The sequence below is a fragment of the Rhodoferax saidenbachensis genome, from assembly GCF_031457975.1.
Lineage (GTDB): Bacteria > Pseudomonadota > Gammaproteobacteria > Burkholderiales > Burkholderiaceae_C > Allorhodoferax > Allorhodoferax saidenbachensis_A.
This window is the reverse complement of the sequence record NZ_JAVDXO010000013.1, coordinates 1-57,671: the sequence shown is the minus strand read 5'-3', so window position 1 is coordinate 57,671 and position 57,671 is coordinate 1. Positions and strand designations below refer to the sequence as shown.

Below are 57,671 nucleotides of genomic sequence, written 5' to 3'. Positions count from 1 at the left end.
ACCTGAAACAGGAAGTGCTAATGCCCCAAGACCGCGCAGCCATTGGCTACGCTGCGTTTGCGGGTGCCATGGCGGTCATGCGCTTCCTGGCTGACATTCTGCGTGCCCGCTACAGCGAACAGTTGCTGTTGCGCGGTAGCGGTGTGGTGACTGCCGTGGCCATGGCCATCGTGCTGCTCAGCGGCAGCCCGGTTATCTCCATCGTGGGCTTTGCGGTCATTGGTGCAGGTCTTGCCATGGTGGTGCCCATCCTGTTTGGCGCAGCCAGTCGCGTGCCCGGCACTACGCCGGCCGCGGCCATCGCCGCAGTCTCGTCCATCGGCTACAGCGGCTTCATGATCGGCCCCCCGCTGATTGGCGGCATTGCCCAGCACGCCTCGCTCACCGCGGCCATGGGCGTGGTGGTGGTTACTGCCACCATCCTGGCGCTGAGCGCGCACTACGTGCCCGAAAAGCGGCCCGAAGGCGCAGCCGGCGAACCCTCACTTGCGTGAGGACAGCACGATGCCGGAGACGATGAGCACGAACGCTAGCGCGTGATACAGCCGCGGCGTCTCTCCCAGAAAGGCCGATGACAGCACGGCGGTGAACAGCGGTGTGAGGTTGATAAAGAACCCCGCCACCGCTGGCCCTGCGCGTGCCACGCCCGCCCCCCAGGCGCCATAGGCAATCACGGCCGGACCTACGGCAATGAACGTCAGGGCCGCGCCCAGGGGCCAACTCCAGTCGATGTGGGCGGCGGTAAAAGCCCACTCCCCGGCCGTGGACAGGGCGGACCAGCCCAAGCCCAGCACCACCTGGCCCAGCAGAAACTGGGCCCAGTCGGTGCGGATGCTGGCGGACTCCGCCGTGGGGTGGGCCAGCAGCCAGCTGTACAGCGCCCAGGCAATCGAGGCCAGCAGCACATACACATCGCCTGGCACCAGGCGCAGGTGGGTGATCACCTGCCAGTCGCCCCGTCCCAGCACCAACACCACACCGCTGAGGGACAGCAGCGCGCCCAGCACCTGACGGCGCGTGACCGCCATCTTGAAGAACAGTCGGCCAATGATCAGCATCCACACCGGGGTGCTGGCCCCCACCAGGGTTACGTTGATGGCGGTGGATGTGTTCAGCGCCAGGTAGAGCAGGGCGTTGTAGCCGCCAATGCTGAACAGGCTCAGCAGCGCAAACCGACGCCACTGCGGCCACAGGCCACTGTCGCGGCGCAGCACGCTGCCGGCCAGCGGCAGCAGCAGGAGGAAGGCCAGGCTCCAGCGCAGCAGGTTCAGCGTCATCGGCGAAATCAGGGGCGCCACCAGGCGGCCCACGACGGCGTTGCCAGACCACATGAGAGGGGGGATGACCAGCAGCAGTGCGGCGGTCGGGGTCAGGCGTTGGGTCATGCGCGCACTGTAGCAAGGCGTGAATGCCCTCGCTTGCGAGCGGCTGACGCGCATTTCTGGCACCATTTCGGCCACGCATCCCCATTCATTTTCCTGGAGTTCCCATGACCGCTATTGCCTCCCGCGCCATCCATATCGCCCAGCACGGCGGCCCCGAACAGCTGCAATTGGTCCGCGTGACCGTGGGCGAGCCCGGCGCGGGTGAGGTGCGCATTCGCCACCACGCCGTGGGTCTGAACTTTATCGACGTGTACCAGCGCAGCGGCCTGTACCCACAGCAGCTGCCCGTGCAGCTGGGCATGGAGGCCGCCGGTGTGGTTGAGGCAGTGGGCGAGGGCGTGACGCACCTGAAGGTGGGTGACCGCGCGGCCTACGCCAGCAACCCGCCCGGTGCCTACTGCGAGGTGCGCGTGCTGCCCGCCAAGTGCGTGTGCAAGCTGCCCGATGCCATCAGTTTTGAGACTGGTGCCGCCATGATGCTCAAGGGGCTGACCGCGCAGTACCTGCTCAAGCGCACGCTGCCACAGGGGGGCTTGAATCCGGGTGACTTTGTGCTGTTCCATGCTGCAGCCGGTGGCGTGGGCCTGATTGCCAGCCAGTGGGCCAAGGCGCTGGGCCTGCGGTTGATTGGCACGGCAGGTTCAGATGCAAAGTGTGCGCTAGCCCTCGTCAATGGTGCGGAGTTCGCTATTAATTACGCAGCAGAAAACTTTGCCAAACGCGTGAAGGAGATCACCGGCGGCAAGGGCGTGAAGGTGGTGTACGACAGCGTGGGCAAGGACACCTGGGAGCAGTCGCTGGACTGCCTGGCGCCGTTTGGCCTGATGGCCAGCTTTGGCAATGCGTCGGGCCCGGTGGCGCCGTTTGCGCCCGGTATCCTGGGAGCAAAGGGCTCCATCTATGTGACGCGCCAGACTCTGTTCACCCACATCGCCACGCGCGAGGCCACGCAGGCCATGGCGGATGATTTGTTTGCCGTGGTGCAGAGTGGTGCGGTGAAGATCCACATTGCTCAGCGCTACACGCTGGAAAACGTGCAACAGGCGCACCGTGATCTGGAGGCCCGCCAGACCACGGGCTGCACCATCCTGACGCTTTAGAACAGGACGCCGGCGGACAGCACCTGTTCGCTCATCCAGAGCTTCTGGTCGGCCGTTCCCTGGTACACGGGTACGCCCTTGAGCACGCCGTAGGCGAACTTCTGGGTGAGTTCCAGAAACATGGCCTTGTAAACGCGGTAACGCAAGCCCACTTCCACGCCAGCCGTCCAGCCGTTGATCTGCCACCAGTCGTTGCTGTTGGTGCAGCAGACGTTGGTATTCTTGGGGCCGACCTGGTTTTGCTTGCCCAGAATGGTGTTGTCGGCGTGGGGCAGCAAGATGCCAGCACCCACGCGGCTGATGAGCTGCAGGTCGCCCGGCTTGTGCTGGGGCCCGGCCAGGTGGCGCAGCCAGACTGCGTTGATCATCACGTGGTTCAGGCCGTTGTGCAGCGCGTAGTCGAAGTTCTGGGAATTAAGAACCATGCTGCCAGGGGCGGGGCTGCCGCCGATGGTGCCGTCCACATCGGCGGTCTGGTTCGCGTCCACGTTGTACTTGCTGTGGTCCAGCGAGAACTCGATGGCAAAGGTCTTCTCCTCATTCATGAACTTGCCGATGCGCAGGTTTTCTTGCGGGTTGGTGAAGTCCAGGTTGAAGAGGGAGTTGATGGTGTCCGGCACGCTGGACGGGAAGTCGCTGCCCTTGGCTTGGCGGACGGTGAAGTCATTGCCCTGGCTGGGCTGGGACACATGGATGTCCGACGGCGCGTACTGCTGACGGCTGTAGCCCCACGAGAAATACCAATTACCGTCCTGGTTCAGTGCGCGGTCCATCTTGGCGGAGGTGGCGTTTTGCACGGGGGTGGTATCCACTGGAGCGGCCTGCGCCAGCACCACGCTTTGGGCCATCACGGCGGAGCATGACCACGCCAGGGCGGCAGCGACCAGAGTTTTTTTGGATAGGGTTTGCATAGGGGAGTATCTCAATGGGGAGCGTGCGGGTTCGCGCCTATTTTCCCATCAGCGGGTCTTGGGCAGAACGCAGGCGGTTGGGGGCCAGTTCGCCTGCCGAATCCAGGATGGGGTAGGCGATGGAGCAGATATGAGAATTGATGCGCTTGAGATCGCTGATCAGGTCCAGGTGCAGCGAGCTGGTTTCGATGCTGGGCAGGGTGTTGTCGCTCAGGCGTTCGATGTGCGTGGCGGCGTATTCGCGCTCCAGATCGCGGAAGCGGGTTTTTTCTTCCAGCAGGCGGCGTGCGTCGCGCACATTGCCATTCAAAAACACGCTCATGCCCAGGCGCAGGTTGTCCAGCAGGCGACTGTGCAGCTCGCAGATCTCGCGCATGCCGGCTTCGGAAAACTCGCGGCCCTTGTTGATTTTCTTGTCTTCCACATCCTGGATCACGCGCTCGATGATGTCGCCGATCTGCTCCATATTGATGGTGAAGCTGATGATGTCGGTCCAGCGCTTGGCTTCGTTTTCGCCCAGGGCCTCGCGGGAAATCTTGGTCAGGTAGTACTTGATGTCGCTGTACAACTCGTCGACTGTGTCGTCCATGTGGCGCAGTTGCCGGGCCAATTCCTGGTCGTTGTCGCGGATCACGTTCAGCGCGCCCAGCAGCATGGACTCAACCACATCGGCCTGGTGCATGGCCTCGCGCACGGCGCATGAGATGGCCAGTGAGGGCGTGGCCAGGGCGGATGCATCCAGGTGGCGCTGGCGCCCGGCTACCGTGGTCTTTTGCGGCTTGGGTAGCAAGTGCTCCACCCAGCGCGCGACCACCTGCGTGAAGCTGATCAGGGCCAGTCCCACCCCCAGGTTGAAAGCGAGGTGGAATCCCACGACCAGTGTGGCTTCATCGGGGAGGTAGGGGCTTGCATAGCGCATCCAAACACCCGAAAAAGGCAGTACGGCCAGCACGCCCAGAACCTTGAACACCAGGTTGCCCAGTGGCACCTGGCGGGTTTCGATGTTGGCGTTCAGCGTGGTCAGCACGGCCAGTGCGCCGCTGCCCAGGTTGGCGCCCAGCACCAGGCCCAAAGCGACGTCAATAGGTACCACACCAGAAGATGCCAGCGTGGCCGTCAGCAGCACGATGGCCAGGCTGGAGTACGAAACCAGAGCCAGCGCGGCACCCACAGTGATTTCCAGCAGCAGGTCGCTGGTCAGCGTGCCCAGCAGTGCCTTGACCGGCGCGGCCTGGATCAGCACATTGGCCGACTGCGTCACCAGGCGCAGCGCCAGCAGCATCAGGCCCAGGCCAATGAGCACGCGGCCCACGCGGCCCCAGGTGGTGGACTGGCGCGCAATGAACAGCACCACACCCACAAAGATGAACAGGGGAGAGAGCCAGGACAGGTCGCGCGAGAACACCACCGCCATCAGGCTGGTGCCAATGTCGGCGCCCAGCATCACGGCCAGGGCCGAGGGCAGGCTCATAAGGCCCTGGCCGACAAAGGCCGAGACGATGAGCGCGGTGGCGGTGCTGGACTGCACCACGGCGGTGACGCCAATGCCGGAGACCGCCGCCGTGAAACGGTTGCCGGTGCTGTGGGCCAGGATGCTGCGCAGGTTGGCACCAAACACCCGCAAGATGCCGGTGCGCACCAGCTGGGTACCCCATACCAACAACGCAATGGCGGCGAACAGATTCAGCAGATGGGTCAAGTTGCAAATCCTTGAGAAGTTAGCGGGTGCGGCGCACGCGCAGCAATTCGTCCAGTATCAGGCAGGCCGCGCCAATGGAGATCGCGGCATCGGCCACGTTGAAGGCCGGGAAGTGCATGCCGTTCCAGTGGAAATCCAGAAAATCCACCACATAGCCATGCATCAGGCGGTCAACGACGTTGCCAATTGCACCGCCCAGAATACAGGCCATTGCGAAGCTGAACAACTTTTGCCCTGCGTGCGAGCGCAGCATCCAGAGGATGACGGCCGCCGCCACCAGGCCCAGCGCGGTGAAGAACCAGCGCTGCCAGCCTGATGCGCCCGCCAGGAACGAGAAGGCCGCCCCTGTGTTGTGCGCCCGCACCACGTTGAAAAAGCTGGTGACATAGGTGCTGTCGCCCAGGTGGTAGTAGCCCACGATCAGCACCTTGGTGAACTGGTCCACCAGCAGCACGATGAAGGCCAGGCCCAGCCACTGCCACAGGCTGTTGTTGCCGCCGCCAGCGGATTTGAAGCCACCGCGGGCCATCAGGCAAACGTCCGGGTTTCGCCGGCGCCATACAGGTTGCTGGTGCAGCGGCCGCACAAGGTGGGATGCGCAGCATCCACACCGATGTCACTGCGGTAATGCCAGCAACGCTCGCATTTCGTGCCATTGGAGGCTGCAACGCTTATGGATTGTGCGCTACCAGCTACCAAAGTGATAGCAGAGGTGATGAATACAAACTTCAGGTCGTCACCCAGGCTGCTCAAGAGCGTGAACTCTTCGGGCGGCACGGTCAGCGTCACCTCGGCTTGCAGCGATGCGCCCACCTGACCGGCAGTACGCAGGGTTTCGATGTCTTTGTTGACCGCTTCACGCACGGCGCGGATGCGGTCCCACTTGGCGAGCAAAGCTTCGTCGGCGGCGGTTAGCTTCACATAGCCGTCCATGAAGATGGACAGCTTGGTGGCCGCAGGCGTCTTGCCTTCCGCACCCAGCACGGCCCAGGCCTCCTCGGCGGTAAAGCTCAGGAACGGTGCCATCCAGCGCAGCATGGCCTGGGTGATCTGCCACAGCGCGGTTTGCGCGGAGCGGCGTGCCAGGCTGTTGGCGCCGGTGGTGTACAGGCGGTCCTTGAGGATGTCGAGGTAGAACGCACCCAGGTCTTCGCTGCAGTAGACCTGCAGCTTGGACACCACGGGGTGGAACTCGTACACGTTGAAGTGCGCCAGGATGTCGGTCTGCAGTTGCGCCGCACGGCTCAACGCGTAGCGGTCGATCTCCAGCAATTGCTCAAACGGCACGGCGTCTTTGGCCGGATCAAAGTCGCTGACGTTGGCCAGCAAAAACTTCAGTGTGTTGCGCACACGGCGGTAGGTGTCCACCACGCGGGCCAGGATCTTGTCGTCGATGTTCAGGTCACCGGAATAGTCGGTCGACGCCACCCATAGACGAACGATTTCGGCGCCCAGCTTGGTGGTCACGGTCTGCGGGTCCACCGTGTTGCCCAGGCTCTTGCTCATCTTGCGGCCCTGGCCGTCGGTGGCAAAGCCGTGGGTCAACAGTCCCTTGTAGGGCGCGCGGTCATACAGCGCGCAACCCAAGAGCAACGAGCTGTGGAACCAGCCGCGGTGCTGATCGTGGCCTTCCAGGTACAGGTCGGCCTCGGGGCCTTCGGTGTGGAAGGGCACGCGGTCATACGCATCCTTGTGGCTGCCGCGCAGCACGTGCTGGAAAGTACTGCCGGAGTCGAACCACACTTCCAGAATGTCTGTGCTCTTGGTGTAGCTGGGGGCGTCGGCCGCGCCGAGGATTTCTTCGACGGTCACGCGGCTCCAGGCTTCGATGCCGCCCTTTTCCACAATGTCCGCCGCCTGGTCCAGGATCTCCATCGTTCGCGGGTGCAGCTCGCCGCTGTCCTTGTGCAGGAAGAAGGGCACGGGCACGCCCCAGCTGCGCTGGCGCGAGATGCACCAGTCAGGCCGGTTGGCGATCATGTCGCGCAGTCGGGTCTTGCCGTTCTCGGGGTAGAAGCTGGTTTGTTCGATGGCGTCCAGCGCCAGCTGGCGCAGGGTCTTGGGCGCCTTGTCCTTGGTGAACACTCCCGGGCCTTCGTCCATGCGGATGAACCACTGCGCCGCAGCGCGGTAGATCACGGGTGTCTTGTGGCGCCAGCAGTGCGGGTAGCTGTGCGTGATGCCCACGGTGGCCATCAGGCGGCCAGCGACCTTGAGCGCGTCCAGGATGACGGGCACAGCCTTCCAGATGTGCAAACCACCGAACAGCGGGAAATCAGGTGCGTAGGCGCCGTTGCCCTGCACCGGATTCAGGATGTCGTCGTACTTCAGGCCGTTGGCCACGCAGGAGTTGAAGTCATCCACGCCATAGGCAGGCGCCGAGTGCACGATGCCGGTACCGTCGCCATCGCTGACGTAATCGGCCAGGTAGATGGGGGATAGACGTTTGTAACCCGCGTCCACGTCGTACAGCGGGTGGCGGAAGTTTAGGCCGCCCAGCTTTTCGCCCTTGGCGGTTGCCAGCACGGTGCCGGTCAGGCCAAACCGTTCCAGGCATTTGTCCACCAGCGTCTCGGCCAGCACCAGGCAGCCCTTCTCGGTCTGCACCAGCGCATAGCTGAGTTCGGGGTGGGCGTTGAGGGCTTGGTTGGCGGGGATGGTCCAGGCGGTGGTGGTCCAGATCACGGCAAACGCGGTCTGGCCTGCGGGCAGGGCAGACAGGCCAAAGGCCGCGGCGAGCTTGCCCGCGTCGTCTGTCTCAAAGGCCACGTCCAGCGTGTCGCTCTTCTTGTCCGCGTACTCGATTTCAAACTCGGCCAACGACGAGCCGCAGTCAAAACACCAGTACACAGGCTTCAGACCGCGGTAGACAAAGCCTCGTTCGATCACGCGCTTGAAGGCGCGGATTTCACCGGCTTCGTTGGCCGGGTTCATGGTTTTGTAGGGGCGTTCCCAGTCACCCAGCACGCCCAGTCGCTTGAAGTCTTCGCGCTGTTGGTCAATCTGTTCGGTGGCAAACGCGCGGCTCTTGGCCTGCATGTCGTCACGGCTCAGGTTGCGGCCGTGCAGTTTTTCGATGGCGTTTTCAATCGGCAGGCCGTGGCAGTCCCAGCCGGGGATGTACTGCGCGTCAAAGCCGGCGAGCTGCTTGCTCTTGACGATCATGTCCTTCAGCACCTTGTTCAGCGCGTGGCCGATGTGCAGCTTGCCGTTGGCATAGGGCGGGCCGTCGTGCAACACGAACAGCGGCGCGCCGTGGCGCGCATCGCGCAGCTTTTTGTACAGGCCTTCTTCGTTCCAGGTTTTGACCCAGGCGGGTTCACGCTTGGGCAGATCGCCGCGCATGGGGAAGGGGCTGTCCGGCAGGTTCAGGGTGCTGCGGTAATCAACTTTGTCAGTCATGGCAAATCTCAAAGGGAGTTGAACGGCCTGCGGTGGTCGTCACGGCAAGCGATGGGGCAAGACGCGGGGCAAAGTGCGTCGGGTGGCCCCGTCAAATTCGGGCGCTGACGTTGGACTGAAGCCAGGCACGTGCATCGTCGCGGTCTTTTTGTATGCCCTGGGTGAGGGCGTCCAGACCGTCATATTTGAGTTCGTCGTGCAGTTTGTGTAGCAGTTCCACGCGGATGATTTTACCGTAGGCCCCCTCGGGGCCTAGTTCGGCCGGCCAGTCCAGGCAATGGGTTTCCAGCAGCACACGCCCGCCGTTCACATCGGTGGGGTCCAGGGAAGGGCGCACGCCCAGGTTGGCCACACCCTGCAGCGGCTTGGCAGACAGGCCATGCACCAGCACCACAAAGATGCCGCTGGCGGCCGGTTTCCAGTGCGCAAAGCGCAAATTCAGGGTCTTGAAGCCCAGTGTGCGGCCCAGCTTGCGCCCGTGCACCACATGGCCACTGATGCAGTAGGGACGGCCCAACAGGCGGGCGGCGGCGGCCATGTCGCCCCGGCCGAGCGCCTCGCGCACGGCTGAGCTGGAGACGCGCAGGCCGTGCACCTCGTAGCTATTCATGCGGGCTACGTCAAAGCCTTGGGCGTCGCCCGCGGCGTCCAGGAGCGCGTAATCACCCGCACGGGCCTTACCAAAGCGGAAATCGTCGCCCACCAGCACATAGCGGGCGCCCAGGCCGCCCAGCAGCACCTGGTCAATGAACTCCTGCGGGCTCTGGTTGGCCAGCCGCGCGTCAAAGGGCAGCACCACGGTCTGGTCTACACCGGCTGTGGCCAGGTCTTCCAGTTTGTCGCGCAGGGTGCCCACGCGGGCCGGGGCCAGGTCGGGTTTTTGGTGCAACTCAGCGAAATAGTCGCGTGGGTGGGGCTCAAAGGTCAGCACCACGCTGGCCACACCGCGCTGCTGGGCTTCGCCCTTGAGCAGGGCCAGCATGGCCTGGTGGCCCCGGTGGACACCGTCAAAGTTGCCAATCGTGACCGCACTGGCACTGGCGACGCCAGGGTGCTTGAAACCGCGGAAAACCTTCATGGGTTGTTATCTTTTTGATAGCAGGCCGCGCAAACGCTGCCGGGGCTTGAAGCCAATTTGTCATGGAAACACTGTATATTGTCACCTAGCAGGGCCCAGACGCATGTCTGGCGCGCACTTGCAGACATTTGGCAGTCCGTGTTGGTGGTAGGTTTTACCGTTGATGGAGGCGTTGCGTGAAAGTCTTGAAGTTGTCGGCCCAGGGGCTTCCCCAGTCCTGGATCTCGCTGGAACAGGCGGTGATCCACTATGCTTCCGGCGAGGTGCGCTGGGAGTCGGGGGGTGAGGTCGCCGTGTTCCACGGTGGGCACAACGCCATGACCGGCCAGCAGTCCATCGTGCGGGTCAACAGCATCATCGGCACGCGCGGTGTGCCCAATATCAACCCCTTCAACCTGCGCCCCGGCCTGACCAACGCCAAGCTCTTCATCCGCGACCGCAATGTGTGCGCCTACTGCGGCGGCCATTTCCATGAGGGCGAGCTGACCCGCGAGCACATCATCCCCTTCGCCCAGCATGGCATCGACACCTGGATGAACGTGGTGACGGCCTGCAAACCCTGCAACCACCGCAAGAGCCACCGCACGCCCGAACAGGCGCACATGCCGCTGCTGTACACGCCCTATGTGCCCAGCCTGTGGGAAGACTTCATCCTGCGCAACCGCCGCATCCTGGCGGACCAGATGGAGTTTTTGATGGCCCACGTGCCCAAATCCTCGCGCCTGCTGGATTAGCATTGGGGGCATGAGCAACGCCCCTGCAACCCCCACCCCGTCAGACCGCCCGCGCATCGCGCTGATTGCGCACGACCGTAAAAAAGACGCCATGGTCGAACTCGCTCGCGAGTTCGCGCCCTACTTGCAGCAGTGCACGCTGATGGCCACCGGCACCACGGGCGGGCGGCTGGTCAATGAGGTGGGACTGAATGTGGAACGCATGCTCAGCGGCCCCTGGGGCGGCGACTTGCAGATTGGTGCGCGGCTGGCCGTGGGCGAGGTGGATGTGGTCATCTTCTTGCGTGACCCCATGACCCCGCAACCGCACGAACCCGACATCAATGCCCTGGTGCGCGCCTGCGACGTGCACGACGTGCCCTGCGCCACCAACCTGTCCAGTGCGCGCCTGGTGTTGGCGCAGATGCTCCTGAAACTATAGCTGCTGGCGCAGGTTCTACGCGGGCTAGCCTAGAGTTAGGGGCACAAACAGCCGTGCGTCGTCGCGCAGCACCAGCAGGGCCAGCTTCTTGCGGTCTTTGCCCAATTGGGCCTTGAGGCTGTCTACCCCCGCCATCTCGCCGTTCACCGACAGGATCACATCGCCCGGACGCAGGCCCGCGCGTTTGGCGGGCCCATCAGCTACGTCTTCCACCACCAGTCCACCAGCCACTTGGGCCTCCGCCCGCTCCTGGCGCGTCAGCGGGCGCACCGCCAAGCCCAATTGCTTGTCCTGCGCTGGGCTTGCATCCGGGGTGTCTGCTTGGGCCACTTCCATCTGGTCCACGCTCATGCTGATGTCCTTGGCCTGGCCCTTGCGCCAAATGGTCACGCTGACCTTGGCGCCGGGCGCGGTGTCAGACACCAAGGGCGGCAACTCAGACGACTGGCTGACCGCGGTGCCGTTGAACTTCAGGATCACATCGCCGGGTTGCAGGCCGGCCTTGTCCGCCGCTGTGCCTTTTTCCACCGAGTTCACCAGCGCGCCCTTGGGCTGGTCCAGGCCGAAAGATTCGGCCAGCTCGGGGCTCACCTCTTGGATCGTCACGCCCAGGCGACCGCGGGTGACCTTGCCGTGTGCCAGCAACTGGCCCTCCACCTTCATGGCTACATCAATCGGGATGGCGAACGACAGGCCCTGGTAGCCGCCGCTGCGGCTGTAGATCTGTGAGTTGATGCCGATCACCTCGCCTGCCAGGTTGAACAGCGGGCCGCCCGAGTTGCCGGGGTTGATGGCCACGTCGGTCTGCAGAAAGGGTACGTAGCCATCGTCCGGCAGCGTGCGCGACTTGGCCGAGACGATGCCCGCGGTGACCGTGTTCTCGAACCCGAAGGGCGAGCCAATGGCCACCACCCACTCGCCCACGCGGGCCGCCTTGGGATCGCCGATGTGCACGGTGGGCAGGTCCTTCGCATCAATTTTCAGCACTGCGACGTCGGACACCTTGTCCAGCCCAATCACCTTGGCCTTGAACTCGCGCTTGTCGCGCAGCTTCACCGTCACTTCATTGGCGTCGGCCACCACATGGGCATTAGTCAGCACTACGCCGTCAGACTTGACGATGAAGCCCGAGCCAGTGCCGCGCGTGGGCGTTTCACTGGGACCGTTGGGGCCACCACCGGGAGGCTGGAAGCGGCGGAAGAATTCGTAGAACGGATCATTCGGGTCCAGTTGCGGCACGCCCGTGCGGGCACTGGTCTTGACCATGCCCGCCACGCTGATGTTGACGACCGCCAAGCCCTGCTGCTCGGCAATGTCGGAGAAGTTGGTGGGCGGCAGCCCGCGTGCGCCGGGTGCGGCAGCGATGACGGCTGCCGGCGCCGCATCGGGCCCAGGCGGCGCCAGGCTGCGTTGCGAAATCGCGTAGCCGCCCAGGAAGCAGCTGGAGGCCAGCAGCCCTGTCGCAGTAGCCTTGATGTATATCGATTTGTGTTTGGTTTCCATGGTGAAGTACCTCCGTCAGAAAGAACATGGCTATGGAACGCCGCACCGCACACCGGTTGCGCGAACAACTGCCCCTCAGATAGGGTGAGAGGTGCAAATTACCAGAGGGGTTCCGCGGTCGATTGCAAAGAACTGTGAAGAGCGTGCCGCGTTTGAAGTCCATGACCTTGCGCAGTCGGCCAGGTTCTGCTGCGACACCTAAACCCTAAACCGCGGCCCCTTTCATCCCAACTGTCTGTAGTCATTTGCTGACGTGAATTTCAGGAATGTCTGATAGCCATAGTTCTTCCGTTCCTTCATTCTTGAAGGGAGCCGGTGTGCATATTGCTTCAAAGCAGTCGCCAAGAGAAGTCGATTCTGAACTTTGCAAGCAAATCTGATGAAAGATCAGGCCAATACGCAATGGGAGTATGAAAAAAGCATTGAGATCCTCTCATGAAATATAGCTATATCGAAAAAATTGATCGCGTTTCACTTGATCGATATATCAAATCTGCCTCCCGTTATTATGTGGGCGCCTTTGCTGCGATTACGATCGTAGCGCTCATTATCTATGCGGCCATGCAGCTTGTCCTTGATCGACATTCTGTGCAGCAAAACGTCAGTTTTCTCACCAGTAATCAATTTATTAAATTCCAGCAACTGGCCAATACGGCGCGCGCATTAATGCGTGCATCTGCAGACGAAGCTATTCCAAGCAAAGTGCTTGATAAGCTAACCGAAGAGATGCAGCATGAAATCATAGAGCTAAGCGATATTAATGCGCAATTGCTTATTCTTCATCACCGTCTTGACGAGAATTCCGCGCCCAGCGATCTTGATCTGCGTCTTCAAACTTTTTTAGAGCGGGCAGAGCGGTTGGCCGATATTGATCATATCAGTCGTGGTCGCCGTTACGCCTTTTGGGGCCCCATTGATTTTGCCACTGCGTCGGATGGTTTCATCATGCGTAGCTTCCAGGAGCAGATTCAAAAATCCTTTTCCATGAGCGAGGCGAGTATCGGTACGGCAAAGAATATCAGCGCGTTGCTGATATTGTCGCCTTTGGTTGCACTATTCATTGTGGGTGTTTTTGTCTTAATGCCATTACTTAAGAAGCTGCGGACAGAGTATGAGAGAAAGAAAATATTTGAACAAGAATTATCAATTCGTGCACACAGGGATGAACTAACTAACCTACCCAACCGCATGTCGTTCAATCAAATGTTTGATCGACTCGTCAAGGTTAAAGAACCGGATGAAGAATACTTGAAAAGTGACTCGTTCGTTCTTCTTTTGATTGATCTCGATCATTTCAAGTCGGTTAACGACATATTTGGGCATCAGACCGGCGATGCGTTGCTGGTCGAAGCTGCAAAGCGAATCTCTTCGGCTTTGGAGGACGGATCCTTCGCTGCGCGCTTGGGAGGGGACGAGTTTGCGATTTTATTGCCCAATTTTTCCAACCCCGCCGAGGCCGAAGAGGTCGCCTTGCGGATACGCAAAAACCTGTCGAAGCCTTTTACTACCGAGGGACACACGCTTCGCATATCAGGCAGTATCGGTGGTGCCATGTTCCCTGACCATGGTACGAGCGCGGGGAACATTATTCGGTGCGCCGATCTGGCACTCTATGCCGCAAAAACAAAGCGCAACAACGTGATCATCTTCAATGAGGAAATGATGGCGGACCGTCTTGCAGAAAGTGAGCTTCGAACCGCGTTGTTTAAGGCTGTCGAGAATGAAGATCTCGTTGTTTATTATCAACCCAAGATTAATATCCAAAATAATCAATTGGCGTTTGAAGCGCTGGTACGGTGGCCTCACCCAGAATTCGGAATTCTATCGCCGGGACGTTTTTTGCATCTTTTCAATACCGGATCATCGATTACATCAATGACCGAGTGTGTCGTCAATCAGGTAGCCCAAGATATCCGACGTTGGCGAGATAAGGGTTTATCTCCTGGAAGTGTGGCAATCAATATGCCGGAAGCTATTCTGATTTCCGGAATGGCCTTTGACATGCTGGCCCATGCAGTGGAGCGTCACGCGCTCAAGTGGAGTGATTTTTCGATTGAAATTACGGAAGATGTTTTTATGAGTAAATATACAGAACAAATTTCGGCAACCGTCGTCAAATTACGTGAGCTTGGAGTATCAATAGCGCTTGACGATTTTGGGACTGGTTTTGCTTCTTTAACCAATCTGCGAGATTTCCCATTTGATGATATCAAGATTGATCGAAGTTTTATTTTTAATATAGGAGTCGATGAAAAATCTGAACAAATTATTAAATCCATGATTGATCTCGCCAGAAACCTGGGAAATAGCAGTATTGCTGAGGGCGTGGAGACTGAGGCACAGTTGCTGTTTTTGCAGCAAGCAGGGTGCAATATCGTGCAAGGATATTTTTTCGCACAACCGCAACCATTCGAAACTGTAACGCGTGGATTGGAGTTAGGCGAATTTCCATATGATTCGTTTGATCCAGCACAACATCGAAATCGGACCACTGCATGCAGCGGTTCAATGTAATCCCATAAAAACTTCTACTAAAAAGAGTTGGTAATGACAAGAAACATATATTATTTCCTCACACAATGCATGGCCTTGTTGCTCCCATTGTCCCTAATATCATTCGTGCACGCTGAATCACCTTCAGCACCTGCCAATAGCGCAACTCAACCCAGCATAGAGGTGACGCATTTCTGGATTTCAAGGAGCGAAAGCAATGCCCTTGACGTATATCGCAGCGCTTGGAAGAATCTTGGCGGCAAATGGATCGATACCCCGACCAAGGATAAGCAAGCCGAATTGAAGATGGTCTCAGATCGGATTGCCAATGGCTATCCCCCTACTGTCATGCAATGGCACGCGAATGAAGGTAGCAAGGAGTTACCGACGATGGGTATCATCCGGGATATCGAAGAGGTCGCAACTGCGGATCATTGGCGAGATTTTCTGCCTCAAATTGTGCTTAATCAGATAAGTTACAAAGGGCATATTTATTTTGCGCCGACCAATATTCATGCGGAAAACTGGATATGGACCAATACAAAGATATTCGACAAACTAAAACTTCCCTCGCCGACAAGTTGGGACAGTATTCTGGATAGCGCCGCAAAAATAAAAACTGCTGGTTATACCCCCATTGCACTTGGATCTGGCACATGGGAGATTTCTCTCATCTTCAATGACATTGTTTATTCTGTTTATGGCCCTGGTGGCTATGCACGCCTGATGGCCGCGGGCGATCCGAGTTTCGCAATGCGCCCAGAGATGTTGAAAGCGCTTGGCATTTTGCGGCGTCTCAGCACTTTTGTTCCCACTGAGCGGACCGGTAAGTCTTGGGCCGACGCGGCACTCTCTGTTGGTCGGGGGAAGGCTGGAATGCAGTTCATGGGCGATTATGCCAAGGGCGAACTAACTGCCGCTGGCCTTGTCGTTGACAAGGATTACCGTTGCACGTTGGCACCGGGGACAGAGTCGGTATATTTTGTCGTCGTTGACGCGTTTGCCTTTCCGTCCACCAACAACGACCAAGATCGTCAATCCCAGCTTCGTTTTGCACGTCAAATCATGAATGTTGACAATCAGCTCGCCTTCAACCGTGCCAAGGGCTCGATTCCAGTGCGGACCGATATTCAACGCCAAAATCTTGATGCGTGCGGAAAAATCGGTTTGGATTTGATTTCGCGTCCAAACACCCAAGTTTCCGCTCAATCGATGATCATGCCATCGCAAATGTCCCAAGGGTGGATCGATATCGTTGCAGATTTTTTCAATGATCCAAAGGTGACACCCGAGAGTGCTCAGCGTCAGTTAGCGGAAGTTTTGTCGCACAAATGATCTAAGGCTAACCGGGAATACGCACTTGAATGCGCACCCCCTTCCCGGGGGTGGTGGTGATAGAAAATTCTCCGCCAAGTAGTTCGATGCGTTCCTGCATACCAAGCAATCCGAATGACTTACCCCGGTTCACCGACGGATCAAATCCTTGGCCGTCATCGCTGATTTCGAGCCAGCAGCGAGAGTTGTCCTGCACGATGGCAATATCTACAGTGGTAGCTTGCGCATGGCGGGCAACGTTGGTCAGAGCTTCTTGCACGACGCGGTACATTGCGATCAATGCCTCTTTGGTCAAGGAGCGGAACGGCGTGGGCAGGGTGACATTGCAGACCAGTCCTGTCGTAGTTCGGAATTGTTCGGCCAGGCTGTCCAATGCCTCCCCCATGCCCATGTCGAGCACTGGCGGGCGAAGCGAAGCAGCAACATTGCGCACCACCTGGATGGTTTCGTATGCGTTGGATGTCAATACCTCCAAGCGTTCGGTTAACCATGCATTCTCGTTTCCCATGCGATAGAGAATCGTACTGAGTCCGAGGTGCAGGGCGGTCAAGTGTTGACCGAGTTCATCGTGAAGTTCATGGGCAATGCGCTTGCGCTCCTGTTCCCGGTCGGTTTCCCGGTGGGAACTCAATTCCTGAAGCTGGCTGTAGGACTCGTGCAGACGTCGTTCGGCTTCCTTGCGCTCGCTGATGTCGCGGGCAAGGGAAAGTGTCAGGTCACGATCTTCAAAGCGGATGGCGCTGGCAGTAATTTCAACGGGAAAGATCGTGCCGTCGCGTCGGCGGTGTCGGGTCTCGAAGGTAAGGGAGCCTTTTGCCAAGATCTGTGCCGTGGCTGAGGCAATCATTTCAGGTGAAAAGTCGGGGTCGATCGCAGTCACATCCATACTGCACAATTCCTCGGCGCCGTATCCGTGCGCCCGACATGCTTCCTGGTTGACGTAGAAGAAGCGGCCTTTTCCATCCATCAAGTAGGCCGCTTCGCGCACCTGATCCAGCGCGAAACTCGCCAAAACCAAGTGCCTGTTGCTCTTTTGTAGTTCTGCTGTGCGCTGGGCTACCAGCTCTTCCAATTCTGCTCGATAGTGCCGCAATTCCTCGTTCTGGGCCGTGACCTGCAACTGGATACGTCGCAGGTTGACATGGGTCGCGACGCGGGCTAGCAGTTCTTCGCGCCGGTAGGGCTTGGTGACGTAGTCAACCGCGCCGAGTTCGAATCCGCGGATCTTGTCGTCGGTTTCAGTCAGAGCGCTGAAGAAGATAACCGGAACATCCCGCGTTTCTGGTCGCGCCCTGAGTTGCCGGCAAACCTCGAATCCGTCCATGTCCGGCATGCGTATGTCGAGCAATACAAGGTCGGGTGCCTGATGGGCGGCCGAGCGCAGGGCCAGTTCTCCGCTGATCGCCGAACGGACCGAGTAGCCGGCCTCTTTCAAGAGATCGGAGAGAACCTTGAGCGAAGTTTCAGTGTCGTCGACTGCGAGAATACTTCCCTTGTTCGCCATCTGTTCTCCCTGTTTATACGGCCTCTTCGCCGAGTGCGTTCAGTATCGATTGGTAGTCAAAGCGCTCGACGAGGTCGGACAAGGTTCGGGCCAAGGCGGGGGCAACGATCTCGATGTGGGAAATGAGGATTGCCATGCGCTCGCCGTCGAGACCCAGGGCCGCGTCGCCGAGATCCTTGCGGAGATCGGGCAGCAAGCCCGCCAGCATGTGCGAAGTCAGCTTTGCTGCAGGTTGGGTCGGTGTGGCCTGTTCGGCCATCTGCCACTCAAGTTCGAGCAGGCTGCCAATGGTTTTCAGCAGCGCATCCAACGGCACGGGTTTGCCGAGAAAGGCATCGCAGGCATCGACGAACGTCTGCTTGCGCGCGCCGTCGGTGACGGTCGCTGACACGCCGATGATGCGCAGGGCGTCGAACTTGGTTTGGCGCCGCAGTTCGCGGGCCGTTTCGATACCGTCCAGTCCCGGCATGACTAGGTCGAGCAACAAGAGGTCGGGGGGCGACTCCTCGGCCAGGCGTATGGCCTCCCTGCCCGAGCTTGCCGTTCTCACGTCGAAACCGAACGGAACGAGAATGTCGGACAGCAACACGACATTGATGGGGTTGTCGTCCACCACCAGAATATGTTTACGCGCGCCAAGATAACCGCGGATTTTTTGATGGTTCGGTGCGGAGGTTGTTTTGCCGATAAGGGCCGTGGGCAGCAAGGCATGGAAGCGAAATACGCTGCCCAAGCCAAGGCGACTGGTTGCCGTCACGTTCCCACCCATCAGTGCGGCTAATCGGCGGCAGATCGCCAGACCCAGGCCCGCGCCTTCGCCCCGCTGTGCTTCGGTTGCCAGTTGCGTGAAGGGTTCGAAGATCGCCTCCAGTTTGTCTTCGGGCATACCGGTTCCCGTGTCTTCCACTTCACAGACAAGTGTGCCGCCGTTATGTGCGGAGTAACGGGCACGCAGAGTGATGCTGCCAACGGGGGTGAATTTGACCGCATTGGCCAAGAGATTGAGCAGGACTTGCCGGACCCGGATTTCGTCGCCAAGCACCCAAGGTGGAAGCGATGGATCTGACTCAAGGTGCAGGCCTAGGCCTTTCTGAATCGCCCGGGGGCGCGTGATGTCGATGACCTGCTCCAGTAGCTTGTCCAGGGAAAAGGGAGCGGGTGTGATCTCCATCTTTTGAGCTTCGATCTTGCTGAGGTCCAGAATGTCGCCAATCAGGGTCAGCAGGTGCTCGCCGCTGGCGTGCATGACACCGAGCTGCCGCTGCTGCTGCCCCGTCATGTTGTCTTCTCGGGACAGTATCTGCGTATAGCCGAGGATTGCGTTGAGCGGTGTGCGCAGCTCGTGGCTCATATTGGAAAGAAAAACGCTTTTGGCGCTGTTGGCGGTTTCAGCGGCATCCTTGGCCTTGCGGATAGTCAGTTCCGCCACGATGGCGTCGATCACCAGCTTGCGCGTTGTCCAGCCGTATAGCTGGCACATGATGAAAAGGCCGATGGCCATGATACCGAAGGGAAGGGGAACGGTTGTTCCGAAAAGGCCCGAGAGGATCGTCGGCGCGAGCATCCCAAAGGTGAATATGGCCAGACAGCCCCGGTGCGCGGCCAGCGCCTGTGTGGAAGCAATGGCAACGACACCGATGGCAACCAGTTGCAGAGCCAAGGTAAAGGGGGCGTCTGTCAAGCCGGGAAGCAGGATAACGCTTCCCCAGACGCTGCCGCTGATCGCCTGGCTGACCATGAGAAAGCCCGTGAGACGTCGGCGCTGGGCGGGTTGTTCGAACGATTTTTGCAGGAAGAAACTGATCGCCGCATTGGTCATTTCCGCTGCCACCACCACGGCCAGCCATGTCCACAGAAAATCGTGACGAATCACATCCTTCAAAAACAGTGCTTGTGGCCCGTACCCGAGAAATGAAAACAAACCGGATGCCATCTCTTGCTTGCCCAAGCGTCGGGCAAGGTCTTTTTCGACCGTTTCCCGGTTCTCGTCCAAGATGGTTGACAGCGGTACCTGCGCGCTAGGGCTTTCCATGGTGGGTTTGCTTTCGCTATCTTGATGGTGGGATTCCGGTGCTTCTGGCGTGCTTGTGCCATTGCTTACTGGATTATTGCCGTTGCGTAGTGGGATTGTGCAATTGCAAATAAGAAAAGTTGTCGGTCTGTGAGTAAAGAAATCCCTACATGCGATTGCTGAATCCCTACAGAACAAACAAGATTGCCTGATAGGCGGCATCCTGAATCTGGGCCATTCTTCCTCCACTGTTCTTCGTTTCAAGGCGAACGGATTTTGATAGCGGGGAAAATCAATGTCGGTGTCGGCAGAAAAAAATAAGTCCGTACCCAATCACAACAATGGTGTGTTGGCGGGTGTGGTGGTCTTGCAGGATAGGGAGTTCGCTCAGTTCAGTGACATGATGTACCGCATTGCCGGCATCAACATGGCGCCGACCAAGAAGCCGCTGGTTTCCAGTCGCCTAGCCAGGCGACTGAAACATTACAACCTGGGCAGCTACGCCGACTACTTCCGGTTGATCAATTCACCCCAGGGAAAGGACGAATTGCAGATGGCGGTGGACATGTTGACCACCAACGAGACGCACTTCTTTCGCGAACCCAAACACTTTGATTTTTTGCGCCAGCGCATCCTTCCTGAGCGCCGCAAAGGCATGAGTTTTCGTGTGTGGAGCGCGGCGTGCTCCAGTGGCGAGGAGCCCTACAGCGTCGCCATGGTTCTCGATGAGCTGTTGGGAAACCAGCCCTGGGAGGTGGTGGCGTCGGACATCAGTACCCGTATTCTGGACAAGGCCCGCAATGGTCTGTTTAGTCTGGAGCGTTTACCTGAGATCCCCAAGCCGTATCTGAGTCGCCATTGTCTCAAGGGGGTTGGCGAATATGACGGCACCTTGTTGATTGATAAAACCTTGCGTGAGCGGGTGCGTTTCTTGCCGCACAACCTGACGGACGTACCCGGGAAGCTCGGTGAGTTCGATGTGATATTTTTGCGCAACGTGATGATCTATTTTGATCAGGAAACCAAGCAAAAAGTGGTGAGAAATCTGCTGCCATTGCTTCGCCCTGGTGGCTATTTCTTGGTGGGACACTCGGAGACGCTCAATGGGATCACATCCGAGGTCAAACCCGTTGCGCCGGCGATATACAGAAAGCCCGACTAATGCACAAGTCGGCGCATACGGTCGATATCTTTCTGCATCCGGGCGATGTCTTTTTTGGGGGCCACGACACACGCATACGAACCTTGTTGGGCTCTTGCGTGGCCATCACGATGTGGCATCCGGGCATGCTGGCCGGCGGCATGTGCCACTACATGCTGCCACGCGTTCCGCGTGAAAGACAGCATGCACTGGATGGCCGCTACGCCGATGAAGCCATGGAGTTGATGTTGTGCGAGATACGCGAAGCCTACACCGCGCCCATGGAATACCAGGTCAAGCTTTTTGGTGGCGGGCATATGTTCTCTGCGCACCAGGCCGCTGGCGTAGAGCATGTGGGCAAAAAAAATGTGGAGATGGCGCACGTGTTAATGAAGCGCCACGGCTTTTCGACGCACGCTGAACACTTAGGGGGGGCGGGATATCGCAACCTGATGTTTGATCTGTGGAATGGTCACGTCTGGATGTGTCACCAACCACCGGTGCTTAGCGGTATTTCAAAAGGCGCGCTATGCGAGCAGTGAAGGTGTTGATCGTCGATGATTCTGCCGTGGTACGCCAGGTGCTTACGGCCACGCTCGGTGAGGACCCGGGAATCGAAGTGATTGGGGCTGCGTCCGACCCGGTGTTTGCTATGGAGCGTATGCGCGTTCAGTGGCCGGATGTGATTGTGTTGGATGTGGAGATGCCGCGCATGGATGGCATCACCTTTCTAAAAAAACTCATGGCCGAGCATCCCACACCCGTGGTGATTTGCTCCACGCTGACCGAAAAGGGCGCGGCCACAACCATGCACGCACTGGCTGCCGGGGCGGTCAGCATCGTCACCAAGCCCACACTGGGTCTCAAGCAGTTCTTGCAAGACAGTTCTAATGATCTGATCAGCGCGGTGAAGGTCGCGGCGCGTTCCAATGTGCGCCGCTTGGTCCCGGCCGGTGTGCAGCAAACCGTTCCACCCAAGCTGTCGGCCGACGCGGTGCTCCCTGCATTCACCCACGCCATGGCGGAGACCACAGATCGGGTGGTGGCCATTGGAACCTCCACCGGGGGCACCCAGGCGCTCGAAGCTGTGCTCACCTCGCTGCCTCGCGTGTGCCCAGGTCTTGTGATCGTTCAGCATATGCCGGAAAAATTCACAGAGGCTTTTGCCAACCGACTCGATAGCTTATGCAAGCTCGAAGTGCGTGAAGCAAAAAGTGGAGACCGCGTCATTCCTGGGCGGGCATTGATTGCACCTGGGGGGCGCCACATGCTGCTCAAGCGCAGTGGCGCCCAGTACCACGTGGAGATCGTCGATGGCCCGCCGGTGAGCCGCCATCGTCCCTCTGTTGACGTGCTGTTTCGCTCCGTGGCCAAGTGCGCGGGCCGCAATGCACTGGGCGTCATCATGACGGGCATGGGGGACGATGGCGCGCGCGGGCTGAAGGAACTACATGACGTTGGCGCCCGTACGCTGGCCCAGGATGAAGAGACCTGCGTGGTGTACGGCATGCCCAAGGAGGCGGTGAAACTCGGGGCTGTGGATCGGGTGTTGCCGTTGAATGACATCCCCGCGGAGATTCTTCGGGCGCTGCAGGGCGCGCGCTAATGGGCCATTCGCTCACACAGTCTGCTTGGGCCGACATGTCCGCCAGAGGCCGTTTGTTTACGGATGTGTTCGAGTTCAGCTCGGACCCCTTGGTCGTTGTTGATCTGCGGGGAACGATTATTGAAGCCAACGCAGCCATGGCCAAGATGACAGGGGTTTCGTGCGCCCAGCTGCTGGGCAGCGAGTTTGTTCTTTATTTTTCCCAGCCTGAACTGGTTCTGCAGATTCTTCAGCGGGTGTTGCTGGAGCGGGAAGTGCGGGACAACGCTTGGAAAGTCGTAAATGCAAATGGTGGTGTGACTGATATTGTTTGCAATGCGACTCAATTCTGCGACGCGACGGGTGATGTGCGAGGCATCTTTTTTGTGTTGCGCGACGCAACGGACCTGCGGCAATACGAATCGCAGATGCTGTTTCAGGCCAGCTACGATGCTTTGACCGCCTTGCCAAACCGCAGACTCTTCTGTGAGCAACTGGAGCGGGCTATTGCGCTGCGCCGTGACCAGGTGCTGGGAATTTTGTTCATTGACCTCGACAACTTCAAAGATATCAACGACACATTGGGGCACGCCGTAGGGGATGAGGTGCTCAAAGCTGTGGCCTGGCAACTGATGTCCTCAATGGGTGCATCTGACACCGCGGCTCGGATGGGGGCCGATGGATTCTCTGTGCTGATCGGGGACGGCGGTAGCCAACCGGCAATCAGCCAGCGGGTGAAAGCTCTGTTGAGCGACATAGCTCGACCGCGCGTTATTGAAGGCCACGAAATCATTGTGAGTTGCAGCATTGGCGTCACGATCTACTCCTCTAATCAGGGTGATAGCCATGCGCTGCTGCGTAACGCCGAGGCGGCCATGTACCGAGCGAAAGACGCCGGAAGGAATAGAGCCCAGTGGTTCACCCCCGAAATGGATTCAGCCATACAACGGCGCGTTGACCTCAGTAGTCGGCTGCGCAGCGCTCTCAAAAAGGCAGAGTTCACCTTGCATTTTCAGCCACGCGTGTCGCTGGGCCATGGGAAAGTGACCGGGGTTGAAGCGCTGATCCGCTGGTGTGCGCAGGATGTGGGTCAGATATCTCCCGCCGATTTCATCCCCATCGCCGAACGCAACGGCATGATTCTGCCCATAGGGGAGTGGGTATTGTTTGAGGCGTGCCGCCACGCACGGCAGTGGCAGGACGAGGGCAATGTCGCAGTCAATGTGGCGGTCAACCTATCGGCTCGCCAACTGCGGGACACCGACATCTTCAAGCTGGTCGTTCGTGTACTGGAGGAAACGGGTTTGCCCGCCCATTTGCTCGAACTTGAGCTGACCGAGAGCATGTTGGTGCATGATGCGGCGCGAGTTTTACAAGCGTTGGAGGCATTGAAGGAGATTGGAGTCCGCCTCTCCATTGATGATTTTGGAACGGGCTATTCGTCGCTCAGTTACCTCAAGACTTTTCCACTGGACTATCTCAAAATAGATAGGTCCTTTGTGGTGGATTTGCCAGACGATTTGAATGATGGCGCCATTGTTCGAGCCATTATTGACATGGCACATACCTTGGGAATGAAGGTCATTGCAGAAGGTGTGGAAACACGTGCGCAACTGGATTTTTTGCTGGCACACGATTGCGATGAGATGCAGGGCTATTACTTCAGCAAACCATTGCCGCAAGATGAACTGAAAGAGTTGTTGAGAAGAAAACGAAAACTGGATTTCTGAGTTAGCTCTAGCCTTTGTCCTGGTTGAGGCCATCAATTTCAGTTCTGATCTTTTCAAAGATCAAATCAATATTGGATTCTTTTTTCGAACAAAGATAGGTCAATGTCATAAGGCTCAGGACATGAATACCAATGGTTTGGGCGAGCACATGGACCTTGTCCAGGGTAGGGCTTTTCTGTCCCCGTTCAAGCGTACTTAAGTAAGTCCGGCTTGATACATCAGCAAAGTCTTCCTGGGTAAGTCCATTCGCCTTTCTTGCTTTTCGCAAAGCCTTCGCAAAGGCGTGTCTAAGTTCCATATGGAAATGATCTTTTGAAGATTTGTTATAGGCTTATCCTGTCAAAATGAACACCATAGAACTACAATCTATAGCGTTCATTTTTACAAAAAAAGTAGTTTTGCAGCGAAGGATTTAAGTACGAATCGATGTGTGCTTTCCCAGTCTCATCACGATTTATCGACCACAAATCTGTTTGGATGAACTTGATGCATGTGAAACCTACGAAGTTGTTGAAAGCAGGTGTTTGTTCGGTGCGCGCAAGCAACATCGGCCCGAACTTGGTGCAAGCGTTGGTTGGTTGGTTGGCGTTGTGTTGGTGTCTTGGTCTGCCAACTGTTGTATGGGCAACCGACCCATTGGATCCTCTGCATGCTGAGGCGGGAGAGGAAAGAACTAGCGTACGCGTGATCGAACTCAATCGGCTGCTTGAGGCGAATGCCAAGCAACGAGAAATTGATGCGTTGACGCAACGCAATGCGCAACAGGCCGCAGAGTTCCAGCAGCGCTGGTTATGGACACTGTTCGGAAACGGTGCTCTTATTTGCGCCGGAGGCGCGTATTTCTTGCTCCATCTGCGGCGTTCCAATCGCAAGCTGAAGATTCTGAATGAGAAAGTGCGGCGCTCTCAGAACAAGCTACAGGCTACCCTGGACGCGATGCCGGACTTGTTGTTCGAGCTGGGGCTGGATGGCCGTTACTACAGCGTTCATCCCCCCCAATCCAGTTTGCTGGTTGCGCCGCCTGAAAATCTCATCGGAAAAACGGTGTTTGACGTTATGTCCGCTGAGTCGGCGGGTGCCTGCATGTCAGCACTGCGCGAGGCTCACGAAACCGGCACGTCGTTTGGCAAACAGCTGGAACTGAAACTCCCGCACGGAACGTTCTGGTTTGAACTCTCGGTCGCTCGCAAAAATGTCGTTGCGGGGCGGGAGCCGCGCTTCATAGGTCTTTCTCGGGACATTACCGAGCGCAAGCGCATGGAGCAGGCGTTGAGCGAACGGGAGCAGCGTTACAGAGGAATTTTCGACAATGTTCTGGATACGCTCTATTTACTCGAAGTGACGCCCGACGGGCGTTTTCGCAATCTTGAAGTCAACCCCGCATTTGAGAAATCGTCAGGTATATCCAACACAGAACTCGTCGGAAAATTCATCGAAGAAACGGTGTCACAAGAAATCGCTGAGCTCGTTACTGCCAAATACCGCAGATGCATTGCGGCGGGCACGGCGATCGACGAGGAATTATCGCTCGATATGCCCAGTGGGCTGCGCCACTACCATTCAACCCTTATTCCCGTGCGCGACGACAGCGGTCGCATTTACCGCATCGTGGGGATCTCGCGCGATATTACCGAACGCAAGCAGATGGAGCGTCGCCTAGAGGAGTCGCAGCATTTGCTACGCCAATTGGCGGCCCGCAATGAGGTTGCGCGTGAGGATGAGCGTCGGCATCTCAAACGGGAGTTGCACGATGAATTGGGGCAGTACTTGTTGGCGCTGCGCTTGGGTATTTCGGTGGTGGACTTGGAGTTCGGGGCGAGCAATGTGTCTCTGCGGGAAAAGACGCTGCGCTTGGTTGATATGGTGGATTCCACCATCAAAGTGGTGCGTGACGTCGTGACTTCGTTGCGACCAGCGGCGCTGGACATGGGTATCGTGTCGGCTCTGGAGTGGTTGGCCGGCGACTATGCTGAGCGAACCGGCATCCAATGTGAACTGCATTTACGCGAGGACGATATCCATTTGGATGACATGCGTGCCACGGCGATTTTTCGAATCGTTCAAGAATCGCTTACCAATATCGTGCGGCACGCGCAAGCGACTCAAGTGAACATCACGTTGGAGCAAAAAAGCGAGTGCGTCTGGTTAGAAGTGCGGGACAATGGCAGAGGATTTGATCCTTCCCAGCGCCAGGAAAAATCCTTTGGGCTGGTTGGTATCCGGGAGCGGGCGCTACTTTTGGGAGGGAAGGTGGAGATATCTGGTACACCGGGCTGGGTAACAGTCCGTTTGGAATTTCCTATTCATCATCAGCCAATGAATGCGGTAGAGACATGATACGGGTATTGATAGCTGATGACCACGCCATCGTGCGTGAGGGGTTGAAGCAACTGTTTGCCTTGGACGTCGATGTCGTGGTGGCGGGTGAGGCGACCGATGGTGCTCAGGTATTGGAGGTTTTGCGTAGAGAGCGCTTTGACGTGGTGCTGCTCGACATGACCATGCCTGGAGTAAGCGGGGTGAACCTAATTAACCGTATCTGTGCGCAGGACGGAGCTCCTCCCATTCTGGTTCTCAGCATGCACAACGAACTGCAGGTTGCTCGGCGTGCGCTCAATGCGGGGGCGTCGGGTTATCTGACCAAGGACAGTCGGCCCGAGATATTGATTGCGGCCATTTGCAAGGTGGCGGCCGGCGGGCGCTTCATTGATCCCAGTTTGGCTGAACAAATGGTGTTCGAGGTGGGGAGTTCTGCGCAACGCCCGCCACATGAGCTTCTTTCGGACCGTGAATTTCATATTCTGCGGCTGTTGGTTCGGGGCATGAGCGTTAACGACGTCGCCGAAGAGCTGGCTATTAGTAACAAGACCGTCAGCACCCACAAGGCGCGGCTGATGCTGAAAATGAACTTTCAGAATAACTCTGAGCTGGTGCGTTATGCCGTTGCGCATGGCTTGATTGAGTAAATCCCTACAGACAATCAAGATCGCCTGACAGCGCAATGGCACGATTACCGATACGCTCTCGGTATATGCAGTATCGAGTTGACAATGATCCGGTTGCTGGTCGCTGACGATCATGCCCTCATGCGAGAGGGTGTGAAGCAGATAGTTGCCCTGAGTGACGACGTGGTGGTTGCGGCTGAAGCCGAGAATGGTGCTCGGGTCATGGAGCTGCTGCGCGAGAGAGCGTTCGACTTGATGCTGCTCGATCTCACCATGCCCGACGTCAGCGGCGTAGACCTGATTTGCTGGGTGCAAGCCAAATTTCCGGCACTTCCCATTCTGGTGTTGAGCATGCATAACGAACCAGCAGTCGTCGTGCGTGTGCTGCGGGCCGGTGCAACCGGCTACCTGACCAAGGACAACGATCCGCAAGACCTGATGGCCGCCATCCGAAAGACTGCTACTGGGGGACAGTACATCGACCCCAAACTGGCTGAGCGCATTGCGTTTGCGGGGAGCACCGATGGCCAAGCGCCCCGTCACCAACGGCTGACGGATCGCGAGCTCCACATCCTTCGGCTGTGGAGTCTTGGCAAAAGTATCAATAACATCGCCGAGGAATTGGCCATCAGCAATAAGACGGTCAGCACCCACAAAGCGCGTCTCATGGAGAAAATGGGCATTCACAGCAATGCCGAGCTGGTGCGCTACGCGCTGGCCCATGGCTTGGTGGACTAACCCCTCTGCCATTGAAGGCAATCCCTACGGGTGCTGCCTTTCTCCTTACGCCAAAAACAAGAATTCCTGATGGTTAAACGGGTGTGGTGTCTCTACGATACGCGCGGCGAAGTGCCATAGCCAAAAGGAAATACCTGATTGTGGCGCGGTTCATCAACTGGTTTGCAGAGCTGAAAATTGCGACGGCGCTATGAGTAATTTTGGGCTGGGTTGGGTTCATTCTCTCTTGCGCATGGCGGTAGGTCTGCGTGCGTTGGTTAGTGGTTGGTGCCTAATGCACAAGCGCGAGGACCAGTTCCCTTACGAGCGCGAACACGAGATTGGGGCCCTGTCAGACGCCCTTCCGGGCATGGTGGCCAGCTTTCATTTGCGTGCGGATGGCTCTATTTGTATGCCCTATGTTTCCCTGCGGATTTGGGAGCTCTTCGGCCTGCATCCTCAAGACGTCGTTGTTGATGCACGCCCCCTCTTGGCACGGAGCCATCCCGACGACATCCGCCGGGTGCGTGAGTCGGCTGTCAAATCGGCGCGCACCATGACGCCCTGGCACGAAGAATGCCGCATCGTGCATCCCACACGGGGGGAGCGCTGGATAGAAGGCCACAGTAACCCGAGGACTCACCCGCAAGGCTGTGTGATCTGGTACGGCTTCGTCCACGACATCACCGAGCGCAAGCAGGCGCAGATTGCGGTTCGAGAGCGACAGGAGTTTCAGCAACGTGTTGTCAAGTTTGCGGAGGTTGCGCCCGGTGCGCTGTTCACTCTGAGATGCAACCGGGATGGCCAACTGTCCATGCCCTGGGCTGCGGACAAGCTCGTGGAAGTCGTCGGCTGCTGGCCCGAAGATGCGCGCCAGGATATTTCGGCCTTGACCGCCTGCATTCACTCCGGTGATGTAGATACCTGGCACCACGCCGCTACTGTGTCGGCGCAGACCCTGCTGCACTGGCACTGTGAGTTTCGTCTGGCCCATCCGATTCATGGCGAAGTCTGGATCGAATGGCGAGCCAACCCCGCGCGCGAATCACAAGGTAGCGTGTTGTGGCATGGCTTCATGTATGACGTCACAGAGCGAAAAAGCAACGAACACCAGCTGATGTTCATGGCCCACCATGACACCTTGACCGGGCTGCCCAACCGTGTTCTTCTGACGGATCGCATGCAACAAGCCATCGTACAGTCGCATCGAACCGGTGAGTTCCTGGCCGTGCTGTTCATTGATCTGGATGGTTTCAAGCCCGTCAACGACCAATACGGCCACGCGGCGGGTGACCGTATCTTGATCGCGATCGGGCTGCGCTTGACACATATGCTGCGCAATGGCGACACGGTGGCGCGCATCGGTGGCGATGAATTTGTTGTGCTGTTGCAGGGGCTCTCCAGCGTAGAGGAGTGTGAGCGCTCGACCCAGCGCCTGCTCAAGGCGATTGCCGAGCCCGTTCTCGTTGGCGAGCAATCCATCATGCTGTCTGCCTCCATAGGCATCGCACTCTATCCAGACGATACTGATGATGCCGACAGCCTGCTGCGTCGTGCCGACGAGGCCATGTACACCGCCAAGCGGACCGGGCGCAACCAGTTCGTGTTTTTTGGCAATGATGCACAGCGAGTCTCCGTATTGGACGGCGGTATGGTGCATGACCTGCGCCTGGCGTTGGAGCTGGATCAGATTGACGTGCACTACCAACCCATTGTCGACCTTGCCACAGGTCGGGTTCACAAGGCCGAGGCGCTGGTGCGTTGGAAGCATCCCCAAAAGGGGTACGTGCCGCCTGTGGAGTTCATTCCCATTGCGGAAGAGTCGGGTCTCATCCATGCCATTGGCAATCGGGTCTTACAGAAGGCGGTGCAGACTACCCGCGAGTGGAACGGTGTTTGCGTTGACGGGGTCTTGCGGCGCATCAGTGTCAACCGCTCGCCGCGCGAGTTCTATGGCTATGACGGGGCCGATGACTGGATTTCGCATATGAACACCCAGGGAGGGTGTGCCAATATGCTGTCCCTGGAGATCACGGAAGGGTTGCTGCTCAGCGATCACCCCAAGGTGCTGGCGCAACTAAAGCAACTGCGCGCCATGGGCATGACGGTCGCCCTGGATGATTTTGGGACAGGGTACTCGTCGCTCTCCTACCTGAAGAAGTTCGACATCGACTACATCAAAATTGATCGCTCCTTTGTGCTTGACATTGTGGACGATCCCGCGGACCGGGCCATTGTGGAATCCATCATCGCCATGTCGCGCAAACTGGGTATCAAGCTGATTGCCGAAGGCGTGGAAACGCAGGCTCAGGCCGCGTTGCTGGCCGCTGCGCACTGTGATTTTGCCCAAGGCTATCTTTACGCCAGACCGATGCCGCAGCAAGAGTTCCTCGCCTTTGTCCGTGCTGCCGAAAACACTCCGCTGTCCGTGCCTGTTCTGTTCAACCATGTCAATCAAGACTGACGCCCCCAGAATCCGCCCGCACCTGACCATCGCTGGCTTGTTGGTGTGGTGGTTGATCTGCTGGTGGGGAACCGGAGTCTGGCGGGATGCAGCGACGACCCAGACTTACGACAACGCACGCCAGCGCACCGAACAGTTCGTCTCAACCGCCGTTGCCGGTTACGAGCGAATTATCGCCACGCGGGGCGGCATGATTCGTGTCCTCGCCCGCGAAAAAACCTACCGTGATGCCCTGAGTCGACATTCGCCCCAGTCCGACGGCGACGAGGACGAACGTCGCCGTCGCTGGACTTCCGATTCCCAACTGGCCGCGGTCAGTCGCCAGTTGGCCACCGCCACCCGTGATTTCGGCATGCGGTCGATCTGGCTGATAGATGCCAACGGTGACTGCATTGCGTCAAGCAATGCTGGGGAGCCGAGGGATCACGTCGGTACCCGCTATGCCGACCGGGACTATTTTCGAGAGGCTCTGGCCGGGCGCTCCACGCATCAGGTCCATTTCGGACGGCGGCAACTCGGTGCCAGTATTAGCTTCTCCGCGCCAGTGACAGACCGGAATGGGCATGTCATTGGTGTTTTGGTGGGTGGCAACGATTTGTCGACCTTCAATAACTTGCTCGATCAAGCTGAGGCGTTTTTGACGGATCGCCATGGTGTCGTGGTTCTGGCCAAGAATCCTGCCATGCTTATGCAAGCGCTGCCCAACGCGCCCGTGCAAAGTCTTGACGTCGAAACTCGACAGAATCTCTACAAGACATCTGACATCCCCACACTGACCCTCCAGTCGCAGCAAGATGGACGCTTCCCCGAGCTGTTGCGATACGCCGATAGCACCGCCCCGGGCATTCTTGGTAGCAACTCCATCACCGATGGTGACCTTGTTGTGTACGTGCTCCAGCCACTGCCGCAATTGGCCGAACTAACCTACCGTCGCGCAATTTACGCTAGTGGGCTTGGCATTGCCGGCACTGTGTTAGTGCTGCTCGGGGTCGGCGTGATCCTGTATCACCGGCAACGCCGTGCGTCCCTCCTCGCCTTGGCCGAGCGTGAACAGCGTGTGGTGCAAGCGCGCAACTTTCTGGAGCAGATCGTCAACGCCATTGCCGATCCACTCTTCGTCAAGGACCATGAGCACCGCTGGATACTGGTGAACGAGGCCTTTTGCAAAATCCATGGACGTCCACGTGAAGACTTCATTGGAAAATTCACGCACGAGGTGTTTCCCGAGTCTCTTGCACAAAAAAATTGGGACGCGGACGAGAGGGTTTTGAGCGCTGGCATCGAAAACGTCACCGAAGAAAAGCTCACTAGCAGTCACGGCATCACGCACATCGTTGTTAACAAGAAAGTGCCCTATACGGACGCGTTGGGACGACGATTCATCGTCGGCATCATTTCCGACATCACCGAGCGCAAGCAAGTGGAGCGCCTGATCCGCGCCAGGGAGCGGGAGTTCCACAGTCTGGCTGAAAACTTGCCACTTGCCGTCATTCGCTACGACACCGAGTGCAGGCGCAGTTACCTTAACCGTACGGCGCAAAGAATCCTGAGTGGCAGCAGTACCGAGTTTTTGGGCCTGCTTCCTGGCGGGGACAACGTTTCCGCAAGCCCAGCAATGATTGCGAATTACCGGGGCAAGATGGAAGAAGTGCTGGCGACGGACCTCGCACTGGAATTGGATTTCGTGCTGGACGAGCTCCCCGCAGATCAGCAAAGGCATTACGAAGTTCTGCTTGTGCCCGAACATGGCGCCAATGAAACTATCTGCGGCGTTTTGTCGATCTGGTACGACATCACTGAGCGTAAGCTGTTGGAGAATGCGTTGAAGCAGCGCGAGACCGAATTCCGTGCGTTGGCCGAAAACCTGCCAGACCCGGTATTCCGTTATGACCGCGACTGCCGTCGTGTTTACGTCAATCCGGCTGCGATCCGAATCACCGGTATGACGGCTACGCAACTGCTTGGCAGTGTACCAACCGGTTGCGCAACAATCACGCCCGAAGATGCCGCCAACACTATGGCGGCCATTCGTGAGGTCGTCGCAACCGGTGAGCGCCGCAACTTCTATGTCGGATACATCAACAGCGATGGTTCAGTCAGCGACCACCAGGGGCTGCTGGTGCCTGAGTTCGATGCTAGCGGTCAAGTGGCAACGGTGCTCACCATGGCACACGATGTCACATCTATACGAAGAGCCGAACGGCATGCGGCGAGCTTCTTCGCCAACATGCCCGGTTTCGCCTATACCCTGCGCGTGTCGCCCGATGGGCGCCAGAGTTTGCCCTTTGCCAGCAGTGGCATTGAGGACATCTACGGTCTGCGCCCAGTGGATGTGCGGGACGATGTGTCGCCCATGCATGCGCTGGAGGACCCCGATGACGTGCTGCGCATAGTGGCTTTGGGCACCCTGGCGGCGAAAACGATGCAGCCGTTCCAGGTCGAGTTCCGTGTCCAGCGGCCGGGTCAGCCTGAGCGCTGGGTCGAGAGCCGCTGCGTGCCGCAGCGCCAGGCTGAGGGTGGTTTGCTCTGGCACGGCGTCATGCTCGACATCACGGATCGCAAGCTTGCCGAGCAGCGACTCAAGGAAGCGCTGGAGTTCAGCAACGGGGTTATCAACGCAGTTCCGGACATTCTGTTTGAGGTGGACCGCGAGGGCAGATACCTGAATGTGTGGACGCAATGCCCGAATGTACAGGCCGCTCAAAAATTGGAGCTGCTGGGCAAGACGATTTATGACGCACTCACTCCAGAAAATGCCGCAACCACCATGCAAGCCATCGTAGAGGCCGATGTAAGAGGTTCGTCTTATGGCAAGGCCATCTGCATTGGTCAACCAGACGGAGAAGTACGCTGGTACGAACACTCCATTGCAAGGAAGTCTGGCTATGCGCCATCGCAAGTGACGTTTCTGGTTTGGTCGCGCGATGTGACAATGAATATTGAGGCGCAGCAGCGTCTGGATGAAACCAGGGAACGTCTATTAAGTGTGCTGCAGACCATGCCGGATATGGTTTGGCTCAAAGACGCGACTGGGGTTTACCAATTATGCAACCACGCATTCTCACGCTTGACCGGTATGGAGGAGTCCTATATTTTTGGCCGAACCGACTACGATCTTTTTGATGCCGAATTGGCTGACTTCTTTCGCTTGCAGGATTTGAAAGCGATTGAGGCAGGCACCATTCGCTTGAATGAGGAATGGGTCAATTACGCTGACGACGGGCGCCGAGCCTTGTTGGAAACGCGCAAGGTGCCGGTTTACGGAACCGATGGCAAGGTTACAGGTGTGCTCGGCATTGCCCGCGATGTCACTGAACGAAACGAAGCTGAACTGGCCTTGCGGGCCAGCGAGGCGCACATTCAGTCGCGCAATGAGCTCTTGCAGGCTATCGTTGAGAGCTCTCCCGAGATCATCATTTTTGCGCTGGATACAACGTATCGTTACTTGGCCTTCAACCGCAAACACCGGGTGACGATGCAAGCCATTTGGGGGAACGACATCAGCATTGGCACGAATATGCTGGATGTGATTGGCGACCACCCCGACCGCTTGGTAGCCCAAACTAGCATGGCCCGTGCTTTGGCAGGCGAGAGTTTTGTGTTGGAAGAAACCTATGGCAGCGAGCTGCTTTCCTGCCAACATTGGTTGAACCATTGGGCACCCATCCGTTCGGAGGCCGGTGAGGTCGTGGGCCTGACATGCTTTGTCTTGAATATTTCGGAACGCAGGATCGCGGAGGAGCGCCTGCGACGATCCCGCGATATTGTGCGTGCGCTGGCCGCGCACCAGGAAACCGAGCGCGAGAAGGAGCGCAGACGGCTGGCCTACGAGATGCATGAAGACCTAGCCCAGAACTTTGCAGCCCTGCGCCTGCACCTCGCGTCGCTGGAGATGGGCGATGCTGACGCCAAACACGCGGAAGTGCTCAAAACTATGCACAGCATTGCAGACCACGGCATCGCCCGCATTCGCGGTATGGTGTCCGCGCTGCGGCCCGCAGTACTCGACTTGGGGTTGATTTCTGCCTTGCAATGGCTGACGGATGATTTCAAGGGCGTTGGCCTCGATTTCGTCCTGACCCTGCAAGATGGCATTGTGCTCAGCGACGCATCGAGCACATTCTTGTACCGTGCCACGAAGGAAGCCCTGTTGAATGTTGCCCTGCATGCGGCGGCCACGCAGGTGACTGTTTCACTCGTTGCCGACGAGGGCGTCTGCTGCCTGGTTGTGCAGGACAATGGTTGTGGCTTTGACCCGGCAGCACCGCGCGGTGATGGTTGCTTTGGCCTGATTGGTCTAGCCGAGGCGGCGCTTCACCTGGGGGGCGAGTTATTAATTGAATCCTCTCCTGACCACGGCACCACGCTGGAGATCCGCATCGTTGGCGTGTGATAGGTGTGGGTTGCAGTAGGTGCATCCCTACGGACTTCGTTGCATATCCCTACAAGTAAATCAGACCGGTCCGATGGTCCGATTGGATGGATTTTTGTAGTCTGTCGTCTTCCGGCTATTCCCACCGAGTGTCCCTATGATTTTTGAACGCATGAAACTATCGCAGCGTCTGCTCGCTTTGTTGCTCATCATCCTGCTCAGCTTTGTGGCCTATGGCGCTTGGTCGTTCAAGGTACTAAACAACCTGAAGGTCAACGGACCGTTCTATCAGCGCATTGTGCAGGGCAAGGATCTGATCGCCGACATCCTCCCGCCCCCTGAGTACATCATCGAGTCCTATCTGGTGACCCTACAGCTGATGGCCGCACCGCCCGCCCAGCGCCCGGCCCTGATTGACAGTTTCAAAGCCTTGAAAAAAGACTATGACATCCGGCACGACTTTTGGGTCAAGGAAAATCTGGATGCGGCGCTCAAGGACCAATTGCTCAACCAAGCCGACAAGCCGGCACAGGCGTTCTACCAAGTCGCCTTCGGTCAATTGATACCGGCCTTGGAAAAGGATGACACGGCCGCGGCCAATGCTGCGCTGGACGCCATGAAGCAAAGTTACGATGCGCATCGCAGCGCCATCAACACCCTGGTGGAGCTGGCCAACAAACGCAACGAAACCGACGAAGCCAATGCCCGATCGGCAATCGAGAACGCTAACTGGGTCATGCTGGTGCTACTGCTGTCCTCCAGTGGCTTGGTCACCCTGATCTTTTGGAGAATCGTGCGCAGTTTGCTCGCCCAACTCGGGGGCGAGCCCAACGACGCAGCCGACATCGCCACCAGGATTGCGTCTGGCGACCTGACGGTTGCCATCCATACCGCGCCCAACGATCGCGGCAGCTTGATGGCGGCTATGAAAGCCATGCGCGACAGTCTGGTCGGCATCGTGGGTGGGGTACGTGCGGGTACCGACGTCGTCGTCAGCACTACCAGCCAGATTGCCGCAGGCAATCAGGAGCTGGCGACACGTACCGAAAACCAGGCCAGCGCGTTGGAAAATACGGCCAGCGCGATGGAGGAACTGACCAGTACTGTGAAAGCCAATGCCGACAATGCGCGCCAAGGTAACGAGCTGGCGACCTCGGCGTCGCTAGTGGCCGTCAGAGGGGGGGAGGTGGTGGCACAGGTGGTTCAGACCATGGGCTCCATCAACGACTCTTCCCGCAAGATCGTGGACATCATTGGTGTCATCGATGGCATTGCGTTCCAGACCAACATCTTGGCCCTGAACGCGGCAGTGGAAGCGGCCCGCGCCGGGGAGCAAGGCCGGGGCTTTGCCGTGGTGGCGTCTGAGGTGCGTGGCCTTGCTAAACGCTCGGCCGACGCCGCCAAGGAAATCAAAACCCTGATCGACGACTCGGTCAGCAAGGTCGAGGTTGGCAGCCGCCTGGTTGGCGAAGCTGGGGAGACAATGGGCGACATCGTCGAAAGCGTCAAAAAGGTGACCGACATCATGGGCGAAATTACCATCGCCAGCCGGGAGCAGTTCCTGGGCATCGAGCAGATCAACATCGCCATTGCGCAGATGGACTCGGTCACGCAGCAAAACGCCGCGCTGGTGGAGGAAACCGGAGCCGTGGCTCACGCCCTGCAGGACAAGGCTAGTGATTTGTCCCGGATGGTGGGCGTCTTCCACTTGAATGGGATGCCCACCATCAACCGGAGTCAATCTCGAAACGCGACTGTTTTGATAGCATCTCACGCCCTTTAGACGACGGCATGCAGCAACAGCAAATCACCTCCATCCGTGAATTCTTGGCCTTCAAACTCGGAAACGAGGAGTACGGCATCGACATCTTGCGGGTGCAAGAGGTTCGCTCCTACGAGGAGCCCACCCGTATGGCGCACGCACCGGCTTTTATCAAGGGAATGATCAATCTGCGCGGTGTGATCGTACCGATCATTGACATGCGCATGAAGTTCAACCTGGAGCAGGTGAACTATGACGATGCGACAGTGGTCATTATGCTCAACATCGGCGAGCGGGTGATAGGTATGGTGGTTGATGGAGTGTCGGATGTCATGACTCTCATGCCAGACCAACTGCGTGCGGTGCCCGAATTGTCGTCGGTCATCGGAAACGAGCACCTGTTGGCTCTTGGTGCGTTGGAGAATCGCATGTTGATCCTGCTGGACATCGTTACGCTCATGCGCAGTGCAGAGATGGGCTTGGTCAGTGAAGCTATGCATTAGTCTAGTACCGTAGCCCACGCCCATTTCTTAACACAAACCTCATACCATGCCCATTCTGCAGCGCCTTAGCATTTCTCAGAAATTCTTTGTTCTTGGCATCATGGCTCTGCTGATGATGGCCTTGCCCACGGGGCTGTACCTCAAACAAACCGCCGCCGAGATTGATGCAGCCCAACTGGAAGCCCGGGGAACCGCCCCTGTAATCGCGCTGCAAAAAATGATCCAGTTGACCCAGCAACATCGTGGTCTCGCGGCGGGAATGCTCGGTGGCAACGAAGTCTTGGCCGCCAAGCGACCCGAAACACGGGACGCCTTGGGCAAAGCCATTGAGGTGGTGGATGCCAGCTTGAAGGCTAGCGATGCCTCCCAAAGAATTCTGCCGCAATGGGCAGAGCGCAAACAACGTTGGATGGTATTGGAACAAGCCGTTGCGGGCCGCCAACTCAAGTCGGCGGAAAGCTCGGCGCGGCACACCCAGTTGATTGCCGAACTCCTGGCGCTGAACTTAGACCTGCTAGACGAGTTCGGTTTGTCGCTCGACCCGCAGGCTGACAGCTATTCCATGATCATGGCCTCGTTTGCCAATGCGCCGGGGTTGGCCGAGAAATTGGGCCAGATGCGTGCCCGAGGCACCGGATTCCTGGCGGACAATGCCATGCCGCCCGAGGGCCGTATGGCGCTTTCTACCGCACAGGCCCAAGCCAACGAAATATACGGCGAGATGATGCGCAATCTGGGCAAAGCCACGGCTGCGAACGCCAATCTGAAGACCACGCTGGCCGCCAAGGCAGACACACTGAAGGAGCAGATTGTCAAAACGTTGGCAATGGCCGACCAAGAGCTGATCAACGCGGCCGAGCTGAAACTGCCCGCCGACGCGTACTACCAGGAATTCACCCACACGATCAATGGCGTCTACGATTTCAACGCCATCGCTTTACCTACCTTGGCGAGCCTGCTCGACGCGCGCGCCCACGATGTGCAACAGGCACGGCTTGTGGTGCTGGGCGTTTTGCTGATTCTTTTGATCGCATCGATCATGCTCGGACTGGCTTTTGTGCGCAGCATTACGGTGCCGATGCAAGAGGCCTTGCAGCTTGCCCAAGCGGTTGCCAACGGCGACTTGACGGTGACAGCCCCCGTGCGGAATAACCACGAAATCGGCCAATTGACACAGGCACTCAATGGCATGCAGGCCAGCCTCGCCAAAGTGGTGTCTAACGTCCGCTCAGGCTCTGAGAGTGTCGCTACAGCCAGTGCCGAGATTGCCTCGGGCAACCACGACCTGTCGGCCCGCACCGAAAGCCAGGCCAGTGCGCTGGAAGAAACCGCTGCCTCCATGGAACAGCTCAGCGCCACGGTCAAACAAAATGCCGACAGCGCCAAACAGGCTAACCAGTTGGCGCAGAGCGCCAGCTCCGTGGCCGTCAAGGGCGGAGAGGTGGTCGCCCAAGTGGTGGGCACCATGAAAGACATCAACGAGAGTTCACGCAAGATTGTCGACATCATCAGCGTGATCGATGGCATCGCCTTTCAGACCAACATCCTGGCTTTGAACGCGGCGGTGGAAGCCGCCCGTGCTGGGGAACAGGGCCGTGGTTTTGCGGTGGTGGCCTCTGAAGTACGTAGCCTGGCGGGGCGCTCGGCAGAAGCCGCGAAAGAGATCAAGACTCTGATCGGCGCCAGTGTGGAGCGTGTTGAGCAGGGCACCGCGCTGGTGGACCAGGCCGGAGTCACCATGACCGAGGTGGTGCGCTCTATCAAACGCGTCACCGATCTCATGGGTGAGATCAGTGCGGCCAGTTCTGAACAGGCCTCAGGAGTAGCCCAAGTGGGCGAGGCCGTTACGCAAATGGACCAGGCCACGCAACAAAACGCGGCGTTGGTGGAGGAAATGGCGGCGGCGGCTTCCAGCCTCAAATCCCAGGCGCAAGATCTGGTGCAGCTGGTGGCGGCGTTCAAGCTGGACAGCCATGATGGCCATCACAGAATCACCGCGTCGGCAGCCGTACGGGCCCTCAAATCCGGCGCCGCACCTTGCAATGGCACCGAGCGACGTGTTAGCGGCATACCCAAGGGCGCCGCTGCCCGAACACGTGGACCCGCACCTGCCAAAGCCCCTGCAAGGCCGGCGGCCGGTAGCGATGGCGACTGGACCAGCTTTTAAAAAAGACGCCCTTGAGAGAAGTAGTGCGAATGAAAATAGCCTGTATCGTCGTCATCGCGTTTGCCCATCGAAAAGATTCTCGACAGAACGCCGCTGGAGATTGCTGCATTGCTAGAGGCGCAGGTTTACGTCGAACGGATACCGGGCGTGTTGAAAACGGGCCAAGAGTCACGGATGGAGTTTCGCTACTGCGATGTTCAAGGCGGGGTGCGCGGGGGAGATATGCGGCTGGTGCCCGAGTTCGGTTTGGATGGGGCCGTAGCCAGCGTGCTGGTTGTCACGCGTGACATTACCGAGCGCAAGCGCATGGAAGAAGCATTGCGCGAACGGGAACAGCGCTACCGGGGAATTTTCGACAATGTGCTCGACATGCTCGACATGCTCGACATGCTCTACTTGCTGGAGGTGACCCCGGACAGGCATTTTCGCAATCTCGAAGTTAACCCTGCATTCGAAAAATCGGCGGGCATATCCAGCGCAGAACTCGTCGGTAAATTCATCGAAGAAACGGTGCCCGAAGAAACAGCCAATATCATCATCGTCCAATATCGCAGATGTATCGAGGCTGGCACCGCTATCGACGAGGAAGTGTCGCTGGATATGCCCAGTGGACTTCGCCATTACCATTCGACCCTTATTCCCGTGCGCGACGACAGCGGGCGTATCTACCGCATTGTCGGCATCTCCAGTGATATTACCGAGCGCAAAAGGATGGAGTACGACCTTAAGGAGTCGCAGCATCTGCTGCGTCAGCTGGCGGCCCGCAACGAGACAGCACGGGAGGATGAGCGCAAGCACTTTACAAGGGAAATACATGATGAGCTGGGGCAGCATCTTCTGGCGCTACGCCTGGGCCTTTCGGTTATGGACCTCCAGTTCGGCGCGACCAATGCCTCCTTGCATGAAAAGACGCAGCGTTTGATAGAGATGGTGGACACCACCATTAAAGTGGTGCGCAACGTGGTGGCCTCGCTGCGTCCGGCCGTGCTCGATATGGGGATTGTGTCTGCCCTGGAGTGGCTGGTGGGGGCGTATTCTGAACGAACGGGTATTCAGTGCGAGCTGAATGTCTCCGAGGATGAGGTCCCCCTGGACGATGCGCGCTCGACGGCGATTTTTCGTGTCGTCCAGGAAACTCTTACCAACATTGTGAGACATGCGCAAGCGAACAAGGTGGAGATCACGCTGGAGCGAAATGAAACCAATTACTTTTTGGAAGTGCGAGACAACGGCCAGGGGTTCGATCCGTCCATACGCAAGGAAAAATCGTTTGGCTTGGTCAGTATCCGGGAACGGGCGCTGATGCAGGGGGCGAGGTTGATGTATGCAGCATGTCGGGGTGGACGTCGATTCGGGTGCGTTTCCCGGTAGAGGATTGGTGTAGTGTTTCATATCAAGATGACTTGGATAGTCATCATGCTTAACATCGGCGACCGGGTGGTGGGCATAGTGCCCCGGGGCGCTGCTTTGAACCACTGGAGGAGGGCGACTGCTCTTGTCTTGATGTAGGAATGGGCCTACCAATTTGTGGTTCTATCCTTACGCCTTTGACACATCTCCTTACATGCGAATCAAGATCGCCTGATAGTCCATTGTTCTCAATTCGTTCATTCTCCATGCCAATGTCGTGGTCTTTTTTTGGTCCGACACAGCCACCGTACACGGCAACCCTGGGAATGGACGAGCATGCGAAAGACTGTAAGTGGGAGTGGTATTTACCAGGCGAGTGGGCCGGTTGTTGCATGTGGTGCCTTCGGCATTGCGGCCATCATGGTTCCCTTGGACCTGCCCCCGTTGGTTCTGGCCGCGGGCATGGCGTTGGTCACGATGGGCGCAGCCTGGTGGGCCATGGGGCAAGCCCGTGCCCAGCGCCGGCGCGTCGAACACGGCGTGCGCGCCCAGTCCATAGCGGGCCTGGAGCCCCTGTGCGTGGGCGTGTTGCCGGTCTGGTCCAGCCAGATCGAAATGGCGCGTTCCCAGACCGAACAAGGCATCAACGACCTGGCGATGCGCTTTGCCAACCTGTCCCAGCACCTGCAAAGTGCGGTTGCCGCCTCACATAGCAGTGCCAGTGGTGATGGTGTCACCAAGGGTGTGGTGGCACTCCTGAACGACAGCCAAACCGAACTCAATGCAATCATCGCTGCGTTGCGCTCCAGCCTGAAAGAAAAAGAAGACCTGCTGCAGGAGGTGCACGGCCTGTCGAGTTTTACCGACGCGTTGCAGCAAATGGCGAAGGATGTTGGCGCCATCGCCCAACAAACCAATCTGCTGGCCATCAATGCCGCCATCGAAGCCGCGCGCGCCGGTGAAATCGGGCGCGGCTTCGCGGTGGTGGCTAGTGAAGTGCGCATGCTCTCCAAGCAATCGGGAGAGACCGGCAAGAAGATCGCTGAAACCGTGGACACCGTCAACAAGGCCATTGCCACTACGCTGCAGGTCTCGCGCCAATACGCCGCGCAAGACGCCCAAATGGTGTCCCACTCCGAGCGAGTGATCGAGACCGTGCTGGGGGAGTTCGGCAACACTGCCAACGACCTGAGCTACTCCGCCGATGTGCTACGCGAGGAAAGCCAACGCATGCAGAGCGAAATCTCCGATGTGCTGGTGGCCCTGCAGTTCCAGGACCGCGTCAGCCAGATGCTGGGCCATGTTCGGGATGACCAGGGCAAGCTCCTCCAGACCTTGGAGCAGAGCGCGCACGCCATTGCGGAGGGCACCCCGCCCCAACCCATCGACACCCATGCGTGGCTGGAGGCGCTGGCCAGCACCTACACCACGCAAGAACAGTACGTGACGCACGGTGGCAGTGGCTCAACACACACACAGACACACAGCGAATCAACCGAAATTACTTTTTTTTAGGAGAAACACGTGGCTAAAACCATTCTGATCGTGGACGATTCCGCCTCTCTGCGCCAGGTCGTCAGCATTACCCTCAAGGGGGCGGGTTATGACGTTATCGAAGGCTGCGATGGGCGCGACGCCTTGACCAAGCTCAACGGCCAAAAGATTCACCTCATCATTAGCGACGTGAACATGCCCAACATGGACGGCATCACCTTCGTTACCGAAGCCAAGAAGCTGCCTGCCTACAAATTCACCCCGGTCATCATGCTCACCACCGAGGCTGGCGAGGCAAAAAAGCAGGCTGGCCAAGCCGCGGGTGCCAAGGCCTGGGTGGTCAAGCCCTTCCAACCGGCACAAATGCTGGGGGCCGTTGCCAAGCTGATTCTGCCTTGAGTGGTCCCTCGCCCCACACCCAAAAACAACCCACCAAGGAGACACCATGGGAGTGACTGTTGAACGCACCAAGGATGACCTGTGCCGCATCCTCGTTGAGGGCGAAATGACGATCTACACCGCGCAGGAATTGAAGGATCAATTGCTGGCACCACTGGAGCAATACAAGCAAGTTGAACTCAACCTGGGTGCCGTCACCGAGATCGACTCCGCTGGATTGCAATTGTTGGTCCTGGTCAAAACCGAGGCACATGCGCAGGACAGAACCCTGAGCATCACCGACCACAGCCCGTGCGTGCTGGATATCTTGGACCTGTGCGACCTGGAAGGCTTCTTTGGCGACACCGTATTGGTCCACGTAGCGGAGCCCACCCCATGAATTTCGACGACGCACTACAAACCTTCATTGCCGAAGCCCGGGACCTGCTGCAGCACATGGAAGAGGCGCTCTTGTGCATCGAGCAGGCCCCGGACGACGCAGACACCGTCAACGCCATCTTCCGTGCGGCGCACACCATCAAGGGTTCGGCCGGACTCTTTGGCTTGGACGGTATCGTGGCCTTTACGCATGTGGCTGAGAGCGTGCTGGACAAGGTTCGCGCCAACGAGCTGGATGTGACCCCCGAGCTGGTGGCCGTGTTGCTGCAAAGTGGTGACCACATGCGGGAGCTGGTGGACCACATCGCCCAGGGCGGTGAGCCATCCTCGCAGGTGTTGGCCCAAGGGCAGGCGCTGGTCGAACAGCTGAGTGACTATCTGGACGACGAGCCCGCGGCACAGGCGTCCGCATCCGCAGCCAAGGTACCTGTGGAGTTCGTGCCAGTTCCCACCGCCCACGGAGGTGGTGAGGTGCAAGCTGACCACTGGCACCTGTCGCTGCGCTTTGGGCGCGACGTGCTGCGCAACGGCATGGACCCCCTGTCCTTCATCCGCTACCTGGGCACGCTAGGCCAGGTGGTGCATATCGTCACGCTGCTGGATGCCATTCCCCCGGTAGCCAGCATGGACCCCGAGACCTGCTACCTGGGTTTTGAAATCGGCTTCAAGAGCGAGGCCGACAAGGCCACCATCGAGAACGTGTTCGAGTTCGTACGCGAGGACTGTCGCATCCGCATCCTGCCACCGCACAGCAAGATTGACGAGTACCGGAGTCTGCTGGGTGACATGCCGCAAGAGCAGGATCTGCTGCTGGGTGACATGCTGGTGCGCTGCGGTACCTTGACGCAAAACGAGCTTGACACTGCGCTACGCATCCAGCAAGCGCAGTCCCACATGCAAGGTGAGGCCACGCCGCCCATTGGTGAAGTGCTGGTGGGGCAACACATGGTGCAGCCCCCGGTGGTGGATGCCGCGCTGGAGAAACAAAAGCAGCGCAAGGACGGCAAGGCCGCCGAGGCCAACCTGATCCGTGTAGATGCCGACAAGCTGGACGCTCTGATCAACCTGGTCGGCGAACTCATCATTGCAGGAGCCGGCGCCAGTCTGGCCGCCCGGCGCGCCGGTGTGCCCGAGCTATTGGAGAGCACGGCGACGATCTCCCGTCTGGTGGAAGAAGTGCGCGATTCCGCGCTGGACCTGCGCATGGTCCAGATTGGTGGCACCTTCAATCGCTTCCAGCGCGTGGTGCGCGATGTTGGCAAGGAACTGGGCAAAGACATCGAGCTGGTTATCAGCGGTGCCGACACTGAGCTGGACAAGACTGTGGTGGAGCGCATTGGCGACCCGTTAACCCATCTGGTGCGCAACTCCATGGACCACGGCATCGAATCGGCCGAGCTGCGACTGGCCCGGGGCAAGCCGGCCAAGGGCACGCTCAAGCTTAACGCCTTCCACGACGCGGGCAGCATCGTGATCGAAGTCTCGGACGATGGCGGCGGCCTGAACAAGGAGCGCATTCTCAAGAAGGCCATCGAGCGCGGCCTGGTTAACGAGGGCCAAGCCTTAAGCGACAAGGAAATTCACAACCTGATCTTCGAGGCCGGCTTCTCCACCGCCGATGCGGTGAGCAATCTGTCGGGCCGCGGCGTTGGCATGGACGTAGTGCGACGCAACATCGCCGCCCTGCGCGGCACGGTGGACCTGGACAGCGTGGAGGGCCAAGGCAGCACGGTGCGTATCCGCCTGCCCCTGACGCTGGCCATCATCGACGGCTTCCTGGTGGGCGTGGGCAACGCGGTCTACGTCATCCCGCTGGATATGGTGGTCGAGTGTATAGAGCTCAGTGACATGGACCACGAGAGCGGCAGCGACAAGCGCTACCTCAATCTGCGCGGCGAAGTGCTGCCGTATAGGCGCCTGCGTGAGCATTTCGAGGTGGTAGGCGAAGCGGCGCGGCGCGAAAACATCGTGGTTGTGCGTTATGGCGAACACAAGGCGGGGCTGGTAGTAGACCGCCTGATGGGCGAATTTCAGACCGTCATCAAGCCGCTGGGCAAGGTGTTCAACCTGATTCGGGGCATTGGCGGCTTCACCATCCTGGGCAGCGGCGAGGTAGCGCTGATTCTGGACGTGCCAGGGCTGATGCGCCAGGTTATGACTGGGGAGGAGCCGATGGAAGAACATACCCGGGCGCTGGCATTGCGACGCTGAATGCTATAAAAATAGTAGCTGCTTGCGCCCATTCAACGGGGGCTAGAGGCACAAATCTCTAAAAAATCGTTCAAAGTTAATGAGAAAAATCAGATGAAACTCACCATCGCAAAAAAAATGATTCTGCTTGCCGGCTCCGCGCTGCTCGGCATTGCCCTGCTGACCGGCCTCGGCCAGTGGCAAATGAACAAGGTGTATGAGGCTGCCAATTTCGGCAATACCAATACCGTGCCCAGTCTGGCTCTCCTGGACGATATCCGCAAATATCTGCTGCGTACCCGGCTCAGCATAGCCCAGCATGTCCTGAACACCGAAGATACAAGGAGGGACGAAATTGAGGTCGCCCTCAAGAAAAATATCCAGGGCGTGCAAGAGGGCATCGAGAAATACGAAAAGGACGGTTGCCAGGGTGTCTCCTGCATTAGTGACGGCAAGGACAAAGCCTTGCTGCTACAGGTTAAAAACCTGTTCGCAGAGTACGTGACGCTGATTGAGCCCATCCTGGTGGAGTCCCGCAAAGGTGAGGCTGGCTTGGTGAAGGCGAGAACGCTTATGGAAAAGAACCGCCCCGTTGCCGAGAAAATGGCTGCGGTTTTTGATGAGCAAGTGCAATACAACATCGAGTTGGGTACAAAGAGCGCTGAGGAGGCTATTGCCATCAAGGGCCATGCGCTGAACCTCTCGCTTCTGATTGCTGCCCTCACGCTGGCGACGATCGGCATCACCGCCCTGACCGTTACCCGCTCCTTTCTGCGCCAGCTGGGTGGCGAGCCGGATATGGCCGCGGATATTGCCAACCAGATAGCGGCTGGTGACCTGAGCGCCGAGATCGAACTCAAGGCGGGCGACCGCACCAGCCTGATGGCGGCAATGAAGAACATGAATGCCACCCTGCAAGCTTTGATCGCCCAGATGAACCATATGTCCACCGAGCATGACCGGGGCGATATCGACGTGGTGATGGACGGCAGCAAATTCGGTGGTTCGTACAAGGCCATGGCCGAGGGCGTGAACACCATGGTGGGTGGCCACATCGCGGTCAAGAAAAAGGCCATGGCTTGTATTCAGGAATTCGGTCATGGCAACTTCGATGCACCGATGGAGAAGCTGCCTGGCAAGAAAGTATTCATCAACGAGACCATCGAGCAGATGCGCGGCAACCTCAAGGGACTGATTGCCGAAATGAACCATATGTCCGCCGAACACGACAAGGGCGACATTGACGTCAGGATCGACGAGGGCAAGTTCAAGAACGACTTTGCACAGATGGCCAAGGGCGTCAACACCATGGTGTTTGGACACATTGAAGTGAAGAAAAAGGCCATGGCCTGCATCAAGGAGTTCGGTGAAGGCAATCTTGATGCCCCCATGGAGAAGCTGCCCGGCAAGAAAGTGTTCATCAACAACACCATCGAGCAGCTGCGCGGCAACCTCAAGGGCATTGTTGGTGAAATCCGGGACATCGTTGCCTCAGCCAACATGGGGAACTTCAGCACCAAGATGGGCCTGGAAGGTAAGGCAGGCTTCACCAAGGATCTCTCCGAATTGCTCAACCAGCTTTCCGATACGGTTGACACCGCGTTCAAGGACACCATCCAGGTAGCGCAGGCGCTGGAGAGTGGTGACCTGACGCAGGTGGTGACTCGCGACTATGAAGGTGCTTTCGACCAGGTTAAACAAGCCCTCAACAACACGGTGGCAAAACTCTCGCAGGTGATTGGAGAGGTCAACGCGGCGGCCAGCAACATTGCATCGGCCAGCGAACAAGTCTCTACCACCGCCCAGAGCATGAGCCAGGCCAGCAGCGAACAAGCCGCCAGCGTGGAAGAAACCAGTGCCTCCATCGAGCAGATGAGTGCGTCGATCAACCAGAACACCGACAACGCCAAAGTCACGGACGGCATGGCATCGCAAGCTGCCAAAGAAGCGGTGCAAGGCGGTGAGGCCGTCAAGGCAACCGTAACGGCCATGAAATCCATTGCCGGCAAAATCGGCATCATCGACGACATCGCCTACCAGACCAATTTGCTGGCGTTGAACGCCGCGATTGAAGCCGCCCGTGCCGGCGAGCATGGCAAAGGCTTTGCCGTGGTGGCCGCCGAAGTGCGCAAGCTGGCCGAACGCAGCCAGGTGGCGGCCCAAGAAATCAGCGAACTGGCAGGAGGCAGTGTGGAAAAGGCCGAAAGTGCGGGCAAGCTGCTGGACGCCATCGTGCCCGCCATCGGCAAGACCTCGGAGCTGGTGCAGGAGATCGCTGCGGCATCGAGCGAGCAGTCCAGCGGCGTGGGCCAGATCAACACGGCCATGAATCAGCTCAACCAGATCACACAGCAAAACGCCAGTAGCAGCGAGGAGCTGGCTGCCACGGCCGAAGAGATGAGCGGGCAAGCGGCACAACTGCAGGAAGTGATGGGCTTTTTCAGAACCGAGGAACAGACCCCAGCGCAGAGGGCCAAACTGGCTCATCCTACTTCTGTGGCCCCCAAGGCCTCTGCAAGCCGCGTGATAGCGTCAAAAAACATGCGGGTGAGCGAAGCCAGCTTTGTACGCTTTTAAGAGTGCCATAGCATGAACGTATTGGTAGAAGCCCGACAACGAATGCCTACGCCAGCTGCCTGGCTAGTACAGGGTGTAGAACAAGCAGACCAGCATCAGTACCTGACCTTCATGCTCGGCGGCGAGACCTACGCGATGGGCATCCTGGCCATCAAGGAAATCATCGAATACGGCAGCGTCACCGAAGTGCCGCGCGTGCCCAGCTTTATCCGCGGGGTCATCAACCTGCGTGGTGCGGTGGTGCCGGTGATTGACCTGAGTGCGCGCTTTGGCAAGGCCGCCACCACCGTCACGCGGCGCACCTGCATCGTAATTGTGGAAGTGGCCAGCGGCAACGCCGCGGAAGTCGAAACCCAAGTGGTGGGGGTGATGGTAGATGCGGTGAACGCGGTGCTGGAAATACCGCAAAACGAGATCGAACCCCCGCCGTCGTTTGGTGCCGACATCCGCGCCGACTTCATGACGGGCATGGGCAAGGTCAACGGCAAGTTCGTGATCATCCTCAACATCCATCATGTGCTGTCGGTCGATGAAATGGCGAGTTTGGCGGGCGCTGCGAGTGGCGATACGGCAAACACTTGAACGGCAATTTCTGCTCCACCACATGACATCTCTGTGCCAATTTTTTCGGAATTTGAGGCTGCGTACCAAGCTCGGCGGCAGTTATGCCTTATTGGTGTTGCTAATCGCGCTGTGCACGGTGATCAGCTGGATGGGGCTGGCGAAGGTGGACCAGCACGCCGACACTCTGACGCGCGAGCTGGTGGTCACCGCCGAGGAGATGAGCGGCCAGGCTGCGCAACTGCAGCAGGTTATGGGCTTCTTCAAGGTTGGGGCGATGGTCTGACGGGATTGGACAACATACGTAACTTAAATCGAAAGAAATCGACATGGAAAAAAAGCAAATGGGCATTGCCGTCAAGCTGGCACTGAGTTTCGGCACCGTCGTGTTGCTGCTCATCGCAGCCATCGTGCTGGCGCTTGCCAATATGGCGACGATGAACGAAAAGACGACAGACATCACTGATGACCGTTACCCCAAGATTGATGCGGCGGGCAACATCCAGGTGGCCCTGCTCGACATCGGGCGCTCCACGCGCAACCTGTTGCTCGTCAGTTCCGAAGAAGAAATCGAACAAAACAAGGCCAAGATTCAGAAGTTGCGCGGTGTCGCCAACGACGGTATGGCCCAGCTTGACAAGACAATTAACACGCCCAAGGGGCGCGAGTTGTTCAATGCGATGCGCAAGCCCTATGAGGAAACAGCGCCCAAGTATGACCAGTACTACGCCCTGCTCAAAACCGACAAGGCCAAGGCCCTGGAGTTCATGTTGAAAGAGATGTCGGCAAGCAACACCGCGGTCGCGAGCGGGCTGGACGCTTTCCAGAACCTCGTCGGTGAGCAGATGAAGGCGTCCGGCGAGCAGGCCGCGGAAAGCTACCGCTCCGCGCGCACCTGGATGCTGGGCATCGGCATTGGCGCCGTGCTGATCGCTGTGGCGCTAGCCGTGCTGATCACCCGTGGCTTGGTCAAACAACTCGGCGGCGAGCCAGCCTACGCGGCGGACGTGGTATCGAAGATTGCCGGCGGCGACATGACGGTGGTGGTACAGACCCGTGCCAATGACACTGGAAGCATGTTGTTTGCCATTCAAACTATGGTGGCCAAGCTCTCGCAGGTGATTGGAGAGGTCAACGCGGCGGCCAGCAACATTGCATCGGCCAGCGAACAAGTCTCTACCACCGCCCAGAGCATGAGCCAGGCCAGCAGCGAACAGGCCGCCAGCGTGGAAGAAACCAGTGCCTCCATCGAGCAGATGAGTGCGTCGATCAACCAGAACACCGACAACGCCAAAGTCACGGACGGCATGGCATCGCAAGCTGCCAAAGAAGCGGTGCAAGGCGGTGAGGCCGTCAAGGCAACCGTAACGGCCATGAAATCCATTGCCGGCAAAATCGGCATCATCGACGACATCGCCTACCAGACCAATTTGCTGGCGTTGAACGCCGCGATTGAAGCCGCCCGTGCCGGCGAGCATGGCAAAGGCTTTGCCGTGGTGGCCGCCGAAGTGCGCAAGCTGGCCGAACGCAGCCAGGTGGCGGCCCAAGAAATCAGCGAACTGGCAGGAGGCAGTGTGGAAAAGGCCGAAAGTGCGGGCAAGCTGCTGGACGCCATCGTGCCCGCCATCGGCAAGACTTCTGAACTGGTGCAGGAAATTGCAGCAGCCTCCAGCGAGCAAAGTAGTGGTGCCGGCCAGATCAACACGGCCATGAACCAGCTCAACCAGATCACCCAACTGAATGCCGCCAGTAGCGAGGAGTTGGCCGCCACGGCCGAAGAGATGAGCAGCCAGGCGGCGCAATTACAGGAGGTCATGGGCTTCTTCAGGGTGAGCAGCGGCAATGGTTACACCGCTACGCCGGTGGCCAAGGCAGTAACAGCTGTCAAGGCCAAACCCGTAGTTGCCGCCGGTAACACGGGTACCAAAAAAGTCGAGATCAGCAACGCCAGCTTTGTGCGTTTCTAAGGACGGTTCACCATGAACGCATTGGTTTCAGCCCAACAACGACGGTCGGTATTGCTGACGACCGCCGGAAATTCCAGCCAGATTGACCAGCACCAGTACCTGACCTTTATGCTGGGCGGTGAGGTCTATGCCATGGGCATTCTGGCGATCAAGGAAATCATTGAATTCGGCAGCCTGACCGAAGTGCCACGCATGCCCAGCTTCATTCGAGGGGTCATCAACCTGCGTGGCGCGGTGGTGCCGGTGATTGACCTGAGCGCACGATTTGGCAAGGCCATCACCACGGTGACACGGCGCACCTGCATCGTGATCGTGGAAGTGTCGGACGGCCATGGCCCACAAGGCAGCACCCAGGTTGTGGGGGTGATGGTGGATGCGGTGAACGCGGTGCTGGAAATACCGCAAAACGAGATCGAACCTCCACCGTCGTTTGGTGCCAACATCCGCGCCGACTTCATGACCGGCATGGGCAAGGTGTACGGAAAGTTGGTGATCATCCTCAACATCCACCATGTCCTATCGGTTGAAGAGATGGCCGGTCTGGCCGGTCTGGAAGGCGGCGAAGCATCGCCCGCCTAGCTGAAGCGACGCACTCGATAGCCGCGCAAATGGTCAAGGATAAAAAGTTCAGGGACCCGATGACTTCGAGCCCGTGTATCTGCAAACGCTAAACGTATATTTTCAAAAATGGAAATCACAATGGAAAAAATTGCACTGACAATCGTCGCCTGTGTCGGTATCACCCTGTCTGCTGCTGCGGCGGATTTTGCGATGCCCAAAGAAGCCGAAGCCGTGGTGCCGAAGCTTATTAAGGCCATCGGTGCGAACAAGGCGGATGCTTTCAAGGAAGTAACGGCCAAGGACCCGAAGTGGGTGCATGGCGACCTCTACCCGTTTGTAGTGGATATGCAGGCGACGGTGCTGGCCCACGGCGCGAACGACAAGCTTGTCGGAAAGGTCCTGATGGATCTCGAAGATGCCGATGGCAAACAGTTCGTCAAGGAATTTGTCCAGTCCACCAGTGCCAAGGGCAAGTCGTGGACCGATTACAAGTGGTCTGACCCCGTCACCAAGAAAGTTTTGCCGAAGTCAGTTTATTGTGAAAAGAGTGGCGAGTTGGTGGTCTGCGCCGGTATTTACAAACGTTAAACCTGCATCGGAAAGTCGGTCCACACAGGCTTCTCCCTTTGAACAATAGAAGTATGAATTTCCGCGCCAAAATCTTTCTCTCACCCTTGATCACCGTGGCCTTGATGCTGTTGCTGGGCTTGCTGGCGTTTGTCGGCATCCGCTCGGTCCAAGGCAATCTGGATCACTTGGCCAATGTCAACATGCACCGGCTGATCCAGGTCAATGAGGCCCGCACGGAGTTGCTGACCGTCAACGCCGACGTCTTCAAGCTGTTCACCTGGATGAGCAACTTCGATGAAGCGCGGATCACGAAGGAAGCAACGGCCATCAATGCCCGTATCGACAGTGCCGTGCATAAATTCGAGGTACTGGACAAGGATGCTGGCGAGGAAGAGAAGAAAGACTTGCAATCGATAGCGATCGCTCTGCACAAGTACCAGAAAAGCATCGGTGTGGCCATCGACATGGCCACCGGTGACGTGGCATCCGGCGCTGCAATGGTCCAGTCGGCTACACGGATTTTTGATGGTATCTCCAGGCAGGCAGACCAGATGGTTGAAATCCAGAAGGCAGACGCGGCGACTACGCTGGAGCAGGCACGGAGCAAAGCCAACCGAACCAAGCTCCTCGCGCTGATTCTGGTGGCGACGGCGACAGTGGTTTCGCTTTCCATTTCCTGGTGGATTACGCGCGGCGTGATGGCGCAACTCGGAGGTGAACCCGCCTATGCTGCCCGAGTGGTCGCCCAAATGGCCAGCGGCGACATGACGGTGGATGTGCGGACGAACACCAGTGACGACAGCAGCATGTTGTTCGCGATCAAAACCATGGTGGGCAAGCTCTCGCAAATCATCGGTGAAGTACGCAACGCGGCGGACACCCTTTCCGGTGCATCCACGGAAATATCTGCCACGGCACTGGCACTAAGCCAGGCCTCGGCCGAGCAGGCCACCAGCGTGAAAGAAACTAGTGCCTCGGCGGAACAGATGAGTGCGTCGATTAGCCGAAACAACGACAACACAAAGGTGACGGACAGTACGGCGTCGCAGGCAGCCAAACAGGCGATTGAAGGTGGTAGCGCGGTGAAGGAGACCGTGGCGGCGATGAAGAGCATTGCTGCCAAGGTCGGCATCATTGACGACATCGCCTATCGGACCAATCTGCTGGCGCTCAATGCCGCGATTGAAGCGTCAAGCGCCAGCGTCCATGGTAAGGGCTTCGGTGTGGTTGCCTTGGAGGTACGCAAGCTGGCCGAACGCAGCCAGGTGGCTGCCCAGGAGATTGGTGAACTCGCCAGCGGCAGTGTGGAAAAAGCCGAGCGTGCGGGCAGGTTGCTGGACGACATCGTGCCCGCTATCGGAAAAACCTCGGAACTGGTGCGGGAGATTGCCGCGGCCTCTTTGGGGCAATCCGGCGGCGCAGGCCAGATCAATGCCGCCATGGCCCAGCTCAACCAGATCACCCAGCAAAATGCCAGCAGAAGCGAGGAGCTGGCGGCCACTGCGGAAGGCATGAGCAGTCAGGCGGCGCAGTTGCAACGGGTGATGGATTTTTTCAAAGTGGAGACACGGCACGTCGGCTTGGGCCGCGCATCAACCGATCAACCACGCAAAAGTGCCCCATTGCTTGGGAAGCTGGCTACCGCTCAAGTGGCTGGCGGGTTCGTACGTTTTTGACAAGAGCTAGTTTGAAGTTAACTTCAGAGCGTCCACAACAAGGGGTAGGGGAAATGGAAAAACAAATGCGCGTAGGCACCAAACTTACGCTGGGCTTCGGAGCCGTCGTCGCGTTGCTGCTGGGCATCGTGGTGATGTCTTTCAGCGGCATGTTTTCCATGCACGCCAGCACCACGTTGATCCTCGAGGACCGCTACGTCAAGGTGAAGATGCTCGATACCGTGGTGCGCAATGCGCTGGACCAGGGCCTACGGCTGCGCGACGTGATTCTGGTTCCCGAGAACGAAGTCGCGGGCATGAAGGAGAAGATTGCGAAACTGACATCCGACAACAATGAGCTACTGCTGAAGCTTGACAAAATGGTCGTCGTGCCCAAGGGACGCGAGATGCTGGCGGCGGCGCTGAAGAAGCGTGACGAGCTGACGCCCATGTACAACTCGCTGTACTCGTTAGCGCTGGTCGACAATGCGCAGGCCCACGTCTATTTGCTGAAGGAATTTGTTCCTGTCAACCGCGCCTACATGGCGGCGATCAAGGACTTGGCACGTTTCCAGGACGAGTTGATGGACTCCGACGCCAAGGCCTCCGATGCGCAATACGCCAGCGCCCGCCAGACCCTGCTGGGTTTGAGCGTGGCAGCCGTGCTGGTCTCGGTGCTGGTGGCATGGTTGATTACGCGTGGGCTGTTGCGCCAGCTTGGTGGCGAGCCGGGCTACGCCTCGCATGTGGTGAGCCAGGTGGCTGGTGGCGATTTGAGCGTGAGTGTGAGCATCCGCTCGGGCGACACGAAGAGCATGCTGGCCTCTGTCAGCGCCATGCGCGAACGCCTGGCGCACATCATTGGCCAGGCGCGCGGCGCGGCCGATGCGCTGTCGTCGGCCTCCGAAGAGGTGAGCGCGACGGCGCAAAACCTGTCGCAAGGTGCCTCCGAGCAGGCGGCCGGTGTGGAAGAGACCAGCGCCTCGGTCGAACAGATGAGCGCCTCCATCAACCAAAACACCGACAACGCCCGGCTTACCGATGGCATGGCCGCCCAGGCGGCTAAGCAGGCTGGCGAAGGCGGCGAGGCGGTTAAGCGGACGGTGGCGGCGATGAAGATCATCACCAGCAAGATCGGCATCATTGACGACATTGCCTACCAGACCAACCTGCTGGCGCTGAATGCCGCGATTGAGGCGGCGCGCGCCGGCGAGCACGGCAAGGGCTTCGCGGTGGTGGCCGCCGAAGTGCGCAAGCTGGCCGAGCGCAGCCAGATCGCGGCGCAAGAGATCAGCGAATTGGCTGGCGGTTCTGTGCAAACGGCCGAGCGCGCGGGCCAACTGCTCGACGCCATGGTGCCTAGCATCCAGAAAACCTCGGAGCTAGTACAGGAGATCGCCGCAGCGTCGCAGGAGCAAAGTACTGGCGTCAACCAGATCAACAGTGCGGTGATGCAGCTTAACCAGGCGACGCAGCAAAACGCCAGTGCCTCCGAAGAGCTGGCGGCCACGGCCGAGGAGATGAGCGGGCAAGCTGTGCAGTTGCAGGAACTGATGGAGTATTTCAAGCTTGACGGCTGGGCCGGTGTTGGGTCGCCTAGGCGGCTTGGCGGTGGCCTGGGTGTGATGTTGCAATAGGTTGGCCGCCACGGCGGAAGAGATGAGTAGCCAGGCCGCCCAACTACAAGAAGTCATGGGCTTCTTCCGGGTTTCTTCAGTTTGAGCGTGCGTCGCTACGTCAGCAGGTGTTACCAATAAATGGGATTGCTCGAGCTGTGCTCTATGCAATTCTTTCGTAGGCTTGAATCATTCGGGGAGTGCTATGAACCATGGTGTTTGGTTGCAATGACTACATGCAACGATAAATTGAATTGCACGTGCAGCCTTGCTCTGGAACCATGCAAAACGTAAGCTCAAAGTTCCCGGACCAGGGCTGAAGAGATGACTAAAAGCAGTGCGTGCACTGCCTGCCAGTGTTGGATTGGCAGATACAAGAGAGCAATTTTTATGGCCAAACTCTTTCGTACCACTTCCTTGGCTGGGCGCGCGCTACGCTTGGCCGTCGTACGCATTGGGTTCGTTGCCCTTTTGGGCGGAGTGGTTTCGTACTTCGTCAACCAATCGGCGATCGAAGAGTCGGTGATCAAACAGCTCCTGCTTTCGACCGAACAGACTCTGCAACGCGAATCTCTGCCGTTCAAAGAAATCAAGGATTTAGAACGCAACTTTTTGCGGGAATTTCAGGACATCTATACACGTCCGGGTCATAAGGCGATTCTGGTACGCGACTTTGATCGATTCTTCTATCGCCATCCGGACGGGTCGTATACCCAGCGTCCGGACTTGTTTGAAGGTAAAGCGCTTGCAGATGGCCGGCAGTTTGCTGGCATGTCGGCCACCTATGCCCCAGACATTCCGCCCAATGACGACACCAAGGCGCGGTTTGCCCTGTCCTACATCCTCTCTCACAAGTACGGCTCCAGTGCCCAAGGGCGATTGTTCAACTTTTATGGCGTCGTTCCGGAGAAGGGATTCCCGATCTTCCAGACCAGTGACGTTGCTCAGGCATTTACTTACTCCGGCCCCGACGCACTGAAACTCGAGACCTACGAGTTCTATACAAGGGGATTTTCGGCGCCTGATGAAGACGCGTTCTTCACCCGCATGTATTGGGACGTCTCCAACAACGCGTGGATGACCACCATCGCTACTCCGGATACCCCCGACACCTTGGGCAAGCACCGGATGCTGGCGTGTGTGGATGTGTTGCTGGCTGAGCTGATGGGTCGAACAGCTCGGCCATCCATTCAAGGGGCGTACAGCACCATTTTTTTGGCAGATGCCCAAGGCACGCTGATTTACCACCCTCAGTTTGTGGGTGACATCAAAAGTAGCGAAGGTACGGCCTCCATCCAATCGCTGCGAATTGCGAGTGACTACCCACTGCTGCAAGCGATGAATGCGTTAATTCCGGGCAAGGCCACCATCCTTCATACGCAAGAAAACATCATTGCAATGGGCATGATTCCCGGAACCCCTTGGGTGTTGAGCGTGCACTACCCCCGAACGCTGATGGCACCGGACATTTATCGCAACCTGGCCATCGTGATTGTTCTGGGGCTGATGACGTTGCTGGTGGAGGTCTTTCTGCTGCGATCCATTTTGCAGAAACAGGTGGCTATCCCACTTCACCGGTTGATTCACGCGACACAGCGCTTTGGAACTTCCAAAGAACGTTTGGACAAGGATGCCCTTCCTCTTGAATCTGCCGATGAAATCGGTGCATTGGCGCGCGAATTTGCGACCATGGTGGAGCGTGTGCAGGATGGCCAATCGCAGTTGGAGTCCAAGGTTCAGGAACGCACTGCAGAACTTGAGGCGGCGAATCGGCAGCTGGCGGAACTCAGTGTGACCGATGGGTTGACAGGCATTGCCAATCGTCGGCATTTTGATAGAGCGCTGGAGCTGGAATGGCACCGCGCACAGAGAGCAGGGACATCACTGGCATTGGCCATGGTCGATGTAGATTGGTTCAAAAAATACAACGACCACTATGGTCACCAGGCTGGAGACGACTGCTTGCGCGGCGTTGCCCAAGCATTGAAAACACAAGCGTCTCGCGCGGGGGATCTCGTGGCGCGCTATGGTGGAGAGGAGTTTGTCTTCCTCTCTGCCTCCACACAAGTGGCGAGCGCCCTTGCCCTTGCAGAGCGCTTGTGTGCGGTAGTGCGAGCGCTAGCACTCAGTCACGCTCTTTCGCCGCTCGACTATGTCACCGTAAGTGTAGGTATTGCGGTCATGGAGCCTGCTCATGGAGGCAGTGCGGAACAGTTGCTAAAAAAAGCTGATGAGGCGCTATACCAAGCCAAGGCGCAAGGGCGCCATCAAGCTGTGTTGGCTAGATGAATTCACGCACTCAATCCACCATCCACGTAGAGAGGTTCGATAAACATATGTCCGTGAAATCACTAGGTGACAAGGTGTTGGAACGGGGGAATCTATGGTTGACGGTGGTCCGTGACTCCTTCATTGTGCTCATGCCGCTAACCTTTTTCGGGCTGGTGGCACTGCTCTTACAGTTTTTTCCGTGGAGTGTCTACCGTGATGCGATGACTTTCCTGTGGGGCGACGGCTGGCCCCAACAGTTGAACAGGGTGATTCAGGCCTCGCACGGCATATTCGGCATGGTGCTGGCGTCGGTGGTCGCCAGCCTGCTCGCGCGGCGCTTGATGCGGCCCTTGTTCGAGGCGCCGGAAGTTCCCTCCATGATCGTTGCCATTTCGGCACTGATCAATTTCATGCTGATGGTCTCGGCGCGTCCGTTGTTTGTGGAGGGCCTTGGAAGCGGGGGCATGCTGCACGGCATAGTGGTGGGAATCATTACGGCCGAATTGCTGCGGCTTGCTTTTCAGTGGCGTTGGCTTCGGGTGAGCGATGGGCCCTATGAAGCCGATTCCATCTACCATCACGCGGTGCGCCTGACGCCAGCAGTCATTGCGGCGGGGGGGTGCTTTTTCTTATTCGTGGAGTTGCTCGGGACCCTCCCAGAGGTCTCTCCCTATATGCTGTCCCCTGTGGTGATTTGGGCACAGTTGCAGCAGACAGATGCGACCTGGGTATTGAGCAGCTTGGCCGCTCTGCTGAATCAGGCAGCCTGGTTTTTTGGAGTCCATGGGGCCAAAGTTCTCGACACCTACGGTGCGGCACTCTTTGCCCCCATTGGTTCGCCGTATACCAATGCGCTGGCTTGGCGCCCTCTGTTCAACCACTTTGTTTTGATGGGTGGAGCAGGATCCACGATGTGTTTGGTGATTGCCATTTTGTGGAAGGTGAGGCAAGGGCCCCAGCACCAGATTGCCAAATGGTCGGTGTTGCCAGCTCTCTTCAACATCAACGAGGCGGTGCTGTATGGGCTGCCGATTGTGTTGAATGGGATCTATGTCGTGCCGTTTCTCTGCATTCCTCTGTTGTTCACTCTGATGACGGTGGCCGCGACCGAGCTGGGGTT

The 57,671-nt window shown here is 58.1% G+C and carries 42 protein-coding genes and 2 pseudogenes (1 of these 44 running past the window's edge); 34 read left to right on the top strand and 10 right to left on the bottom strand.

What is annotated here, in order from left to right; translation table 11 throughout:
* Nucleotides 1-494: the 3' portion of an MFS transporter gene (locus tag J2X15_RS19895; RefSeq protein WP_310346358.1), read on the top strand. Its footprint begins 706 nt before the window's first position; 494 of the gene's 1,200 nt are visible here — the last part of the coding sequence; its start codon lies off the left edge, out of view; it ends in the stop codon at nucleotides 492-494.
* On the opposite strand, the gene J2X15_RS19890 is transcribed toward J2X15_RS19895, so the two are convergent.
* Nucleotides 483-1,385 (bottom strand): DMT family transporter, encoded by a 903-nt coding sequence (locus J2X15_RS19890; RefSeq protein ID WP_310346355.1) that lies wholly within the window; start codon nucleotides 1,383-1,385, stop codon nucleotides 483-485. The two genes, J2X15_RS19895 and J2X15_RS19890, sit on opposite strands and share 12 nt — an antisense overlap.
* A gap of 104 nt (nucleotides 1,386-1,489) precedes the next feature.
* Here J2X15_RS19890 and J2X15_RS19885 point away from each other — a divergent pair, with 104 nt between their 5' ends.
* Nucleotides 1,490-2,485, top strand: a complete 996-nt coding sequence (locus J2X15_RS19885) for a quinone oxidoreductase family protein (RefSeq protein ID WP_310346353.1) — start codon at nucleotides 1,490-1,492, stop codon at nucleotides 2,483-2,485.
* On the opposite strand, the gene J2X15_RS19880 is transcribed toward J2X15_RS19885, so the two are convergent.
* The 5 genes from J2X15_RS19880 to J2X15_RS19860 all read right to left on the bottom strand — a co-directional run bounded on the left by J2X15_RS19880 (nucleotide 2,482) and on the right by J2X15_RS19860 (nucleotide 9,575).
* Nucleotides 2,482-3,396: a hypothetical protein gene (locus J2X15_RS19880; RefSeq protein WP_310346350.1), complete on the bottom strand. Its 915-nt coding sequence runs from the start codon at nucleotides 3,394-3,396 to the stop codon at nucleotides 2,482-2,484. The genes J2X15_RS19885 and J2X15_RS19880 overlap by 4 nt on opposite strands.
* Before the next feature lie 37 nt (nucleotides 3,397-3,433).
* A complete protein-coding gene (locus J2X15_RS19875) occupies nucleotides 3,434-5,095 on the bottom strand; it encodes a Na/Pi cotransporter family protein (RefSeq protein WP_310346347.1) in 1,662 nt (553 codons plus the stop codon).
* A 19-nt stretch (nucleotides 5,096-5,114) separates the two neighbouring features.
* The gene (lspA, locus tag J2X15_RS19870) at nucleotides 5,115-5,624 is read right to left on the bottom strand and encodes a signal peptidase II (protein WP_310346344.1); all 510 of its coding nucleotides are present in this window, start codon (nucleotides 5,622-5,624) and stop codon (nucleotides 5,115-5,117) included.
* The gene (gene ileS, locus J2X15_RS19865) at nucleotides 5,624-8,497 is read right to left on the bottom strand and encodes an isoleucine--tRNA ligase (protein WP_310346341.1); all 2,874 of its coding nucleotides are present in this window, start codon (nucleotides 8,495-8,497) and stop codon (nucleotides 5,624-5,626) included. Before ileS ends, lspA begins: the two co-directional genes overlap by 1 nt.
* A 91-nt stretch (nucleotides 8,498-8,588) precedes the next feature.
* Nucleotides 8,589-9,575 carry a bifunctional riboflavin kinase/FAD synthetase gene (locus J2X15_RS19860; protein ID WP_310346338.1) on the bottom strand — a complete coding sequence of 329 codons (987 nt, stop codon included), beginning with the start codon at nucleotides 9,573-9,575 and terminating at the stop codon, nucleotides 8,589-8,591.
* A 176-nt stretch (nucleotides 9,576-9,751) separates the two neighbouring features.
* Here J2X15_RS19860 and J2X15_RS19855 point away from each other — a divergent pair, with 176 nt between their 5' ends.
* Nucleotides 9,752-10,309, top strand: coding sequence for an HNH endonuclease (locus J2X15_RS19855; protein WP_310346336.1), 558 nt, complete (start codon nucleotides 9,752-9,754; stop codon nucleotides 10,307-10,309).
* A gap of 10 nt (nucleotides 10,310-10,319) precedes the next feature.
* Complete coding sequence (locus tag J2X15_RS19850) at nucleotides 10,320-10,730, top strand: methylglyoxal synthase (RefSeq protein WP_310346333.1); 411 nt, start codon at nucleotides 10,320-10,322, stop codon at nucleotides 10,728-10,730.
* A gap of 24 nt (nucleotides 10,731-10,754) precedes the next feature.
* Here J2X15_RS19850 and J2X15_RS19845 read toward each other — a convergent pair whose 3' ends face one another.
* Nucleotides 10,755-12,233, bottom strand: a complete 1,479-nt coding sequence (locus J2X15_RS19845) for a DegQ family serine endoprotease (protein WP_310346330.1) — start codon at nucleotides 12,231-12,233, stop codon at nucleotides 10,755-10,757.
* A gap of 435 nt (nucleotides 12,234-12,668) precedes the next feature.
* Between J2X15_RS19845 and J2X15_RS19840 the strand changes: the two genes are divergently transcribed.
* Nucleotides 12,669-14,747 (top strand): putative bifunctional diguanylate cyclase/phosphodiesterase, encoded by a 2,079-nt coding sequence (locus J2X15_RS19840; RefSeq protein WP_310346328.1) that lies wholly within the window; start codon nucleotides 12,669-12,671, stop codon nucleotides 14,745-14,747.
* Nucleotides 14,748-14,909: 162 nt separating this feature from the next.
* Nucleotides 14,910-16,061: an ABC transporter substrate-binding protein gene (locus J2X15_RS19835; protein WP_310346326.1), complete on the top strand. Its 1,152-nt coding sequence runs from the start codon at nucleotides 14,910-14,912 to the stop codon at nucleotides 16,059-16,061.
* 7 nt (nucleotides 16,062-16,068) lie between these two features.
* Here J2X15_RS19835 and J2X15_RS19830 read toward each other — a convergent pair whose 3' ends face one another.
* Nucleotides 16,069-17,565, bottom strand: a complete 1,497-nt coding sequence (locus J2X15_RS19830) for a hybrid sensor histidine kinase/response regulator (protein WP_310346324.1) — start codon at nucleotides 17,563-17,565, stop codon at nucleotides 16,069-16,071.
* Nucleotides 17,566-17,578: 13 nt separating this feature from the next.
* Nucleotides 17,579-19,597, bottom strand: coding sequence for an ATP-binding protein (locus tag J2X15_RS19825; protein ID WP_310346321.1), 2,019 nt, complete (start codon nucleotides 19,595-19,597; stop codon nucleotides 17,579-17,581).
* Nucleotides 19,598-19,871: 274 nt separating this feature from the next.
* Between J2X15_RS19825 and J2X15_RS19820 the strand changes: the two genes are divergently transcribed.
* Genes J2X15_RS19820 through J2X15_RS19805 form a run of 4 tightly spaced genes read left to right on the top strand, consistent with a single transcriptional unit; the run spans nucleotide 19,872 to nucleotide 24,032 of the window.
* Nucleotides 19,872-20,738, top strand: coding sequence for a CheR family methyltransferase (locus J2X15_RS19820; RefSeq protein ID WP_310346317.1), 867 nt, complete (start codon nucleotides 19,872-19,874; stop codon nucleotides 20,736-20,738).
* Nucleotides 20,738-21,259 carry a chemotaxis protein CheD gene (locus J2X15_RS19815; protein ID WP_310346316.1) on the top strand — a complete coding sequence of 174 codons (522 nt, stop codon included), beginning with the start codon at nucleotides 20,738-20,740 and terminating at the stop codon, nucleotides 21,257-21,259. Before J2X15_RS19820 ends, J2X15_RS19815 begins: the two co-directional genes overlap by 1 nt.
* Nucleotides 21,247-22,323, top strand: coding sequence for a protein-glutamate methylesterase/protein-glutamine glutaminase (locus J2X15_RS19810; RefSeq protein WP_310346313.1), 1,077 nt, complete (start codon nucleotides 21,247-21,249; stop codon nucleotides 22,321-22,323). Before J2X15_RS19815 ends, J2X15_RS19810 begins: the two co-directional genes overlap by 13 nt.
* On the top strand, nucleotides 22,323-24,032 hold the full coding sequence (locus J2X15_RS19805) for a putative bifunctional diguanylate cyclase/phosphodiesterase (RefSeq protein ID WP_310346310.1): 1,710 nt from the start codon (nucleotides 22,323-22,325) through the stop codon (nucleotides 24,030-24,032). The genes J2X15_RS19810 and J2X15_RS19805 overlap by 1 nt, the downstream gene beginning before the upstream one ends.
* A gap of 7 nt (nucleotides 24,033-24,039) precedes the next feature.
* On the opposite strand, the gene J2X15_RS19800 is transcribed toward J2X15_RS19805, so the two are convergent.
* A complete protein-coding gene (locus J2X15_RS19800) occupies nucleotides 24,040-24,330 on the bottom strand; it encodes a helix-turn-helix domain-containing protein (RefSeq protein WP_310346307.1) in 291 nt (96 codons plus the stop codon).
* Between the two features lie 386 nt (nucleotides 24,331-24,716).
* On the opposite strand from J2X15_RS19800, the gene J2X15_RS19795 reads away from it, so the two are divergent.
* The 24 genes and pseudogenes from J2X15_RS19795 to J2X15_RS19685 all read left to right on the top strand — a co-directional run.
* A complete protein-coding gene (locus J2X15_RS19795; RefSeq protein ID WP_310346305.1) occupies nucleotides 24,717-26,369 on the top strand; it encodes a PAS domain-containing sensor histidine kinase in 1,653 nt (550 codons plus the stop codon).
* A complete protein-coding gene (locus J2X15_RS19790) occupies nucleotides 26,366-26,998 on the top strand; it encodes a response regulator (protein WP_310346302.1) in 633 nt (210 codons plus the stop codon). Before J2X15_RS19795 ends, J2X15_RS19790 begins: the two co-directional genes overlap by 4 nt.
* Nucleotides 26,999-27,082: 84 nt before the next feature.
* Entirely contained in the window at nucleotides 27,083-27,715 is a 633-nt protein-coding gene (locus tag J2X15_RS19785; RefSeq protein ID WP_310346299.1) for a response regulator, read from the top strand.
* Nucleotides 27,716-27,989: 274 nt separating this feature from the next.
* Nucleotides 27,990-30,158 (top strand): putative bifunctional diguanylate cyclase/phosphodiesterase, encoded by a 2,169-nt coding sequence (locus tag J2X15_RS19780; RefSeq protein WP_310346296.1) that lies wholly within the window; start codon nucleotides 27,990-27,992, stop codon nucleotides 30,156-30,158.
* Nucleotides 30,142-34,551, top strand: a complete 4,410-nt coding sequence (locus tag J2X15_RS19775; RefSeq protein WP_310346293.1) for a PAS domain-containing protein — start codon at nucleotides 30,142-30,144, stop codon at nucleotides 34,549-34,551. Before J2X15_RS19780 ends, J2X15_RS19775 begins: the two co-directional genes overlap by 17 nt.
* Nucleotides 34,552-34,687: 136 nt before the next feature.
* Entirely contained in the window at nucleotides 34,688-36,313 is a 1,626-nt protein-coding gene (locus J2X15_RS19770) for a methyl-accepting chemotaxis protein (RefSeq protein WP_310346291.1), read from the top strand.
* An 8-nt stretch (nucleotides 36,314-36,321) separates the two neighbouring features.
* A complete protein-coding gene (locus J2X15_RS19765) occupies nucleotides 36,322-36,795 on the top strand; it encodes a chemotaxis protein CheW (RefSeq protein ID WP_310346288.1) in 474 nt (157 codons plus the stop codon).
* A gap of 100 nt (nucleotides 36,796-36,895) precedes the next feature.
* Entirely contained in the window at nucleotides 36,896-38,962 is a 2,067-nt protein-coding gene (locus J2X15_RS19760; RefSeq protein WP_310346285.1) for a methyl-accepting chemotaxis protein, read from the top strand.
* Between the two features lie 60 nt (nucleotides 38,963-39,022).
* Nucleotides 39,023-40,333, top strand: a complete 1,311-nt coding sequence (locus tag J2X15_RS19755) for a PAS domain-containing sensor histidine kinase (RefSeq protein WP_310346283.1) — start codon at nucleotides 39,023-39,025, stop codon at nucleotides 40,331-40,333.
* A 315-nt stretch (nucleotides 40,334-40,648) separates the two neighbouring features.
* Nucleotides 40,649-41,827, top strand: a complete 1,179-nt coding sequence (locus J2X15_RS19750) for a methyl-accepting chemotaxis protein (RefSeq protein ID WP_310346279.1) — start codon at nucleotides 40,649-40,651, stop codon at nucleotides 41,825-41,827.
* A gap of 9 nt (nucleotides 41,828-41,836) precedes the next feature.
* Nucleotides 41,837-42,205, top strand: a complete 369-nt coding sequence (locus tag J2X15_RS19745) for a response regulator (protein WP_310346275.1) — start codon at nucleotides 41,837-41,839, stop codon at nucleotides 42,203-42,205.
* 46 nt (nucleotides 42,206-42,251) lie between these two features.
* On the top strand, nucleotides 42,252-42,584 hold the full coding sequence (locus J2X15_RS19740; protein ID WP_310346272.1) for an STAS domain-containing protein: 333 nt from the start codon (nucleotides 42,252-42,254) through the stop codon (nucleotides 42,582-42,584).
* Complete coding sequence (locus J2X15_RS19735) at nucleotides 42,581-44,794, top strand: chemotaxis protein CheA (RefSeq protein WP_310346271.1); 2,214 nt, start codon at nucleotides 42,581-42,583, stop codon at nucleotides 44,792-44,794. The genes J2X15_RS19740 and J2X15_RS19735 overlap by 4 nt, the downstream gene beginning before the upstream one ends.
* 93 nt (nucleotides 44,795-44,887) lie before the next feature.
* A complete protein-coding gene (locus J2X15_RS19730) occupies nucleotides 44,888-47,350 on the top strand; it encodes a methyl-accepting chemotaxis protein (protein ID WP_310346268.1) in 2,463 nt (820 codons plus the stop codon).
* 12 nt (nucleotides 47,351-47,362) lie between these two features.
* Nucleotides 47,363-47,932 (top strand): chemotaxis protein CheW, encoded by a 570-nt coding sequence (locus J2X15_RS19725; protein WP_409034314.1) that lies wholly within the window; start codon nucleotides 47,363-47,365, stop codon nucleotides 47,930-47,932.
* A gap of 22 nt (nucleotides 47,933-47,954) precedes the next feature.
* Nucleotides 47,955-48,197, top strand: coding sequence for a hypothetical protein (locus tag J2X15_RS19720; RefSeq protein WP_310346265.1), 243 nt, complete (start codon nucleotides 47,955-47,957; stop codon nucleotides 48,195-48,197).
* A 43-nt stretch (nucleotides 48,198-48,240) separates the two neighbouring features.
* A pseudogene (locus J2X15_RS21290) lies at nucleotides 48,241-48,780 on the top strand (MCP four helix bundle domain-containing protein); the annotation flags it as partial.
* 219 nt (nucleotides 48,781-48,999) lie between these two features.
* Nucleotides 49,000-49,878: pseudogene (locus J2X15_RS21285) on the top strand (methyl-accepting chemotaxis protein); the annotation flags it as partial.
* 12 nt (nucleotides 49,879-49,890) lie between these two features.
* A complete protein-coding gene (locus J2X15_RS19710; RefSeq protein ID WP_310346260.1) occupies nucleotides 49,891-50,457 on the top strand; it encodes a chemotaxis protein CheW in 567 nt (188 codons plus the stop codon).
* 120 nt (nucleotides 50,458-50,577) lie between these two features.
* Nucleotides 50,578-51,027 (top strand): cache domain-containing protein, encoded by a 450-nt coding sequence (locus tag J2X15_RS19705; protein ID WP_310346255.1) that lies wholly within the window; start codon nucleotides 50,578-50,580, stop codon nucleotides 51,025-51,027.
* Between the two features lie 53 nt (nucleotides 51,028-51,080).
* Nucleotides 51,081-52,685 (top strand): methyl-accepting chemotaxis protein, encoded by a 1,605-nt coding sequence (locus tag J2X15_RS19700; RefSeq protein ID WP_310346252.1) that lies wholly within the window; start codon nucleotides 51,081-51,083, stop codon nucleotides 52,683-52,685.
* 53 nt (nucleotides 52,686-52,738) lie between these two features.
* Nucleotides 52,739-54,301, top strand: coding sequence for a methyl-accepting chemotaxis protein (locus J2X15_RS19695; protein ID WP_310346250.1), 1,563 nt, complete (start codon nucleotides 52,739-52,741; stop codon nucleotides 54,299-54,301).
* A gap of 369 nt (nucleotides 54,302-54,670) precedes the next feature.
* Nucleotides 54,671-56,569 carry a diguanylate cyclase gene (locus J2X15_RS19690; RefSeq protein ID WP_310346247.1) on the top strand — a complete coding sequence of 633 codons (1,899 nt, stop codon included), beginning with the start codon at nucleotides 54,671-54,673 and terminating at the stop codon, nucleotides 56,567-56,569.
* A 47-nt stretch (nucleotides 56,570-56,616) separates the two neighbouring features.
* The coding region (locus J2X15_RS19685) for a PTS transporter subunit EIIC (protein ID WP_310346244.1) at nucleotides 56,617-57,671 on the top strand (1,055 nt) is incomplete at its 3' end.

Excerpts from the sequence above, each read along its gene's own strand:
- J2X15_RS19800 (WP_310346307.1), bottom strand. The coding sequence starts at position 24,330 with ATGGAACTTAGACACGCCTTTGCGAAGGCTTTGCGAAAAGCAAGAAAG.
- J2X15_RS19750 (WP_310346279.1), top strand. The coding sequence starts at position 40,649 with ATGCGAAAGACTGTAAGTGGGAGTGGTATTTACCAGGCGAGTGGGCCG.
- J2X15_RS19845 (WP_310346330.1), bottom strand. The coding sequence starts at position 12,233 with ATGGAAACCAAACACAAATCGATATACATCAAGGCTACTGCGACAGGG.
- J2X15_RS19780 (WP_310346296.1), top strand. The coding sequence starts at position 27,990 with ATGCACAAGCGCGAGGACCAGTTCCCTTACGAGCGCGAACACGAGATT.
- J2X15_RS19700 (WP_310346252.1), top strand. The coding sequence starts at position 51,081 with ATGAATTTCCGCGCCAAAATCTTTCTCTCACCCTTGATCACCGTGGCC.
- J2X15_RS19860 (WP_310346338.1), bottom strand. The coding sequence starts at position 9,575 with ATGAAGGTTTTCCGCGGTTTCAAGCACCCTGGCGTCGCCAGTGCCAGT.
- J2X15_RS19885 (WP_310346353.1), top strand. The coding sequence starts at position 1,490 with ATGACCGCTATTGCCTCCCGCGCCATCCATATCGCCCAGCACGGCGGC.
- J2X15_RS19695 (WP_310346250.1), top strand. The coding sequence starts at position 52,739 with ATGGAAAAACAAATGCGCGTAGGCACCAAACTTACGCTGGGCTTCGGA.
- J2X15_RS19785 (WP_310346299.1), top strand. The coding sequence starts at position 27,083 with ATGATCCGGTTGCTGGTCGCTGACGATCATGCCCTCATGCGAGAGGGT.
- J2X15_RS19710 (WP_310346260.1), top strand. The coding sequence starts at position 49,891 with ATGAACGCATTGGTTTCAGCCCAACAACGACGGTCGGTATTGCTGACG.
- J2X15_RS19760 (WP_310346285.1), top strand. The coding sequence starts at position 36,896 with ATGGCTCTGCTGATGATGGCCTTGCCCACGGGGCTGTACCTCAAACAA.
- J2X15_RS19890 (WP_310346355.1), bottom strand. The coding sequence starts at position 1,385 with ATGACCCAACGCCTGACCCCGACCGCCGCACTGCTGCTGGTCATCCCC.
- J2X15_RS19815 (WP_310346316.1), top strand. The coding sequence starts at position 20,738 with ATGCACAAGTCGGCGCATACGGTCGATATCTTTCTGCATCCGGGCGAT.
- J2X15_RS19730 (WP_310346268.1), top strand. The coding sequence starts at position 44,888 with ATGAAACTCACCATCGCAAAAAAAATGATTCTGCTTGCCGGCTCCGCG.
- J2X15_RS19775 (WP_310346293.1), top strand. The coding sequence starts at position 30,142 with ATGTCAATCAAGACTGACGCCCCCAGAATCCGCCCGCACCTGACCATC.
- J2X15_RS19830 (WP_310346324.1), bottom strand. The coding sequence starts at position 17,565 with ATGGCGAACAAGGGAAGTATTCTCGCAGTCGACGACACTGAAACTTCG.
- J2X15_RS19825 (WP_310346321.1), bottom strand. The coding sequence starts at position 19,597 with ATGGAAAGCCCTAGCGCGCAGGTACCGCTGTCAACCATCTTGGACGAG.
- J2X15_RS19850 (WP_310346333.1), top strand. The coding sequence starts at position 10,320 with ATGAGCAACGCCCCTGCAACCCCCACCCCGTCAGACCGCCCGCGCATC.
- J2X15_RS19725 (WP_409034314.1), top strand. The coding sequence starts at position 47,363 with ATGAACGTATTGGTAGAAGCCCGACAACGAATGCCTACGCCAGCTGCC.
- J2X15_RS19720 (WP_310346265.1), top strand. The coding sequence starts at position 47,955 with ATGACATCTCTGTGCCAATTTTTTCGGAATTTGAGGCTGCGTACCAAG.
- J2X15_RS19705 (WP_310346255.1), top strand. The coding sequence starts at position 50,578 with ATGGAAAAAATTGCACTGACAATCGTCGCCTGTGTCGGTATCACCCTG.
- J2X15_RS19740 (WP_310346272.1), top strand. The coding sequence starts at position 42,252 with ATGGGAGTGACTGTTGAACGCACCAAGGATGACCTGTGCCGCATCCTC.
- J2X15_RS19820 (WP_310346317.1), top strand. The coding sequence starts at position 19,872 with ATGTCGGTGTCGGCAGAAAAAAATAAGTCCGTACCCAATCACAACAAT.
- J2X15_RS19790 (WP_310346302.1), top strand. The coding sequence starts at position 26,366 with ATGATACGGGTATTGATAGCTGATGACCACGCCATCGTGCGTGAGGGG.
- J2X15_RS19840 (WP_310346328.1), top strand. The coding sequence starts at position 12,669 with ATGAAATATAGCTATATCGAAAAAATTGATCGCGTTTCACTTGATCGA.
- J2X15_RS19805 (WP_310346310.1), top strand. The coding sequence starts at position 22,323 with ATGGGCCATTCGCTCACACAGTCTGCTTGGGCCGACATGTCCGCCAGA.
- ileS (WP_310346341.1), bottom strand. The coding sequence starts at position 8,497 with ATGACTGACAAAGTTGATTACCGCAGCACCCTGAACCTGCCGGACAGC.
- J2X15_RS19880 (WP_310346350.1), bottom strand. The coding sequence starts at position 3,396 with ATGCAAACCCTATCCAAAAAAACTCTGGTCGCTGCCGCCCTGGCGTGG.
- lspA (WP_310346344.1), bottom strand. The coding sequence starts at position 5,624 with ATGGCCCGCGGTGGCTTCAAATCCGCTGGCGGCGGCAACAACAGCCTG.
- J2X15_RS19810 (WP_310346313.1), top strand. The coding sequence starts at position 21,247 with ATGCGAGCAGTGAAGGTGTTGATCGTCGATGATTCTGCCGTGGTACGC.
- J2X15_RS19690 (WP_310346247.1), top strand. The coding sequence starts at position 54,671 with ATGGCCAAACTCTTTCGTACCACTTCCTTGGCTGGGCGCGCGCTACGC.
- J2X15_RS19735 (WP_310346271.1), top strand. The coding sequence starts at position 42,581 with ATGAATTTCGACGACGCACTACAAACCTTCATTGCCGAAGCCCGGGAC.
- J2X15_RS19770 (WP_310346291.1), top strand. The coding sequence starts at position 34,688 with ATGATTTTTGAACGCATGAAACTATCGCAGCGTCTGCTCGCTTTGTTG.
- J2X15_RS19765 (WP_310346288.1), top strand. The coding sequence starts at position 36,322 with ATGCAGCAACAGCAAATCACCTCCATCCGTGAATTCTTGGCCTTCAAA.